A 55,935-nucleotide genomic window follows, 5' to 3' on the forward strand; every position below is an offset into this window, starting at 1 on the left:
TATTCGCGCAGCTTGGATTTGGGCGTTTTGCCCTGCATGGAAGTGCCAGCAGATGTTGTCATAATTATTTACTCTTTCACTTTCAGTATGGCCAGGAAGGCTTCCTGGGGTAACTCGACGCTACCCACCTGTTTCATCCTCTTTTTACCTTCCTTCTGTTTCTCCAGAAGCTTACGCTTCCTGGTGATATCGCCGCCATAACATTTGGCAGTGACGTCTTTACGCAGGGCCTTGACGGTTTCCCGGGCCACAACCTTGTTGCCGATGGCCGCCTGTATGGCCACCTCGTACTGCTGGCGCGGGATGAATTCCTTCATCTTGGCAGCCAGTTCGCGCCCGCGCGACTGGGCCTTGTCCTGGTGAACAATGAGGGACAAGGCGTCAACGGGTTCCCCGTTGATCAGAACGTTGAGGCGCACCAGCTTGCTTTCCCGATAGTCGAGGTGCTCATAGTCGAAAGAAGCATAGCCGCGGGTAATCGACTTGAGGCGGTCGTAAAAATCGAGAACGATTTCATTGAGAGGCAGTTCGTAAACCACCATGACACGATTGGCGGTCAGGTACTTGATTTCACGCTGGACTCCCCTCTTCTCTTCACACAGGGCCAGCACGGTCCCGACAAACTCATTGGGAACGTGTATCGAGGCCAGGATAAAGGGTTCCTCGATGGTCTGGATATGCTGAACTTCGGGCAGCTTGTTGGCACTCTCGACCCGGAGAAGATCCCCCTTGACGGTTGTCACCTTGTAGACAACGGTTGGCGCCGTGGTGATCAGGTCGACGCCGAACTCGCGTTCGAGGCGCTCCTGGATAATCTCCATGTGGAGCAGGCCGAGGAAGCCGCAGCGAAAGCCGAAACCCAGAGCGAGAGAATTTTCCGGCTCGAAAGAGAAGGATGAATCATTGAGGCGAAGCTTTTCCAAGGCGTCCCGCAGTAGGTCGTAATCGGCCGTATCGATCGGGTAGAGGCCGGAGAAGACCATGGGCTTGACTTCCTTGAAGCCCGGCAAGGGCGCTGCCGCCGGCTGGTGCAGGTGGGTGACCGTATCGCCGACCTTGGCGTCCTGTACCACCTTGATACCGGCGATCATAAAACCAACCTCGCCGGCTGACAAAGACTGCATCTCCAGGGGATGCGGCGAAAAGACCCCCAGTTTGAGGACTTCGTAGCTCTTGCGATTCGACATGAGCTGGATCTTGTCCCCCTTTTTAAGGGTCCCTTCCATGACGCGAACGAGAATGATAACCCCCTGATAAGAATCGTACCAGGAGTCAAAGATCAGAGCCTTGAGGGGAGCGGCCTCATCGCCGGTGGGTGGTGGTATTTTCTGAACAATCTGCTCCAGGATCTCTTGGATACCAATCCCCTCCTTGGCGCTGGCTCCGATCGCATCGCGGGTATCAAGGCCAATGATTTCTTCAATTTCTTCCTTGACGCGCTCGGGTTCGGCGCTGGGCAGATCGATTTTATTGAGTACGGGAAAAACTTCGAGGTTCTGATCGATGGCCAGATAGACGTTGGCCAGGGTCTGCGCCTCGACGCCCTGGGAGGCGTCCACGACCAGCAGGGCCCCCTCGCAGGCGGACAGCGAGCGGCTGACTTCGTAGGTAAAATCAACGTGACCGGGAGTGTCGATCAGGTTGAGAATATAATCCTTGCCATCCTTCGCCCTGTACTTCAGCCGCACGGCCTGGGCCTTAATGGTGATTCCCCGCTCCCTTTCCAGGTCCATCTTGTCGAGGAACTGGGCCGTTTTTTCCCGAGCACTGAGAGTACCCGTCTCTTCAAGCAGCCGGTCGGCAAGAGTGGACTTGCCGTGGTCAATATGGGCGATTATAGAGAAATTTCGAATCAACTCTTTGTTCATAGGTCTCCGAAGATGTCCTTGGTTTGTCTTTTTTGCAAACAGGTAAAATATAGATTATTTCTATGTTTGTAAAGGACAAAACCCCGGGGATCAGGTGCTTGTACAGGCAAGGGTGTTCGTGTTCGTATACGGGTTTTTTCTTGATTTATCCGGGAGTCAAACGCTAAGATTAATCCCTTTCTACCCAAGAAAAATCAGGGTTTCCCCCGCCTAGCTTGCCAAAAGGAGTTTTTTGTGGACACAGTCAATACGCTTCTTGATTACAGCTGCCGTAAATACTTCAAGAATGTCGCCCTTCGCCAGAAGGTGGCCGGGATCTGGCAGGAAACGACCCATGCCCAACTCCTTGATTTCAGCAACCAGGTGGCCGCCGGCCTGCAGAAACGAGGTATGAAGGCGGGTTTTCACGCTGCCCTGCTGGCGCCTTCCTCACCCCAATGGGTCTGCTCCTACCTGGGAATCCTCAAGGCCGGCGGCGTCGCCGTTCCGGTCGACAAAGAATTGAAATCCTCCGAATTGAAACATATCCTTTCCGACTGCGAAGCGAAGTTGATCTTCACCTCACAGTCCTATCTTGACATGCTTCTTGATCTGAAGCTGGATCTGCCTCACCTAGAACAAATCATTCTCATTGATGCCAGTGCGGACAAGTTTCTGCCAAACAGGGAAGCCCTGGCGGCGGTGGACGCTCTGGTGCAGGAGTGGAGAACCCTGTCGGAAGAATTCAACCTGCCCAGCGACAAGAAGACGGCTCTTGAGGCGCTTGCCAACCGGGCCCATCAGGCCCTGACCAGCAATAGGGCCGAGGAGAGTAAGGTATCAGCAAAGATCGACATCTTCTCTCCCCTGAGCCATATCAAACAGCACCTGCTCAAAAAAGGCAAACTGCTTACCTTTGACGAACTTCTGGTCGATACGGTTCCCGAACCTTCACCACGGCAGGCCGACGATATCGCCGTCATTCTCTACACCTCAGGCACCACAGGGCGCTCCAAAGGCGCCATGCTCTGTCATGGCAACATTGTCTCCAATATCCTCTCCCTGCAAACCGCCTTCGGCCTCGACAGCACCATCCACACCCTCTCCTTCCTGCCCATCAACCATGTCTTCGAGCAGGTATGCGGCGTGCTGTTGCCACTCTCCGTCGGCGGCAAGATTTCCTTTGCCGAATCCCTCAAGAAACTGGGCGAGAACCTGGCCGAGGTCAAGCCGACCTTTTTCCTCGGTGTTCCCGCCGTTTATCGTCTGTTCTACGACCGCATCCTCAAGATGGTCGAAGGCAACCCGCTGTCCAAAACGCTCTTCAACCTGCCCCTGACCCGGACCATGGTGGCCAGCAAGGTCAGGGCCCGCCTCGGCGGTGACACCATCTTCGTCAGCGGCGGCGCGGCTCTCGACCCGACCATCGCCCAGGGCTTCAAAAACCTGGGGATACAAATCTATCAGGGCTATGGCATCACCGAGACATCCCCCGTCATTTCTCTGGAGTCACCGGGAAAAACCCGAATCGGTACGGTCGGGCGTCCGCTGCAGGGGGTTGAGGTGAAAATCAACCAACCCAATGACGAAGGGGTGGGTGAAATTGTCGTACGAGGCCCCAACGTCATGAAAGGCTATTTTAAGAACACCACGGCGACCGACGAGGTCTTACAAGAGGGCTGGTATGCGACCGGCGATCTCGGCAAGATTGACGCTGAAGGGTATCTGAGTATCTGTGGACGGGTCAAAAACCTGATTGTCACCCCCAACGGGAAAAACGTCTATCCCGAAGAGGTGGAAAACGAACTGCTGCAGAGTCCCTACATCGCCGAGGTCATGGTGTACGGACACAAGGTGGACGCCAACGCCGAAGAAGTTCACGCCAGCATCTTCCCCGATCAGGAGGCCGTGGACAATTACGCCCGCGAAAAGGGCATATCCCCCATGAGTACGGAACAGGTTGAAAAGCTGATTCGGGAAGAAGTCCTTGAGGCGGGCAAACGCCTGGCCGATTACAAGCGGGTTAAAAAATTCACGGTGCGCGAAGACGAGTTCCCCAAAACAACCACACGAAAAATCAAACGCTTTGCGGTGGAAGCGCAAATCGCCGCCACGGAATAGTCGAACCAATCATGCTCTGAACGGCAAGTGGCCCGGCAGATATTTCTGCCGGGCCACTTGCCGTTTGCCATAGCGTCGGCCGTTAGGGCGCAGCGGCAAGGACCTCTCCCTCTCCCGCTTCCTTGAGCAGGGCCTCCAGGCGAACACTCCGGTCTGCTTGGGGAAGTTCGGATAGGCGGCGGCTTAACGCGTAGAACTGTCGCAAATCTCCGCCACTGCGCCGCAGCAGGGCCTCAAAGGCCGGCACATAACGGCGGTAGGTGTCGATAGAAACAAAGCGGGCATTGTTGAGATCTTTCTCGAACCAGCGGTCATATCCCCGGTAGCCTCCCCAGGCCTGCCGCAACTCTTCGTAACGATGGCGCAGGGTTTTCAGGATATCCTCCTTGCCTTGCCGCATAGCCGCCTCGGGAAGACCGGCGCCATAAAGGTCCACCAATTCCTGCCTGGTCTGCCCGATCAGAGCCAGAAAGTCCTCTTCCCGCCGGGATCTGTTGGCGTGCCATGCCTGTTCCTCCACGGTGCCATAGGTGTCGAGCCAGCGCAGCACCCCTGCCCTTTCCACCGTTTGGGCAAAGGCTTCGTTAAAGAAGCTGTCCCCTTTGATGTACAGAAGCTGGTGAGCCAGTTCATGGAAGATAAGCCCCGCCAGGTCGGGAGCAGGATCGTTGGAGAAGGTATTGAGCAGCGGGTCGTCAAACCAGTTTAAGGTCGAGTAGGCTGCCACCCCGTAGAGATAGACATCCTTCCCCTGTTCTTGCAGCTTTTCGGCGAACCTCCGGGCTTTCTCCTGAGTGTAATAGCCTCGATAGGAGACACAGCCCGCGAAGGGAAAACACCATTGCACCGGCGTCAGCGAGAATTCGGGCGCCGCCACGACATTCCAGACGGCATAGGGTCGCTCAAGGTCAGCATAGGAACGGTAGCTGCCATTATCCGGTAGCAAAAGCTCGCGGCTGGCGAAATCCCGAATAAGCTGACTGGTTTCCAGTTGATGTTTAAGCTGGGGCTGACAGCCGGGATCGTTAAGCACCTTTTCCACCGGTTGCCGCTTGGACAACAGCTGGAGGTGGCCTTTGGCGCAATGGACCATGTAGGGGATTTCCGTGCACGAATTGAGCAGCATAGTCATCACGGCGACAGCGAGTAAGAGGAAAAGAAAGGAGTGCTTCTTCATAGTTTACAAAGCCAGCGCCCGGGCCAGGACACAGGTCAGGATGGAACCGGCCTCAGCCAGGGTTCGACCAAAAGACAGGACGCCGTCTTCATGCCCTCCCATGACGATGATGCCCCCGGAACGCACAGCAGGATCCTGATAAAGTCGGGCCACCTCTTCCGCCATCGCCGGTGTGCCGTAAGCGGCCGCCTCGTCGGTTACGGGCAAAGCCAGTCGATGACGTTTTTGCCAGATGTCCGGCGAATGACCGTGGATGACACAATGAAGCTCGGCGTCCAAATCGTAGAGCATGGCGTGGGTCAAGGCCTCGGAGGAAGGCTTGACCGGTCCCCTGGCCACCACTTGATTTTTCCCGCAATCGTAGGCAAACACCTGGGTGTAGTGATTCTCGTCGAGCTGGGCCAGGCCGCCTGTCTGGGTGCCGCTGATCAGAAAAGCGCGGTGCTGAGCTGGCGCCTCATAGGGGGGCAAGCGCTGACTGATATTGCCAAAACCGTAACCGCCGTAGCGATCCGATTGCTGTCCGATCAACTGCAGCTGATAGAAAATGCGCCGCCAGGCGTTGATGTCACAGATGATCTCGCTGTCTGCAGGCGCTCCCGGTTCAAACGCCAGGTCGAATTTAATGACTCCTTCATTCTGCATGGAGACCTCTTCATGGAAAGGTGGAACCACACCGACGCACGATTTTTCTTCTCAAGACCGCGATGGGTCTATATAATCCGCGATTCACGGTATTCAATCATCTCGAAACACACAAGGAAAGTCAGTATGGAAAGCTTGAAAGGAAAACAGGTTCGTTACCTACGCTCCCTCGGACATCATCTCAATCCCGTTGTCATGGTCGGCAAAAGCGAGATCAGCGAGACTCTGCTCAGCTCGGTCGACCAAGCGCTGAGCACGCATGAACTGATCAAGGTCAAAATCCAGGAAGGCTGCGACCTGACGCGCCAGGAGGTGGCTGAGATCCTGTCCAGTCGCTGCGGGGCGGCCGTCGTCCAGATTCTCGGAAAAACCATTCTCCTCTATCGCCGCAGCGATGAGCCGAAGATCGACCTGCCCTGAGCCCCTTCACACCCTTTCGTAAGGCTCGTACAGCCGCTTGTATTCGTCAAGAGCAGAACGGTCCGTCATCCCCGCGATATAGTCGCAGATCACCCTCTCCTTGCCATGTTCATCGAAACGCTGCTGCAGTTTCCGGGGCAGCAGCGTGGGATTTTCCTTATAGCTGGTAAATAGCAGCGTCACAAAGCGCTCGGCTTTGATGCGCATGCGCTCGACCTTGTAGTGCCGATACAGTTGGCGGTACAAAAAGGCTTTGAGCTGTTTGTTCTTTCGGGCGGTTTCCCCACTGAGCCTGACCAGATAATCCGGGTGAGAGCGCACCGCCTCCAGGTTATCGATGTGGTAGGCCTTCAAATTTTCAGTCGTTGTCTGCACCAGGTCATCAATGAGATGCCCGATTAAGTGGCTGATGGTCTGGTAGGCCTGTCGTTCACCGCGAAGATGGGGGTATTTACGGGATACCAGGGCGGACATGTCCTGCCAGATCTCGAGGGCAGCCAGTTCATCCAGGGTGATGTAGCCCGCCTTGAGGCCATCGTCAATGTCGTGATTGTTGTAGGCGATTTCATCGGCCAGATCGATGATCTGCGCCTCGAGAGTCGGCCGCTGGTGGGGCTCAAAGTCGTCGTCCTCGGGGTGCCCTGGGTGATCGTACTGGGACGAATGCTTGATGATGCCCTCGCGGGTTTCCCAGGCCAGGTTCAAACCATCGAAACCGGGATACCTTTCCTCCAGAAGTTCGACGATGCGCAGGGACTGTCGGTTGTGTTCAAAACCGCCATGGTCGGCCATCAACCGGTTCAACACCACTTCTCCCGTATGGCCAAACGGGGTATGACCGAGGTCGTGGGCTAAAGCCAGCGCCTCCACCAGATCTTCGTTCAGATGCAGGCGGCGGGCGATGCCCCGGCCGATCTGGGCCACCTCCAGCGAATGGGTCAACCGGGTCCGGTAGTAATCCCCCTCGTGATTGACGAAAACCTGAGTCTTGTATTCGAGGCGACGGAAGGCGGCGCAGTGGATGATCCGGTCGCGGTCGCGCTCGAAAACCGGCCTGGAATCCTTGTAAGGCTCTTCATGTTTGCGCCCGCGACTGGCTGCACTTCGGGCCGCATAGGGGGCAAGCAGGTTATCGTGATTCATCGGAAAATCCTCGTGGTATTTTCAAGACCATGTGACCCGTATTAAACTCTCCAGCCCAAGGCGTTGTCAAGTGAGAGGAATCATTAACCTTGACCTGGGTTCGGCCCCATGCTAGAAAATCGAACAGTGTTTTTGCCCCTTTAGGGAATTGTCTGATGGAAAGGCGAAGCGTTCAATGCGGGTAATTGGCGGGACAGCGAGAGGAAAAAAACTGGCCTCTTTCACCGGAGGGACCATCCGGCCGACGCCCGACCGTGTTCGTGAGGCTATTTTCAGCAGCCTGTTCAGCCGCCTGGGATCCTGGCAGGGACAGACCATTCTGGATCTTTTTGCCGGCAGCGGTGCCCTGGGGATCGAGGCCTTGAGTCGCGGGGCCGAACACGCCACTTTCGTCGATCAGGGAGCACAGTCGGCCAAGGTGGTCCAGAACAACCTGCGGGCTTGCGGATTCGAGTCCCGCGCTCGCCTGATCCACCTGGACGCATTCAAGGCCCTGGAATCCTTTGACAAGTCGGCTTCTTTCGATGTGATCTTTCTGGACCCTCCCTACGGGCAGGATCTGGTCAATCGCATCCTGGAGCGGCTCTCCGCATTGAACTGTTTATCTCCTCGGGGTATTATTTGCGCTGAGGCTGCCAAATCAGACGAAGTTGCAGAACATTTCGGCTCATTGACGAAGGTTCAGGAACGAACCTACGGGTCAACGTCCATTTACTTTTTTACCCACCAGCCTGAATAAGGTTTCATTGCCATGCCAAATCCCACTGCCATCTATCCGGGGTCCTTCGATCCGATCACCAATGGCCATCTGGACATCATCTCCCGCGGGTTACAGGTTTTCGACCGCCTCATTGTGGCCGTCGCCAGAAACTCGGAGAAAAACGCGCTATTTACCATCAATGAACGCATCGACATGATTCGGCAGACGGTAGGCGACAACCCAAGGTTGGAAATCGATACCTTCGAGGGATTACTGGTCGATTACGCCATCAACCGGGGTGCCAAAGTGATTCTGCGCGGCCTGCGAGCCGTCTCCGACTTCGAGTATGAGTTTCAGATTGCCCAGATGAATCACACCGTACAGAAAGAAGTTGAGACCCTTTTTATGATGACTTCGGTGCCCTATGGTTATCTGAGTTCATCCATTGTCAAGGAGGTCGCCTCGCTCAAAGGGCCGATCGACACCTTCGTGCCAACAGCGGTCAAGCAGGCGCTTGAAAAGAAATTCAGCAACAGGTAACGGGTGCGGACCCAGAAAGGGACAGGATGATCACCAAGGAAATGACCATTGGCCAAATACTGAGGGAACATCCTGAGACAATCGCAGTTTTCAAACGATTCGGACTGGACTGCCACACCTGCCAGATCGCATCGCTTGAATCGGTCGAATGCGGTGCCGAAGTCCATCAGGTCGACACGGACGCCCTGGTTAGTGAACTGAACAGCGCCATCAAAAAATAAGGTTTATCGCCCTTTTCCCTCCAGCAGATCGACGACCCGCGCCAGGGCATCGACCACCAGCTGTTCAATTTTGGCCCCTTTTTCCGCCGAAGCCTTGCTCGGATCTCCCCAGACGCCGCCAGGCCAGTATTTTTGCTTGTCCCGCACCAAAATGCCGGCGGGAAAGCTCGGGTACTCACACCTGCCCTCCCCTTTAACCAGGTGCGGATGCGCATGCAGCAGGCGCGAAGTCTCTATCTCGCCGGCGTGGGAATCATCCGGCGTCTCGATGATCGCCCGCCCTTCCCTGGCCGCCAGCATATACTCGGTCAGAACCGCTATCTCAAGATCGGCAAACCTCTCCAGCAGCTCTTCCCCGGCATCGATAAGGGCCGAGGTGTGCGTTCCGCCCGCATGTCCGGTCAGCAAGACGAAATAGCGCAATCCCTGCTTGTACAGGGAAATAACGATATCGATGGCCAAGGCTTTGAGGGTCGAAGTGCGGATGCTCACCGTGCCGGGATGGTTGGCCGTCGAACGGCAGACGCCGTAGTGGACAGGGGGCGCCACAAAAAGAGGTCGCCTTTGCGCCAGGCGGCAACAGACATCATATGCCTGCAGGGTATCGGTGGACAGGGGCAGATGGCTGCCATGTTCTTCCGTAGAGCCAAAAGGAATCAAAACCGTGCGCGTTTTTTGGAGACCTTCGGCGAACTCATCCATGGTCAACAGTTCGAGTATCATGGGTGTCCTTCCTGGATCAGAGCCGGAGAACTAGAGCACAGAGATAAAGCGGTGGGTTTGCGGGATAATGCGCACATCGCTATGGATGGCAGAGGCACGCGCCTGCATGTCGAGCAACATCCGGCCCGTCAAGGAAATTCGTCCCCCTTCTGTACGGGGCTGCAGAATCAGCGGCAAGTCGGGCGCGCACTCTTCGACCAGACGGGCCGCCTGCAGGATCTCCTCCGTGGGGGTCTCCTCTCCAACGACAGCCTTCACCTGGCCATTATGGTGGGCCATCAGGCTGAGGAAGTCCCGATGAAGGCTCCAGGGGGTGTCAGCGCCGGTCATGGAGGCCAGCTTGACATCCATGGAAACCCATTCAAGATACGGGAGCAACGGCTCAAGGTGGCCCGGTAGCGTGCCGTTCGTTTCGAGAAAAAGGGGGCAGATCTCCCGCAGGACCGGCAGCCATTGCCGCAGCACATCGGTGTGGAGCAGAGGCTCGCCTCCCGTGAGGCTGATAGAGTGGTGAACGCCTGGCAAAAGATGTACCCAGTTCGCCAGGATGCTGGACAGAACCTCCAGAGAAACGGGGTTGGCCAGACTGCGGAATATCCCGGACCCCGGCGCCTCTTCGGCCCGGCAGGAATCAGGTGAGGAGAAATCCGTATCGCAATAGGAGCAACTGAGATTGCAGCCGGGAAAACGGATAAAAATCTGGCGTTTGCCGACGAGAATCCCCTCGCCCTGAATCGAACTGAAAAGTTCGACCAGGGGGGTATCAGTCTTTGGAGTAAGTTGCGCAGGCATTATCGGATTCCCAGACGGTGACTTTGTCGATCTGGACGTTCTCGCTGTTTAGAACCTTACCTAACTCTTCAAACAGAAAGCGGGAGATATTCTCCGAAGAGGGGCTCAGGTCGATAAAGGGAGCCAGTTCGTTGAGATATTTGTGGTCGAGGGTACCCAAAACCTTCTTCGTTTCTTTTTTGAGAATTTTGAAGTCGATTCCCAGACCGGCTTTGTCCAGCTCTTTGGCTGCTACCGTCACTTCGACTTTCCAGTTGTGGCCGTGCAGGTTTTCACAGTCACCCTGGTAATGCATCAGATTATGGGCGGCGGAAAAGTGTGTATAAATGGTGAGCCGATACATATTTTCTCCTTTAAAAATCAATCTTTTTCGCTTGGAAATTCAAGCAGATTATCAGGTTCCATAAGCTTCTGCCCCGGCACCTTGTATTCCTCCTGGGCCCATCGCCCAAGGTCGATCAGCTGGCATTTTTGGGAACAGAACGGCCTGTAAGGGTTATCCTGCCATGGGGTCTCCTGTCGACAACGCGGGCAGCGGATGGTTCGGTGATCCGTCATGGGGGCTCCTCCAGTCAGTATATCGAAAATCGCACCAGGCAAAATGTAGCACAGAGGGAAAGTTGCCTCAACGGTACGGGGTAAAAACAGAAAAAAGCCCTGGATGCCGGAGCAGCCAGGGCCTCTTGGTTTGTATGGAGCGGGAAACGGGATTCGAACCCGCGACCTTCAGCTTGGGAAGCTGACACTCTACCACTGAGTTATTCCCGCATAGGGTTGGCATTCTATGAATGATCCGTCGGTTTGTCAATAATTTTTTCTACATATAATTTCAAATAGTTATGCGCCTCAGAGAGGTTTCGCACCCGACCTTCCACCTCCTCGTTTCTAAGCGCGGACAACACCTGTCCGACAAGAACCCCTTCGGCAAGCCCCAGAGTGGAGCGCAGGGTGGAACCATCCACCAGGTCGGGCACGCGACCGTTGTATGCGTGTGTGTTGTAGGCGGTCATAGCCACACGCGCCCTATGGCGAAATTCGCCTGAGGGCTCCTCCAGGGAGGCCAGGTACAGGAGGCTTACCAGAGGGGCCGGTCCCAATTGATCCACCCATAGAGCGTAGCCTCTGTCCGAGGTTTCGAGATGAAGGAGTTTTTGGCCGTCCGCAGGCGTCAGGAAAACCAGATTTTTCAGAATCGATTCAACCCGCCGGCTGAATCGCATCTTGCGCAGTAAATCACAATGCCTTGCCAGCAGACCGCTGCCGGAGAGAAAAGCGGCCAGACGGACAATGGCGGACATGGAAAAGCCATCAAAGGTGGATTCAGCGGGCACACTCAACCCATCCTTGGCCAGGAGCTTCAGCTGCCGGGAGACGAGCTGGACCCGCTCGATGCCGGCGGCGACGGCCTGGGGACTGCTCCCTTCGCCAAACAGGATTGGGAAAAGACCGAGAACCTCCATCTGGGGCAACGAACGGGTGCCGTCGTCGGCATGGAATATTTGAATCAGTTCGCTCCCTACCCTTTCCGGCGCGACCTGAGCCAGGCCAGAGACCGAATCTTTCATCCGTTTGAAGGTCTCGGGCTCCAGATCAAAATTTAAAACGCGGGCCAGTCGTACTCCCCGCAATATGCGCAGGGGATCATCCGCAAAGCCACAGGGGGAGCAGTCCGAAAGAATGGACCGTTTCAAGTCCCCCTGCCCACCAAGGGGATCGATCAGGTGAGGCGATGGACTCAAACCAGCCAGGTCAAGGGCGATTGCATTGACGGTGAAATCTCTTCGCAATAAATCTCCATGGAGACTTGAAGCCCTGAAAGGCGCAAAGTCATAGGTATAAGGGAATCCATCTGCTTTACATACAACGCGACTCTGTCGCCGTTTTTCGTCAAGCAGAAACCAGTGACCGTCAATCTGCCTGGCAAAAGTTCTGGCGAGATCGGTAGGATCGAAGGAGGTCGCAAAATCAAAATCGGTGATGGCGCGGCCCAGCAGGAAATCGCGCAGAGCGCCACCGACCAGATGACAGGATTGTCCAAGCTGGAGACAGGACAAAAGCTGAGGCAGGATGCGCGCTTTATAGAACTGAGGCCTGAGATCGTTCATGGTGTATAAGAAAAAGGGCCCGCCAAGGCGGGCCCTTCCCAGGGATGGTTCTTCAGCTTGCTCAGGCCAGATCGAGAACGGCCTGATGGATAAGATCAAAGAGTTCCTGAATGTTTTCTTCGGCGATGCAGGAAAAGGCGATACGCAGGTCGGTTTTGCCGATGGAGATTGTCCCTACCCCGTATTTGTCCAGCAGGTGTACCCGCAGCTTTTCGGCATCAACCGTTTTAAGCTTCAGGCACATGAAATAGCCGGAGTTGAAGGGATAGTAGTCCCATTCCTGGTCGTATTTGCCACTGTCGAGCACTTCCTTGGTTTTAAGGGCGCGCCCTTTCATGACCTGGAATTTCTCTTCCTTCTGGGCGAGAAACTGGGGGGAGCGAAGCGCCTCGATAACAAAGGTCTGGGAAGGATGTGGGCAGTTGGATATCTTGGCGCGGATGATGCCCATGGTCTTCTTTTCCAGAGCGGTGATGACCTGGGCATTATCGTAGCTGTTGCCGTCGGCAAAAGTGATGAAACCGGTCCGGAAGCCCCAGACAAATTCTTCTTTGGTGGCTCCGTCAAGTTTGATGGCCAGGATACGTGGGTGCAGATTGGCCAACTTGCCAAACAGGGACTCTTTGAGGGAGTCTTCGTAGAAAAGACCGAAGTAGGCGTCATCGGTGACGACCACAACGTTGCAGCCTTCCTCGGCGACTTCCTTGATGACAGCGACAATGGCGTCGCCCTCAGCGACCGTGGGGGTGTAGCCACTGGGGTTGTTGGGGAAGTTCAGGATCACGACAGCCTTCCCTTTTTCGGCGGCGCTGTTTTTGAGGACGGCCTTGAAGGCATCGACATCGTAGCCGCCGCTTGGGGTAAAGGTCGGGAACTTCTTGACAATCCCGCCGTTGCAGGTACCGAAGGTCAGATTGTAGTTACCCCACAGCATGTCAGGCAGCACCACATGGTCGCCGGCGCCGACAAACATGTCTCCGACAATGGAAAGACCATGCGTCAGCGCGTTGGTGACGATGGGGTTGCTGATGTGCTTGCCGGCCATGCTCGGGTTCTCCCGCAGCATCTTCTCTTTCCAGAGGGCGCGCAGTTCCGGCTTGCCAGCGGGCGGCGCATAGGGGTAGATATCCTTGGGGTCGAAGGCCGAGAGCTTGTCCTGGATGCATTGCAGGAACATAGGGCCGCCCTTTTCGGTGGCAATCCCGATGGTGGCGTTATATTTGTGAGCCTTGTCCTTGGCTTCAGCGGACTGGGTCAAAATGCCCTTGGGGAAGAAGAGATTTTTTCCCAGATCGGAAAGCATTTCCAGAACATGGGCGTTGTGTTGGGCGAGCAGATCATTCAGTTCAGCAGCCAATGGATTCATGATGTCCTCCGCAAAGGGTAAAGAAGGTTCGCCTGATATGGCGCATGTAAGAACAGCTGGTTATTTAAGCAACTTAATCATACGTTTGTCAATGATATTTCCAGATCTTCCCTTTTCGCGGGGATGCCTGTCGGCCATTGAAGAAAAGGCGTCTCCGTGCTAGCTTCTACGGAATATTTCTCCAAGGGGAACCTATGCTCTTCGTCAACATCATTCTTCCCGTCTTTATCCTGATTTTCTGCGGCTACCTGGCCGAGAAAAAGATCGGCCTCGATTTTCGCACACTCACCAACTGCTCCCTTTACCTCTTTACGCCCGCCCTCGTCTTCTCATCCCTCATTCGTCAGACGCTGGAGCTGTCGCTGACCCTGAATATCTTTTTTTTCATGGTTCTCTACACCCTCTCTCTCTATCTGCTGGTGCGCCTGATTGCGGCGGGAACCGCTATGAGTCGAGAAAACAGCGGCGCCCTGGTGCTGACCACGGTCGTCATGAATGTAGGAAACTTCGGGCTACCCCTGGCTTATTTCGCTTTTGGAGAACAGGGACTCCATGTCTCCGTACTGACGTTTGTTTTGTTCAATATCCCTTTGTCCACCCTGGCCATTGTGGTCGCGCAGGGAGGAGAAGTTCCCCTAGGCAAAGCGCTGATCAATACCTTCAAGATCCCCATTTTCCATGCCGTGGCCTTGGCCTTTCTTCTGAAAGCCGTCGACCTTTCGGTCCCCTTCTTCGTTCTGCGCGCCGTAGAGCTTCTCGGGGACGCGGCCATCCCGCTGATGCTTGTGCTTTTAGGCATGCAGTTGGCGAGAACCAGACTGGAATCCCAGTGGGGTTTTCTGTCCCTGGCTACCATCATCCGTCTGGCGATAGCCCCTCTGATCGCCTGGGCGATCACCGTGCTGCTCGCTATAGACGGCACGAGCCGAAATGTGATCATCCTGCAGACCAGCACACCGTCTGCCGTCCTGCCCTTGTTGTATGCTCTTCGCTTCGGCATGCGGCCCGATTTGGTTGCCGGCACGATCTTTGTCACCACCCTGCTAAGCGCCGGGAGTCTGACTATTATTCTCTATCTGCTGCAAGGCTAGGGAAAGGAAAGACTTAAAAAGATCAACGGATGACGCGTGTGGCGAGGGTTAGGGCCTGGAAAGGGATTTTAAGGCCCAGTTCGCGGGCGGTATGCAGATTAATGACCAGGGAGACATTGCGAGGAGTGCGGACCGGGAGTTCACCCGGCTTTTTACCTGACAGTATTTCCGCCACATAGCCGGCAATGCGGCTGCCCTGTTCGGCAGGATCGGCTTCAAGGGTCATCAAGGCACCCATTTCACAAAAGCCATGAATCTGCGAAATGACGGGGATCTTGTTTTTTTTGGAAAAATCCATGATTTTTGTGGCGGACATCTCGAGAACAGCGCTTTCCGCCACAAAAAGAGAATCAATGTGGGGAGACAGAGTCTGGAGTTCCTTCCAGAGATCACCCGGTCCATTGACTTCCGCTGGCAGCACCGTAATCCCCTTTTTCTCAGCAATCTCCACCAGTTTATTTTTCTGGTAAATGGACGCCTGGTCTTCAGGAGAAAAAAGAACCCCGATTTTGCGCACGTCCTTGGATAGATAATAGGCGTGCAGCAGGGTTTCAAGGGGCGTTTGTCCCGCCATTCCCGTAAGATTTCCTCCCGGTTTGGCGATGTCCGCAACAATCCCCAGAGCCACAGGCTCATAGACATCAGCAAAAACAATCGGAATGTTCCTTCCTTCATTTTTGCCGGCCAAGGTGGCAGGAGCGCCATAGGTCACGATGATGTCGGCCCCGATGCCAACGGCCTTGCGGATACTGTTTATCCAGGACATGACATCTGGATTGGGGCGCTGAACGTAAACCGTCACCTCGCCCCTCGCCTCCGTGAGTTCTTCCAACTTATGAACAAAGGCCTCGTGCGCAAGCTGATACCTGGGAAGATCGCCGGTGATCACCACAGCCACCAGCCCGTCCTTTTTGCACCAGCCGACAACGGGCATCAGGACCAGCAGACAGGCCACCACCAGGGGAATCAGAAAGCGAGGATGTCGGAACAAACGGATCAAATGAACACCATTGCACATCATGGGTAGAAAATCGCTTACCAGGTCCTCGACAGGGAAAGCAGATAGCTCTGCACAGTGCCGTCAAGGACCGCGCCCTCCAGGTCTTCGTAGCGATCCCAGGTATAGCGGGCGGAGCATTTCCACTCATCCTTGAATTGCCAGTCCACACCCACCTTGTACGCCGTCTGCAGAATTTGCAGCTCACTCAGTTGCCGCAAAGCTGAAGAATCGACCGCCGTGCTGCCAATACCGTAGTATTCGAGGGGCTGAAAGGCAAAACTGGGGTCAAAGCGGCTGGCGGATCGAGTCAGACGGGCTTCCCCGAGGAAGGACACCTGCTTGCTGAGGTGCCAGACAGAAGAGAGTTCCGCAGTATGAACGGTTTGCTCGAATTCGGCATTTTCATCCAGAATGACATAATCGGGATAATGGTCATTGCCGAAAAGAACGCCCTGTTCTGTCCTGCTGTGAAGATAGCCGTAACGGATATTGACCTGCAGACTCTTGTGGGGAATAAGCCAGGCACCGGCCGTTGCGTTTTCCGAATCAAGCTGGCGCCTCAGGCGATAGCGGTTGAGGGTGGCCGAATCGTGAAAAAGGCTGCGTTCATTGCGGTTGTTTTCTTCCCGAATAACCTGAATATTGGCCGTCATGCCAGCCCGGTCGGACAGGGTCAGAGTGGCCCCGGCAAATCCCTGGTGCCCCCTTTTCAAGGAGGTGCTGTAAGACGGATCATCCGAAGTGAGATATTTGTAGGAAAGATTGAGCCTGAGTTTTTGGGTGCCAAGAGGACGGGCGATGAGGCTGAACTTATAGGAGGATTTGTTCTCCTGGGCGGGAAGATGCCAAAACAAGTCATTGGGATCATCCTGAATCGGTCCGGTCGAGGTGCGTTCAATTTCTTCCCGTTGCCAATCTCCTTGCAGCGTCAGGCGATAATGCGGGCGATAGGAAAGCCGTGACCCATAGTGCGTGCGCTTGACATCCATGCTGTCGCGAACAGAAACTGGTCCAGCCGGCAGCCCGCTTACCGCGACCTGGTCCGGATTCCGGGTGTCCATGTCGAGCAGGCGATAGCGCAGAGCCAAGGTCCATTGGCTGGAAGGGGTCAATGTAAAATCCCCGGCGGCTTTCCAATAATCGCTCTTGGACGTGACGGGAGAAACATCGCTTAGTTTGGAGGAGCTCTCCATTTCCCCCACACTGAGCATGGCACCGGCTGTCAAACCACCGGTAAGGGAAGTGTGGAGGCCTAAAGAATGGGCGATGTGACGGGATTCGGGGACAGCATCGTGCTCGTACTCGCCCGCATGACGGTAGAGAGTGTCAGGCTCGGTTGAGATGTCGACCAGCTCACCGAAAGGATCCAGGGGGGTGCGGGTTTTATCGCGGAACTCGCGGTAAAAACTCGAATAGCTTATATCGACCAGTCCCAGATGCGCATCAAACCCGCCCCGGATTTCTTCGGTGACCTGATTGACCGTTTCGGTTCGCGACTGCAGATGGCAGGACGTGCAATCGGCGGTTTGGGCGCCGCCTTCATCGACAAAACATCCCTGCCGGGTTCCCTGTCGCTGCAGACGCCAGTAGGCGAGATTGAAGTGGGCCGGGAACTCAGGAAGCCTTGCTCGCAAACTCACTTCGTCTTTCTTGACTTCAATGGCGTACTCTTCCCGGGGGTTCTGGTCGGTAAAGGTGACCAGGGGAGCCGTCAGGGTAGCGTCAATGCCGGGGAAATGTTCCAACTGATGGTTAAAGGTTTCACTGGTGGCGTGCAGACGGAAGAGGCCACGATAGTCGAAGTCTATGGCGGCGTTGTAGTCCGTTTGGTCAAAGTAGTCCGCTTCAAAGCGAAAGCGCTGGGTCGTTTTCAGATCCTTGATGACTATGCCGGCGACCGTCCCAGAATCGAGAAAACTGTATTCTCCGGCTCTCTGTGTGTTTTCCTGGGAGTCGACCACGCGATATCCCAAGGAGAAAGAACTCTCCAGAATCCGCGGATCCAGATCCTCGCAATCCATCGCGGAGAAAACAGGGAAAAACATTCCCGTCAGCGCGAGGACACATATTTGCCATAGAACATGGATTCTAGGTTTAATCACCGAAATCCCCCTCCTAGTATCGCTAACAGCACTGGAAACAGATCAACGCGCAATGAAAGTCCCCCTGCCTTTGGCCGATGGAACATCTGTTCCGTGAATGGACGAGTGGCAGCTGGTGCAACGAGAATAAAAGGCCCCTTTCAACCCATCAGTAGCCAGCGAAGGATGAGAGTAGTCTTGATGACCGGCATGGCACTGGAGGCAGAGAAAAGGTTCGGATGTTCTCAGCAGGCTGTTGTTGGTCGAGCCGTGGTGGGAATGGCAGGTAAGGCAATTTTCAGCAAGATCAGCGTGCTCGTAGACAAAGGGACCCTGCTTGTCCATGTGGCAGCGGGTACACAGTTCTTTAACGGTGATTCCCTTGAGGTCATGTTTTTGAGCGGAACCGTGGGGTTCGTGGCAATCGACACAGGCCATTTTGCGTTCGCGTACAGGGTGACGGGAAAACTGGGCAAACTCCATCCGCGCGTTGATATGGCAGGCATAGCACATCTCGTCCATTTCCTGCCGACTCACCTTCTGCTGCGGCCCCTGATGCAGCTTGTGACAGTCGAAACAGCTGACGTCACTGCTGGCATGGATGCTGCCGTTCCAGTAATGCAGGTTGGGTGTTGACGCCGCCGAATGACATTTGAGGCAGATCAGGGATTGGGCCTGGGAGGGGAGTTCTTCGAGCTGCAAGAGCGTTTTGAAATCACACTTGTCGTTTTCCTTGGCGTTTAAGATGGCCAGGCTGCCAGGGCCGTGACAGGATTCGCAGTTGACGAGCGGCAGACCGGTTTCCGGTGAAATCTGCTCTCCGTGGACGGACATTTGAAAATCGCGGTGAATCTCGTCATGCTTATGGCACTGAGCGAGACAGTTGGCATCGCCGACATAATCGGCGTCAAGACGGCCGACAATGAGCTGCTCGTAGGCCCGAACGGGCAAAAGGGGGTGATCAGCCCGTAACGCGGGCAGGTCACTACAGGCGTACAAAAGACTAAGAGCTATCAGCAAAAAGATCGTTCTGATCAAGACATTCCCCCTATAAAAAGCTCAGAAAAGCACCCAAACTTTAGCATTGGCCGAACCATTGTCATGCAAAAACCGTGAAATATTTCTAAAGTTTCGCGAATAAGCTGCGCAAAAGGAGAAAAACGGCGCTCTGCGGGGATTTGGTGGTCGTCAGGTCAAGACAGGGGGATTGATGTTCGGGTAAAGATTTGGTGATATTACGCAAAAGCGCCGTTTCCCTTGAGGGAAACGGCGCTTTTTCACGCATGTGCCTGTGGAAAAGACCTAGAACAAGGTGCCGACGGCCGTTCCCAAGACGGAAATGGGGCCACTGTCACCCATGGAATCCACCGCTTTTTCCACTTTTTTAACGGCGGATTGGGTGTCGCGATAAAGCTCATCTTCATTCACGAGTTTACCAAGAGTTCCCTGCCCTTCATTAATTTTGGCGGTAATACTGCTGAGGTTGGCAAGGGTTTTTTCACCTTCAATGTAAAGACTGTCCTCATTGACCAGTTTGCCCAGCGTTCCTTCTCCTTCGTTAATCTTCCGGGTGATGGCCCGCAATTCTGCCAGGGTATCCGACGCATCGGCATACAACGTGTCATCAGTGAACAGTTTGCCAAGGGTTCCTTCTCCATTACGCAGAGAGTTGGATAATACCCGAAGATTCGCCATGGTCGCGGTAGTTTCCTCATAAAGGGCTGGATCGGTCACCAGACGTCCCAAGGTGCCCTCCCCGTTTTCGATGCGGCGCAGAACCTGATTCAGACTGGCCACCGTAAGCTGAAGATCTTCATAAAGGGCGGCGTCGTTAACCAGTTTCCCGAGCATCCCTTCGCCCATGTCGATCTTGGCCACGATATTTTCAATGCGCTGAACAGACTCCACGATGGGTCCTTCACTTTTTTCCAGAATATCCCCCAGGGTACCCAGCACCCTTTCCTGATTGCGGTCGAAATTGGATATCAACTGATCGATATTGGTTTTTTCGAGACTGGGAATTTCCGAACCGGAAGGCAGAGGCTGAGCATCGGTGGACCCAAAGGTCACTCCGAGAAATTGCCCGCCCAAAAGGTTGGTCTGCCGAATCTCGGCATACGAATCGGTCTTGATGACCGTTCCGTCGAGAACGTAAAAGTCGATGCGGACCTTGCTGTCTTCGATGCCGATGGTGGTGACTTTTCCTACCTCGACGCCGGCGATGCGGACGGGATCCCCTAGTTTGATGCCGACCGCAGAGGAAAAATAGGTGAAATAGTCCCTCTGCTCGACAAAGGGATTCCAGTCTTCCACCAGTTCAATAAAAACGCCTAGCGCAAAAAGGGCGATCAGGAAAAATCCCCCTACTTTTTTTTCAATGGAAAGGCCCATATCACTTTTCTCCTTGGATGCCTTTGGTCGTCGTGTAGATGAATTTGCGGACCGCCGGGTTCTGGCTGGCCTTGATCTCCGCGGGGGTTCCAATCTCGACAATGCCTTGATCATTCATCATCGCCACGCGATCAGAAAGATAAAGAGCGAAGTTCAAGTCATGGCTGACGATGATCGTCGTCAGATTGACTCTGTTTTTAAGATTCATGATCACCCTGGCCAATTCGTCGGAGGTCACCGGATCGAGCTCGGCTGTGGGCTCATCGTAAAGAATCAGATCGGGGTTCATGGCCAGTGAACGCGCGATGGCCACCCGCTTTTTCATGCCCCCGGAAAGTTCCGAGGGCATGAGATTTTCCTTGCCCCCCAGACCAACGAGTCTGAGCTTTTCCCGGATAATCCTGCGAATGCGCGCTTCAGTACAAATTCTGTTTTCACGCAGCCACAAGCCGACATTTTCGCCGACGGTCAGGGAATTGAAGAGGGCGGACGTCTGAAACACCATACTGTAGCGGTATGGAGGTTTCTCCTGACGGTTGTTATTGTCGAAGATATCCTGCCCGTCAATGAGAATCCGGCCGCTGTCCGGCTTCAACAGCTTGACGATATGCTTGAGAAGGACGCTTTTGCCGGTGCCCGAGGGCCCGATGATGGAAAATGTCTCCCCGGGTTGAATCTCCAGGCTGATGTCCCTGAGAACGTGATTGCCATTGAAGGACTTGTTCAAACTCTCGATGCGGATTTCAACCCCATGAGAATCTTCGTAGCTGCTGCGACACTCGCAGTCATCCCGCTCTCTCTTCTTGCGACCGAGGAACCAACGGCTTAAGAAACCCTCCCGTTGTTTTTTTTGAGCGCTATCTGTCATCGCACGGATCCATTTACATCATAAGGCGGGTGAGAAAGTAGTCGGCAATAAAGATCAACAGAAAAGACATGACCACAGACTCCGTCGTCGATTGCCCGATACCGCGGGCGCCGCCGGATGTTTTAAAACCGACATAGCAGCCGACATGGGCCACGATGCCGCCAAAAACGGTCGCCTTGACCAGGCCTTTAAGAATGTCATGGTAGTTCAGCGAACGGATGAGGTTATCGTAATACACATTGAAAGGTACGTTGATCTCGGGGTTGATGTCACTGACGATAGCACCGCCAACAATACCGATGATCATGGAAAAAACGACCAGGGCCGGCACGGCAAAGAGGCAGCCCAGCAGTCTGGGCATGGCCAGATAGCGGATCGGGTCGATCTGCAGGGTTTTAAGGGCGTCGATTTCTTCATAGACTTTCATGGCCCCGACCTCGGCGGACATAGCCGAACCGATGCGACCCGCCACCAGCAGACTGGTCATGACCGGGCCCAATTCCTTGACCAGGGAAAGTCCCACAATGGCGCCAATCGCTTCCTGGGTGCCGTAAAGAGCGAGCTCCGAACCGGTCTGCAGCGCCAGGACCATACCGACAAAAAGACTCATCAGGGCCGCAATCGGAAGAGTACCGATGCCGATGTCGTACAGCTGCCGGAAAATGGCCGGCAGATTTCGAGGGGCTTCCTTGAAATAGAAGACTGTTTTTAGAAAAAGCAGCAACATCTCCCCCGCCGTTTCGGCGAAGCTCAGAATGCGCGTGCCTATTTTCTCAATCATTGACCGTCATCCTCAGCGATTTCACGCTCTGCTCCACCCCAGTGAATCCCCCAGGGCAGGTAAAACAGGTTCAGGGTCGTGCCTTGCGGGCCGCTTCGGTATCGCAGCAGTCCTTTTATGAAACTAAAATCTTTCCCTTTCGATTCCTGACGACTGTAGCTGAACAGGGGGAAGAATTCCCAGGCGAGGTCATCGCCTCTTTTCTGGCGCCAGTAGAGGTTCCACAAGAAACTTTCGGCTGAATCGGAGCCTTTCCACTGCTTCTGGTAAATCCACCACAAGGGCGCCCAGTTGCGACGGATGCCATCCTGTTCCGGCAGGATGGGCTCAAGAAGGGACAGGGTATAAAAATGCGAGACCCCATCGATCCGTTCATAGGTGAACAGGGGCCACAAAGCCACCCTCTTCTTGGGCTCAGCCCCCTGTATGTATAGCCTTTCTTCCATGTTGGAGTATAGGAAAAAAAGGACACGCGACCGGCGTCTTTCGTAACCATCCGCTTGCCTTTCCTCGATTTTAAAGAGAGGCCAGAGGTACCAGCGTTTCTTTTCCTTCCCCAGGCGTTCATTGGCATAAAAGGGCAGAAAGGTCGTGGCCTCCCGATAGGATCCGCGGGCGATGCGGAAGATCGGCCAGGGGAATTCCCAAAGCTCATACTCCTTTTGCCGATCCTCGATGTGACGGAAAAAGGGCCAGAGGTAAATGCGGGATGAATAATTGGGCGATTCATCCGAAAGATAAAAGGGGAAAACCGTTCGGCGCTGCAATGGATTGGCGGTATCCAGGCCAAGATCGTAGCGGAAAAAGATGGGCCACAGGAACATCGTCTTGTCGTAGACACCCGTTTTGCGGCTGTGGCCGTAAAGAGGCCACGCCTTGAAGCCCCGCTCATTTTCCCCTCGAACACTGGCGAAAAAAGGCCAGAGAACATTGGTCACGGTAGTGTCTTTTTTCTGAGTGACGGAGTAAAGCGGAAAGAGCGTAAAGCGGATTTCATCGCGGCCGAAGAGATTGTAGATTTTGCCACCGAAGGGGAAAAAAGCGAAATAGCGCCCCTTTTCTTCATCTGTGCCGGCAAAGATGAAAGGGAAGAGCTGAAACTCATCCTCTTCTTCTTCATGGGCCGGGAAATCCCAGTTCAGCAAACGGAGCCCCTGAAAAAGGGACTGATCCGAGGTTTTCTTTTTCGAGGCGACAGGGTAGAGAAACTCACTGGCAACATAGTCGCCAGGGTCGAGCCAGCGTCGAGAATAGAGGGGACGCAGGGCCAGTTCGCGTTCCGACCCCATTCTGTCAACGTTGAGGAGCGGCCCTAAAATATTCAGGCTGGCATAGCCTTCATTTTCCGAGGCCCGGTAATCCACCAGGGGCCACAAAGTGAACACCCCTTCCATGGCCAGGCCGCTGGCAGGCTTTAGAAAAACAAGAGCACTGAAGATAAGGACGAGAAAGCCTGTGCGGAACAAGGAAGTCACCCCGATAACCAGCTGGAAAGATTTAGATCTTGAGGCGTTGATGTTCTTTGAGCATGCAACGGTCCATCACCACACGCAGACCGCCTTCGGCAGCGATCCGGGCGGCCTCTTCGCTGATGACTCCTTCCTGCAGCCACAGCACTTTGGCGCCAGCTTCAACGGCTTCACGGGCGACAGCCGGGGCGTCGGCGGGGTTGCGGAAGACATCGACGATATCGATAGGATGGGGGATATCCTCAAGGCGGCGATAGACCTTTTGGCCGAAGAGTTCTTCGTCCTTGGGGTTGACCGGAAAGACCGTATAGCCGGCCTGTAGCAGATATTCAAGGACATGGTTGCTGGCCCGCTCGGGATTGGAGGAGGCGCCAACCATGGCAATGGTTTTATGGGTGGAAAGGATATTTCGGATATCAGTCTCGTTTTGGGACATGACTTAAGTCCTCCTTCGTTATGGGCCAGCGGTGATGACCTCGACGGTACCCAATTCCCTCCTTGAATCGACAAAAGCGATAAAAAGGGTGTCTCCAAGCCAAAGCGGCATCATATCACATTGTTTCTCTAGCAGTAAGGGCTTCCATCTCTTCCTTGGCCGGGCCAAAATCGGGATCGAGTTCCAAGGCCTTTTGCAGGGCCACCATCGCCCCGCCCGTGTCGCCGGTTTGGCGACGGCAGAGGGCGAGGAGCACGTAAAACTGCGCGGAGGGGAATTCCTGAACGACGGGAGTCTGTTCTTCCAGGTACTCCATAATCTCCAGAGCCTCGCGAACGGAGCCCTGGCCGTAGGCCGCCATGGCAGCACCGATAGCTTCCAGGTGGTTTACCATTGGTTCTTCGGGCAGACCGTCCTGCTCGAGACGGGCCACCTTTTCCTTGAACAGCGTCCGGATCTTTTCATCGGCAAGCGAGGGAATCAGCTGCGACCAGCGACGGATGGCGCCCGGATAGTCCCCCATGAGATAGTCAATCTGTCCCAGATAGTTCTGCACGCCCACATCACCTGATTTCAAATGGTCGGCCTTCTGCAGAAAAGCGGCGGCCGACACCAGGTGACGATAGCAGTGGCGCAGCTCGCTGAAGGTCAGGGCCAGATCGTAATAGGCGATACCGATGGTCTGGAACAGGGAAACCTTGCCCGGTTCCAGCAGGGCAAAAATTTTCAGGTAGGTAATCTTTCGTTTGACGTAGTCGGCATCAACATCCTTGTGGTCGAGCATGGCGATCTGGGAGCCGAGATCCGCTAGAAAGTGGGGATAGGCGTCCCGCAATATTTCGGCATATTGCACATTGTGGGGGCAGTCGGGAAACTGGCGAAGATAATCGTAAACCCCCTGACCAATGTCGATGGCCGTAGGTGCTTCACTCTTCATTTTCCGACCATGCAGCGGCAAAGGGATCAGGGGCAGTGTAACAGGTCGCTGCTCGGGACCCACAAGAACAACAGGGGATTCCTGGGGCGTCCACAGAATGTAGGCATGTGGTGCGAGCGATTCTTCAACTTGTGATTTCAGTACCATGAGACTCATCCTTGACAAAGCACCTGAATTAGAAAATTCGGTTTACAAACGTATCGATGCCGGCATCGACACCCAAAGTCTTGTAGATTTTAACGTCATCCCAGGGGCGATGAAGGATGCCGTCGTGGATAGCCCAACTGCGCCCCCGAATGGTCTTCTCCATGCCGGGCTGGCGAAAAGGGGTCGAGCCATCGAGTCGTCGGAAGAGTTCCCCGCCCGGTTGAAATTCCCGATCGATCCATTGCATCAGCTTTTTACCAGTCAGGTAGTCAAAGCCGTATTTTTCATAGCGGACCGCGTTATTGTAGGACAAAGGTTCTGCCACGATGGTGTCGATCCCCAGGGAGTCGACAAAGCGCTCGAACTGCTGAAAAAAATCGGAAAAAAGGGAAAGGCCCCTTCGTACCTGGTTGGGGGACAAACCCGCCTCCATCGCCCTGATTTCTTCAGGAATATTGCGTCGCAAGGTCCCAAAATAATTATCTCGCCCCTTGTCATCCATGTCGATGTCGTATCGGGGCGCTGCCGGATCGTTAATCAGACAGAAGGACAGTTCAATCTGCCGGTAAGGCGTATCGGCGATTTCGACAAAAAAGACGCAATCCCGGTCGGTTGGTCGAAGGCGAACCTCGATGCGCAGCAATCCGAGCCCACGCGGGCAGATAAAAGCGATTTTACGGCGCCCCTCCGGCCCCTGAAAGGTCGTGGGGTCAATCCCGTATCGCGAGAAAAGAGGGACCGGAACCAGGGCAGCATAGATGGCTTCTTTGCGGGCGACAGGCAGATTGTTGATTTCCCGCAAGGTAAACAAGGGCAGACCATCAGGGTCGAGCAGATGCGCGGTACCTAGACGTCCCATCCCAAGCCTCCTACAGTCCGAATAGAGGGAAAAGCCGGCTCTCCAGGGTACGAAGAACCTTCTCCAGGGTCTGTTCGGCCCGACTGAAATCGTCAGGCAGCGCCAGATGTGGTCGATCGCGCAGCCTTGTTCCTTTCATCCCCAGATCGCGCACGATGTTTATAAACTCCGGGGGGAGGTCATCACCGACCATTTTACCCGTCATGATCGCCCAGGCCAGAGCCCAGCCGCGGCACACATTGAATTTGTCGTACCCTCCCCCGCCGATGGCCACCCAGGGAATCCCGGTATCTAAAAAGGCCCGGGCTGCCAGCTCGATACTTCCCGTCGTCATCTCGAGACGGGTCAGGGGATCGGTCCGCAGGCTGTCAACCCCCAACTGGGTGACCAGCACATCCGGCGCGTAACGATCGAGCAAAGGCAGTACAACACGGCGAAAGGCCTGCTCAAAGATCAGGTCGTCCGAATGAGGCCGGAAAGGAACATTGACGGAATACCCAAAGCCCTTGCCCTCACCCAGTTCCCAGGGGAAACCGGTATGCGGGAAAAAGTCCTCTCCGCTTTCGTGCAGGGAAATGGTCAACACTCGGTCGGTGCGATAGAAGGCCTCCTGCACACCGTCGCCATGATGGGCATCGATATCGACGTAGGCCACGCGCAAACCTTGGCGAACAAGTTCGTTGATGGCGATGACCGCATCGTTGAGATAGCTGAAGCCGGAAGCGCGGGCGGCATGGGCATGATGATAGCCGCCTGCCATGTTGAAGGCAACCCGGCAGCCATCGCGCACAACCTGGCGGGTGGCCTCGAGAGTTCCACCGCATCCCAGCCGAGCCCAGTCGTAAAGTCCCGGAAAAACGGGGTTTTCGACGTCACCGAGGTTAAAGAAGAAATTGGCCCGGGGGGTTGCCTGGAGGCTGAATTCCTTGAGCGTCTGCAGGTAGTCGCCCCGATGAAAACTTAACAGAGATTCTTCTTCGGCCAGCGGTGCTTCAACGATTTTGATCTCGGTGGAGTCCAGCAACCCCAGTTGCCGGATAAGCTCATGAGTAAGCTGATAACGCTGAACCTTGAAGGGGTGATCCTCTCCGAAGGAGTAGTCGGCGAAACGACTGGAATAAATAAAAGCGGAACGATTACCCATGCATTACCTCTCCCCACCTCTTTTTACACGGTCAAAGCTGCGGGGTCAATGAGATTGAGCCAGAGAAGGACACTGGGGTAAGGGCGTAAAAAGGATTGATAATAAAGAAAAAGGGTGGAACTTTCGTTCCACCCTGGTGCACCCCCTCGGGAGTGCGTTGACTGGTGATCCCTACGGGAATCGAACCCGTGTTACCGACGTGAAAGGCCGGTGTCCTAGACCGCTAGACGAAGGGACCATTTCTATGTAAAGCTTCCGCTTCAAGCCGATGGCTGGGGCGCAAGGATTCGAACCTTGGGATGCTGGAGTCAGAGTCCAGTGCCTTACCGCTTGGCGACGCCCCAAGACAGGAGCCGTTTTTTAACAGAGATTCCGAACCGAGTCAATACTATTTTTGCTCCGTAACCGAAAATTTGTTTTGCTTCTGACTGTCAGTGATGGTCATTGACGGCAGTCTGGCGATTTTCCTCGATTTTCACCTCGGCATTGGTATAGGAAAAGGTTTGGCCGCGATAGTTTTTCAGGACGACTTCATCCCCCATACTCTGCAGGTAATCAGGCAGAATGGGAATTTTCCCACCGCCGCCAGGCGCGTCGATGACATAGGCGGGCACGCCCATCCCGGAGGTGTGGCCGCGCAGGGCACGCATGACCTCGATGCCCTCCTCCACCGTCGTTCTGAAATGATCGGTGCCCTCGACCAGATCGGCCTGATAGATGTAGTAGGGTTTGACCCGGATAGCCAGCAGTTTCTGCATGAGCCGCTTCATGACCTGAGGATCGTCATTGACCCCGCGTAGCAGCACCGTCTGGTTGCCCATGGGGATGCCGGCGTCGGCCAGTCGCATGCAGGCCTTGCCCGAGGTCTCGGTGATTTCATCCGGGTGATTGAAATGGGTATTGATGAACAGCGGGTGATAACGCCGCAGCATGCGCACCAGACCGATGGTGATGCGCTGAGGCAGGACCACCGGCACCCGGGTGCCTATGCGAATGATTTCGACACTGGGAATCGCCCGCAACTCCTTGAGAATCCACTCCAGGCGTTCATCGGATAGCAGCAGCGGGTCCCCACCCGAGAGAATGACATCGCGGACCTGAGGATGCTGTCGGATGTAGTCCAGTCCTTGCTCGAGGGTCTGGCGGTTGATGACCATATTGTCGCCCCCCACCTTGCGTTTGCGGGTGCAGAAACGGCAGTACATGGCGCACTCGCTGGATACGAGAAACAGCACCCGGTCGGGATAGCGGTGGACGAGGTTCGGTACCGGACTCTGGTTTTCCTCGTCCAGGGGATCACTGCAGCAGACGGAATCGCTCATTTCGGCGGCATCCGGCACGGCCTGTCGCCAGATCGGATCGCCGACTTCCTTGATAAGATTCAGGTAGTAGGCCGGGATGCGCATGGGATAGCGATCAGCCACCTCCTCAAGATCCGTGGGATTAACGCCAAAGCGGCGGGTAACCTCGGCGGGTCGGGTCAAACTGGTCTGCAGCAGTTTCTGCCAGGTTTCCATCTACAATCCCTCCACAACGGTGGTGAGGTTTTTGGTATAGGTGATACGGTCGTCTCCGGGTCGGTAGAAATCGGGAATGACCGCGGCCTGGACATAGCCGGCCCGGTCATAGAACCGACGGGTTCTTTCGTAGCTCCCCTGCGACGAGGTTTCCAGGCAGATCAGGCGGCCGCCCCGTAACTGAATGTCCGTTTCGGCGTAAAGTAGCAGCCGCTGCCCTACCCCTCTGCCCTGATGAGCTGGATCCGTAGCAATCCAGTAAATGTCGAAGGTTCCTTCCGTCAAGGGGACCGGTCCATAGAGAATATAGCCGGCGGGGAGGCCGCCCTCTTCGGCGACCACGACGGTGTAGTCCTTTTGGGCCGGGTTGTCGAGCACCGTATGGAACAACTCCATGGCGCAGTCGACTTCGGCATCGGTAAAAGCTTTCGTCTCCTCCAGGATTCTCTGGAGATCCGGCAGGTCAGAGCGTTTTAGGTCGCGCATGAAGGTTCTCCTTGCGTTTCTGGGCCATGAGCACAATACGTTCGATCAGCTTAGGATAGTTCAGGCCAGCCACCTCCGCCGCCCGGGCCAGTCCGGCCGTAGGCGAGATGTCCGGGTTGGCGTTGACTTCCAGAATATAGGGAACCCCTTCCCGCAGACGGATATCGACCCGGGCGTAATCCCGGCATTCCAGAATTTTGAAAGCGCGCAAGGCCACATCCTTGATCAGAATTTCTTCGCGAGCCTTGACCGTCGCCGGACAGACCGGTTCAGTCAGGGCGAACTCCTCGGAATTTTCCAGCCATTTCCCTTCATAGCTGACGATGGCATGTTTGAGCCCCTTCTTGAATTGAATCTCGGCGAGGGGCAGCACCTGGTAGGGACCATTGCCGATGATGGCGGCGTTGATCTCCCGCCCCTCGATAAACTCTTCCACCAGAGCCCCCTGGCGGTAGGTCTGGTGCACATAATCGATCCGTCGCTTTAGACGCCGTTCGTCCTCCACAATGCTTTCAGAGGTGATTCCCAAAGAGGCGTCTTCGAAGCGCGGCTTGACGATCAGGGGAAAACGCATATCCCTCACCCGGGGATGCGCTTCCCCCGGACGCACCAGCACATACTTGGGTGTGGGCAGGCCATGGCGCATCAGCAGATCCTTGGTGCGGACCTTGTCCTGCACGAGCCCGAGACAGAGCGGGCCCGCGCCGGTAAAGGCATAACCGAGAAGGTCGAACAGGGCGGCCACATGCATTTCCTGGCGGCTGTTCCCCCAGTAGCCCTCGCACAGATTGAAAACGAGTTCGGGATCTACCGTGCGCAGCTCTTCGATGAAGGCGGAAATGCGCTCTCCCAGTGGAACGACCTTCGCCGTGTAGCCCAGGCGCTCCAGGGCCATACGAACGGCGGCGGCTTCGAGTTCGGCCCCCTCTTCCGAGATGCGGTCCCCCTCCTCCCCTTTGAGCAGTTGGGGCGGAACGCGGTTAAAGCAGACAGCGATTTTCATGATACCCCTTCTCGGTGAGTTGGAGTCGCCTGCTGGCAGCATCGACCACGCCAAGAATCATCTGCTCATAGCTCAGACCGGTAGCCCGCGCCGCCTTGGGAAAGCAACTGTTCTGTTCTGGGCGCGGCAGGATGCCCGGCAGCGGGTTTAGTTCGATGACATGGGGAAGCCCGCCAGCGTCCAGGCGCACGTCGATACGGCACCAATCCCGACAACCCAGAGCGCGGAAAGTTTTTCTGCAGAGTTCTTCGATGTTTCGCTGCAAAAAGGGGTCGAGACGAGCCGGGCAGGTAAAAATTTCCAGCGGATTCTCTTCCTGGTCCCAGATCCACTTGGCTTCAAAGGAATAGATCGGGTTGACCCCCGCCGGCAGGGTATGCAGGTTGATTTCCACAATGGGCAATACCTGCAGGTCATCCCCATTGCCAAGCATTGCCACTGTGAACTCGCGACCAGGCAGAAACTCTTCGACCAGGGCCGGCTGACCATAGGTAGTCAGCACCCACTCAACCTGACGAACCAGGGCTTTGCGATCATGAACCAGGGCCTTGTCGGTCACTCCCTTGCTGGAGCCTTCCAGGGTCGGTTTGACGATGAGGGGGTAGCGCAGGCGCGCGGGGATGTCGGCCAGAGTGGAAACCACCGCAAAACGCGGTGTGGCGATACGATGGCAGGAAAGGATCTCCTTGGTGCGGCGCTTGTCCAGGCAGATGCCTAGTGTCACAGGATCGCTGCCCGTGTAGGGGATACCCAGCATGTCGAGCATGGCGGGGATCTGGGCCTCGCGGCTGGCGCCATGCAGACCTTCGGCTATATTGAAAACCAGATCGGGTTGCAGGGCGCGAAAGCGGGCATAGGCCTCCAGATCGGCGTTGACGAGGGTTACCTCATGTCGGCTGGCCAGGGCGGCTTCGACGGCTCGAATGGTGTGAATATCATCCCATTCGGCATAAAGGTCTTCAGTGGGTAAAGAAGGAGGTTCGGACGGAGGTTGGTCGTCCGCCACGGCGGACTCCTCCCGCAGATTGAACGCGAGGACGATGTGCATATGTAACCCCTTTTAAAAGCCAACAATAGTTAAGCTTCCCCGGGTGGGGAACATCTGCTTCCTGGGACGGGATGGCCTGGGGCTGGGGCTATAAAAAGGGGTTTCTTTTTTAGCTTGTTCGTCTTGCGCCGGCCCGCCTGAAACAGATCACTTTGAATTGCATATACGCCTCCGTAATTTTTCTGTCAAACAAAATTTTTGAGTCATTTTTATTTGTTTAATTTCAAACACTTAAATTGCTTTGCGGACTCCCGAAACATCAATAAAAAACCAAAATCCAAAACGTGACTCCTAGTTTTTGGCGTCAGGGTAAAACCCATGCCACAGACCGGTAAAAAAGGATCGGCAATTGATGCCCAGCACCCGGTTGCGATACCCCCCTTCCTGGATAACCACCGTCTGTAGCCGCAGTCGACCAATCATCTGCCCGACTTGCGAAAAATCAGCCGCATTCAGGGTCCAGGTGCCGGTGGGATCGCCTTTGGCTGTATCCAGCCCGAGGCAGACGACCAGAAAGTCAGGCGCATAATAGGCGATTTTTTTAAGCGCTCTGGCCAGAGTCCTGAGATACCTCTCGCTATCGACCGCCTCCGGCAGCGGCATGTTTAGATTGAACCCCTCCCCTGCCCCCTCGCCTGTCTCTTCCTCAAAACCGCTGAAATACGGATAGGCGAAGCTGGGGTGACCGTGAATCGACAGGGTCAGCACATCGCGACGGCTATAGAAGATATTCTGCTGCCCGTTGCCGTGATGATAATCCACATCGAGAATCGCCACCCGGCCAAAACGGGAGAGATAATGGGCGGCCACGGCGGCATTGTTGAAATAACAGAATCCCCCGAAAGAGCGGAATTCCGCGTGATGTCCGGGAGGACGCACCAGGGCATAGGCCAGCCGGTTGCCGGCCAGCAGATGATCCGCCGCAGTCAAGGCGCAATCGACGGCCCGCTTTGCGGCCAGATAGGCGTTCTGATTTAGCGGAGTGAAAGTGTCGATGCAGTAATAACCGGCGCGCACGGCCAGCTCTTTGGGAGGACGGGCGACATTGCGGATGGGAAAGACATAGGGATAAACTGATTTCCCCGCCTCAAGCTGGGCACAGACCCGCCTGAAATAGCGGACGTAATCCGGATCGTGTACGGCCAGAATATGCTTTTCGGGATATTCTTTCGGGGTAACGGCGTTAAAAATCGGCAGACGCTCGAGTTCTTTCAAAATACTGCGAATTCGCACCGGCGCCTCGACGTAGCCCCGTTCACGCACGTGGTGAATCTCGTGACGGTCGTTGACCACCAGCGCCACATGCCGATGATCCAGACCCGTTTTCTGAATAGACTGGACTATCCCCTCCATTTTGAGGTAGCGGGGAGCGCGCAGACGAACCGGGTCATCCTGAATGGACTCGACGACCTTGAGGATATACTCGGGAGAACACAGATCCCCATAGCGATTTTCCAAAATCGCCCTGACGATTTTCCGGGCAGGGTCCCTGGCCAATTCAACTTTTCGGCCGAGAGGGTCAAACACCAGGTACGGCGGGTTGTCGTCCCCATCCTTTACAGGCGTCTCATAGGCGGTGCCGACAATGGGAAACGCTCCATACTTTTCATAGAATTTCAGCCGGGCCCGATTCTGCTTGAGAATAGCGGGATCCTGGCACAGAGCCGGATCGTCAGGCAAACATTCGAAGAAGATGCCGACAGCCCCTAAAAGCTGGGCCTCCTCCCGCAGACGCTCGTAAAGAGCGCCGCCGATGCCCCCGCCAGTAATATTTTTGGCGGTCGAGATGTAATCGAGGTAACAGAACCGCAGTTCCGGTTCAAAAGAAAGGAGCGCAAAACCCTTAACCAGACCTTTGAAATTTTCTGCAATATAGAGGATGGATTTGAAGCGATGCTTCAGCGGGTTTTTAAGCAGATCGGGGAGCTTGTCGATCTCGGAAGGCCGCAGGGCCGGAAACTGATCCTGCAGAATCTGGCGGACCTGGCGGATGGCTTCGGCGTTGGCCGGCAGGATATCATCGAAAATGCGGCGGATTCGAAACATACATACCTCCCATGGCAAACCTTCGGTGGTCGTCTCTAACCCATATTGTAGAAGATCGCCGAGACCTTGCCACATTGACAAACAAAATTTGATTCGAAACAATGGCGGGCATAACATGCACCTTCAGGAGGAGAGTTTATGACGAAATACGGTTTTTTGGGGCTCGGCATCATGGGCCGAGCGATGGCGAGCAACTTGGTAAAAGCAGGATTCGAAGTCAGCGTCTGGAACCGCACTCCCAACAAATGTGCGCCGCTGGTCGAAATGGGCGCTCGGCAAGCCGGCAGCCCTCGCGAAGTGGCCGCGACCTGCGATATTACCTTCGCCATGCTGGCCGACCCGGCCGCGGCCACGGCGGTTGTTCTCGGGCCGGATGGTGTGCAGGCCGGCATCGGTGACGGCCGTGGCTACGTCGATATGTCCACCGTCGATGCCGAGACCTCTGCGGCCATCGAGACCGCTATTCGGCAGGCTGGCGGGCGCTTTCTCGAAGCGCCGGTCTCCGGCACCAAGAAACCGGCCGAAGATGGTACCCTGATCATTCTGGCCGCCGGCGATCAATCCCTCTACGAGCAGGCTCTGTCCGCCTTTGACAAGATGGGCAAGCTTTCCCCCTATCTGGGTGAAACCGGTCAGGCGGCGCATATGAAACTGGTCGTCAACATGATCATGGGGGGGATGATGACGGCCTTCTGCGAAGGGCTGTCTCTCGGGCAGAAAAGCGGTCTGGACGGACAGCAGATTCTGGACATCTTCATGGCCGGCGCGCTGGCCAACCCCATGTTTGCCGGCAAGGGTGCAATGATCCTGCAGGGAAAATATCCGACCAGCTTCCCTCTTCAACACATGCAGAAGGATCTGCGCCTGGCCATCGCCTTGGGTGACAAGTTCGCCCAACCGCTCTCCAGCGCCGCCGCAGCCAACGAAACCTTCAAACGAGCCCGCCAGTTGGGCTTATCAGATGAAGACTTCGCGGCGGTATTCAAGGCTATCGACGGAAAACGGTAAAACCCAAAAAAGCCCGCCAGTTTCAGAACTGGCGGGCTTTTTATCGGGATTGAGATCCTCTTGAGACCGCCTATCCGAGGCGGGCCAGCGCCGTCTGCAGGCGTTTCAGACTGGCTTCTTTGCCCAGCACGGCGAGAACATCGAAGATTCCGGGGCTGGTGGTGCCGCCGACCAGGGCCACACGGACGGAGGGACCGATCTTGCCGAGCTTGAGACCGGTTTCTTCCATCACGGCCCCAAAAGCCGCTTCAATAGTGGTTTCATTCCACACGTCGATGGAGTCCAGGTGGCGCATGACGGACTCGAGCACCGGCCTCTTGTCGGCGGTGAGGAATTTCTCCACCGCCGCCGGCTCAAACTCCACCTCCGGCTTGAAGTAAAAAGCCGCCCCCTGCGCCATCTCCACCAACGTTTTGGCGCGATCCTGCAGAGTTTTGACGACAGCGGTCAGCTCAGGGCCGGCAGCGGTGTCGATGCCGTCCTTCTGCAGAAACTCCTGCAGCAGTTGCCCGAGGCGAACCGGGTCGCCCGTCTTGATGTAATGGGCGTTGAGCCACAGCAGCTTGTCGGGATTGAAGACGCCGGCGGAACGCCCGACATTTTCCAGGCTGAACTTCTCGATCAGTTCGGCCAAAGAAAAGATCTCCTCGTCCCCAAAGGACCAGCCCAGTCGTACCAGGTAATTCACCATGGCCTCGGGCAGATAGCCCATCTCTTTGTAGGCCATGACCGAGGTAGCGCCATGGCGCTTGGACAGACGACTCTTGTCGGCGCCCAGAATCATGGGAACGTGGCCGAATTCGGGCACGGAATAGCCGAGGGCCTGGTACATCAGAATCTGACGGGGCGTATTGTTGATATGGTCATCGCCACGCAGCACCAGGGTAATGTTCATGGTAGCGTCATCAACGACCACAACAAAATTGTAGGTCGGCGTCCCGTCGGTGCGTTGAATAATGACGTCATCAAGTTCGTTGTTCTGAAAACTGATTTTCCCTTTGATGCGGTCGTTGAATTCCGTGACTCCTTCTTCGGGCGAACGGAAGCGAACGACATAGGGCTGCCCTTCAGGTACATCCTGGCGGTCCCGACAGGTGCCATCATACTTGGGTTTACCCCCGCTTTTGAGCGCTGCCTCCCGCTTGGCTTCCAACTCTTCCGCCGTACAATAGCAGCGGTAGGCCTTGCCTTCATCGAGCAGTTGCTGAACCTTCTCTTTGTACAGGTCGAAACGGTCCGACTGATAAAAAGGCCCTTCGTCGTAGGAGAGCCCGAGCCAGTCCATGGCCTGCAGGATGGCGTCAACCGATTCCTGAGTGGAGCGGGCCACGTCCGTATCTTCGATACGCAAGACGAAGGTCCCCTTTTCTTTTTGGGCCAGCAGGTAGTTGAAAAGCGCCGTACGGGCACCGCCAATATGCAGGTACCCCGTCGGGCTGGGGGCAAAGCGAACGCGCAGATCAGACATGAAAAACTCCTTGGGGCAAGACGGTAAAAAACCGGGCCGCCACGCAGACGGCCCGGTTTTTTATACTGTAATCTCCGATGCATTGACAAGTTTTTTATCCGGCCGCTCCGTCCCGTTCGATGACGAGACCGGCATAGCCGACGACCTCCGACTGGTCCCCAGTGACGTCTCCCGAGTTGCCGTACTCCACGAGGCGAGCCCTTTGTGCCCCGGCCTTGCGGGCAGCGATCAGCATGAGGGTGACCGGCATGACGCCGCACATGCTGATGCGATTATCGGTGACCGTGCGATACAGTCCGACCGGATCAAGTTCCAGCATTTTCTCAATGGCCAGGGCGTCCTTTTCACGGGCCGACTTGCCTGACTCGTAGTGGGTCATGTCGGAACTGGCCACCATCAGAATCTCCCGGCCATGTCGGCTGATCACTTCCCCCAAAGCCTCTCCTAAGGCGATGAGCGTATTTAAGGCCAGATGCCCGACACAGATGGGAACAATGGCGGCTTCAGGGGCCAGATACTGAATAAAGGGGAGCTGCACTTCCAGCGAATGCTCAAAACGATGGGCCAGTTCATCGGCGGCAAAATCAGGACCAGCTATGAGGATTTCCTGCACAAGGTCCGTGGCAACGGGCGTGTTCCCCAGAGGGGTCTGCCATTCCCCGTGGGAATAAATAGCGGCGTCATGACCGTAGCCATGGTGATTGGGTCCCAAAATAATGACCTTGGGGGGGATTTTGACCTGGGAAAAGGTTTTACCGGCAATAGCCCCCGAATAGAGGTAGCCGGCATGGGGTGAAACCAGCCCATAGGCCTCGGTTTTAAATTCTTCTGACGGGATCAGGCGATCGAGAAGGGTTTTCAGTTCGGTGAGAGTGCCGGGGTAAAATTGCCCGGCCACAGCGGGATGACGAGCCATTTAAAGCCTCCCTGCAAGAGGACTAGCGTTCCAACAGAAGGATTAAAGCCATTCTAAAGCCAATAATGATTAGCAAAAACGCAAAAATCTTTAAGAGTTTACCATGGTCCACCCGGCGGGCAACCCGAACGCCGAGGCTGGCAAAAATAATGGACAGGGGCGCAATGAGGGTAGCGACAGGAGCACTGACAAATCCGAGGGAATATGGAGGAACAAGCGGATTTCCCAGACCGTGAACCACATAGGTCAGCGTCCCGAATAGCGAGGAGGCCACGATGAGGGCACTGGAGTTGCCGACCGCCAGATGGGCGGGCATCTGCAGAAGAATCACCATCAGCGGCACCGCGACGACCCCGCCACCGATGCCGAAAAAAGCGCTGAACCCGCCGCCGACGAGTCCTACCCCACAAAGATGAGCGCGGGGTACGCCAGTCTCTCGCTCCGGCGGAAGATAGGGCTTGGCGAAAAACATGCGCACCGCCACCGTAATGAGCATCAGCCCGAAGAGACCTTTAAGCCAGGGGCCGGAGAGGAAAGAGGCCGCCGTACCGCCGACGAAGGCCCCCAACACGCCGCCCATCACCAACCAGAGCACCTGATGCCAGTTGACGTTGCCATGGCGACGGTGCATCAGGGTGCTGCTGATGGCTGTCGGGATGATAATGGCCAGACTGGTGCCAAAGGCCAGATGGGCAACAATATCCTCATGGACGCCAGCCAGAGGAAAGGCCCAGAGAAAAAGGGGAACCAGAATGACGCCGCCGCCAATACCCAGAAGACCGGCTAAAAACCCGGCAGTGGAACCCAGCAGAATAAAAATGGTGACGATAAGGGGGGAGAAAAAAGACATGTGTCACGCCAATGAAAAAAGCCAGCCGAAAAGGCTGGCTTGGCTTTCAATTGGAGGCCCCGACCAGATTTGAACTGGTGATGGAGGTTTTGCAGACCTCTGCCTTACCACTTGGCGACGGGGCCGAAAATTTGCCTGAAGATGACAACCTCCAAGGCCCGGTATTGATAGCAAATCACCTTGCAGGTGTCAAGAAAAAAACGGGAATCATCCGCTGATTTCAGGCCAGTACGGAGAGTCGTCTGATCACTTCGGCCTGGGGCACACCATCCACCGAAACCTCGCCGGCGATTACAAGAGAGACCAGGGTGAACAGGGAGTGCATGTCTCGTACTTCCCGGACATCACCGACAATGGCGCTGGTATAGATTTTTTCCCAATCCCCCCGACTCAAAGATCCTGCTTCCTGGGCCCTTTCCAACAAGTGGCAAAAGGAATACATAGGTCCCCTCCTTGTCCCTCTGACCAGGCGCGTCAGAGTTTTTGGCTGACCAGCGATGCCAGGTCCCGGTCGGTCATATTCGCCAGAGACGAAACGACTGGCACCTGCAAAGATTCAAGAAAGGATTGCGGATAGCTGTTCGATACGGCCAGGACAGACAGGCCGGCACCGCGGGCAGATTCGATGCCGGCTGGCGTATCTTCTATGACAAGAATACCCTCGGTGGCAAAATCCTCAAGCAGGCCCTTCTGTTTAAGGCGGAAGACCGTAAGCCGGTAGCTTTCCGGATCGGGCTTGCTGTGCTGGACATCGTCCGCCGTCACTACGGCGGCGAAATGATGGGCAATGGCAAGGCTGCCCAGAATAGGCTCGATATCACTACGCAAGGCCCCGCTGCACAGGGCCACGGGCATCGTGGCGGCCAAGGATTTAATGAGTTCGACGACACCGGGATACGGCGTGACCCCCTGGGTGGCAATCTGCCGAAAGGCAGCGGCTTTTTGGGCGATCAGATGGTGCAGATCCGCGTCGGTCAGCTTTTTACCCGCCCGCTCAAAAAAGGCGCGGAAGCCATCCCGGTCATCGAAGCCCATATAGTGTTCGCGATACTCCGGCCAGCTGCAGGAAATACCGAAGGGGGCCAGAACGTCCATGAAGGCCCGGTGATGCAGGGGTTCTGTGTCGACGATAACCCCATCGAAGTCAAAGATCACGGCTTTAAGCATTTACAGTTTATCCTCCACCGATCGCACCTTGCCCGCCATGGTATGACGGGGCAGATCACGCCGATCATCGATTTTAATCAGGGTCGACACCCGTACGGCGCCAGCCTCAAAGGGGCTTTCGTGCATCTGGCGGATGACGGCCAGAATATCGTCCAGGTCGCCCTCGATAACGGTTCCCATCGGGGTCAACTGGTAGGTGAGCCCTGAGCTGCGTATCACCTCGAGACAGCCGGCCACAAAGACTGAAACACTAGGAGTAGCGGTTCCCAATGGCGTAATACTTACTTCCACAACAGCCATGTACAACCTCCCTGATCAGTTAATCGTCAACACGAATCCAGACACGCCCCTCACCCTGGGTGTGGCCCGTCTGCAGACGCACAATGGACGAACTGACCTCGTCCGCCTGCTGCAGTTGCTGGCTCAGATCCACCCACTGACCTGGGGGCAACTCGACCGTCGTTTTGAGCTCCTGAAATTCCAGGGTCTCTTCGCCCTGGGGTCCCTGGGCCATCATGTGGGGGGCCACTTCCAGGAAAATCTTGTGACCCAGCACTTGGGGTCGCACCCAGAAGCCCGTCGTCACTGTCTTGTATTCAACCGTTCGGGAAAACCCGCGGTGCCTGCCGGCAATGACCGCCATGGCCGTCGTAAAAGGGACTTCCCGCCCCAGGATCAACAGACCAGTTTCCCCTTCAAGAACCCGCAGAAACGACTCGGTGGTCTGTTGCCGGTTCCCCAAGGTTCGCTGGCCTTCTGGCTGAAGTGGATCCGATCCCCCTCGGTATAATCCCACCCTGAGATCTCCTGTCGCTCTCGCCCTCTCCTGCCGCAGACTAATTTTCAAAGTTTTCCGGGGTCTATCCAGAGTGGTGATCAGGTCGGTGAGCTCGGCGAGTCGGTCAGTCGAGGCGCGCAGAATCAGCACCGAATCGCTTCCCGTCGCTTTTTCTCCTTCGTTGAGCAAGGGGGCCACCAAGGGCAGGATATCTGCGGCGAAGCGATGCTGCAGCTGAATGACCCGAAAAGCCTCGCTTCTTGCGACCGAAACCTGCCCCAACATCAAGCAGACCAGAATCATCAGCGGCAGCCACCGTGTCAACCGGGCGAAAGCCGCCTGCCATGATGTGAGAGGGCTCGCCTTCATCGAATTTCAACCACCTTTTTGATCATCCAGCCGATACAGAGCAGTCCGGCGACCAGAGACAGGAAAAACACCCACATGGGGGAATATTGAGGCACGACGAGCAGCGACCGCACGGAAAAATAGGGTTCATGGAAACCCATGCGCACATAGGCGCGCATAAAGGACATCAGAACCACCAGGGTAACGGCGAGGCTGGCGGTAAGATAGACCTTTTTCTTCAGCCCCGTCACCAGCACGGCAAGGGCCAGGATAAGGGCGACCAAAAAGATGACCGTCGCCAGCATATCGCCACCCATGAAAATGAGCATCACCTTTTTGGGTAATGCCATCAGGAACCACAGCCCGACCAGTATCTGCACCAGGGTCAGCCAGGTAAAGGTCGTCATTCCCAGGCGCACGGCGGTCGCGGCCATGGCGGCATCCCCTTTTTCACGCCATTTGCCAAAGAGCGCCACAAAGAGTCCCCCTACGGCCAGAGCGCCAATCATAAAATGCAGGTAGCGCGGCAGCAACGTCGGGTCGTTCAGGTTGAGGAGCGTGCCGCCGTCATTCTGAAAATAGGCCACCCACTCGGACGGTAGCAGCATCAGGGTCATGTTGTTGGTGTAGATAAAGGCAATGACAAAAAAGATAAGCAGGGACATCGCCAAGAATATCGTCCCCGCCTTGCCCAGCGCATTGAAACGGAAGTCATAGAGATAGAGCGCGTAGTAGGCCAGAATAAGCAGGGGGATGACCGCCAGCCAGAAAACGGCCATCAAAATAGAGCTGACGTAAAGAAAATGACCGTACAGCACCTGGTTGAACAGCAGGGGCGCCACCCCGAAGTTCACCGTGAAAGCCACCAGAAAGGGCAGAACTTTGGCCAGTTCATGGGCCAGCTGGCGGGAAGGCTCATCTGGCCGGAATCGGGCATAGAGCGCGAGGCCGGCCGAGCCCACCATGGCGTTCATGGCCAGCAGGTGAAAAGGCAGGGTCAGCAGGAGAAGAAACTGAAACCAGCCCCAGGCCACCGGCAGCGTATCGGGTGTGGGAATAAGTGGGCTCATCACAGGACCTCCCGGGATTCTTCCATAAGGTAGTCAGCCAAGGCGTCTTTCTCCTCCTCGCTTGCCTGCAGCGGCGGCATGGCCGGATTGAGGGAATCGAGCCGGTCGAGGGCCTGGCGCAGACGAGTCCGTTCCCATCCGTCGATTTTCGGCAGCAGCGGGTTGTAGTCAGCTCGCAGGCTGTGGCACATGGAACAGTGCGTCTCGAAGACCGATTCGCCTGGATGATGCTCGACCCCGACGACCCGGGATGCAGGCGCATTCAGGGCCAGGATAAAGTCGCTCAACTGGTCTTTTTCCTTATCCGAGCCATAAAAATCGGGCATGGCCGGATTGAGCCCGCTCAGATTGTCCATCCCCTGGCGAATCCGGTCGCGCGACCAGCCAGCAGTCTTGGTCTTGATCAATGCCGCCTCATGGCAGAAAACGCAATTGTCGGCAAAAAGCTGCTCCCCGGGGCTGATTTGGCCGGCTGCCGCTGAAACAGCCACCGTTTCTGCCATCGATTTGCCCTGCAGGCCGCTGTAAATATAAGTCGCCAAGGACCTCATCTCGTCCGAAGTTCCGGCAAAAGGAGGCATGAAATAGCGTCGGTCATGAATAGTTTCCAGATAACTGACCAGGGCTGAAAAGCTCATATTGGCCGTGCGAGGAACAATATCGTTGTTAAAGCCTCCAATGGTGTGGCAGGCATAGCACTGGTTCTTGAACATGTCTTGACCGATTTCAAGCAGACTTTCCTCGTGAAATTCCTGAATACGCACCCATTTGGCGTTTTGCAGAAAACCTTCGGTGTTCAGGCGCTCCACATCCCGCTTGAAAATGCCGTTGGAATACATGACCTCATTGATGACATAAGGTCTTCTCGCCCCCTCCCGCGTCCATTCGAAAGAGCCAATAAACAGAAAAGCGCAGACCATGACGACAGTGGCATAAATGCCATTGTGCCGGGCCGGTTTGGTCAGGGTGAGGAGCAGGCTGACGATCAGGATGCCGACGATGGCCCAGGTCCCCCAGGAGAGAGCCCTGGCAATGGTCGGTGAGGAGCCCTTCACCAGGGCCATGGCCGGTTGCGGCAGCACAGCCACATACCAGAGGCCGCTGGGCAGAGCCGCGAGCAGCGAGCCGAGCACCCATTTGCCCGAAAAAACTGTCATGGTGCGTTTAAGGGAAGCATCCTTGACAAAGGCCGTGGTCACGAAAGCATAGGAGCCAGCCATCATCAAGGCGACAAAGGTGCGGAAAAACAGCGAGGGCCAGAAGGTCGGATTAAAGAAGCCTGACCAGAAGTCACCATCCTGAAGCCACCCTCCAGGCGTAAGCATGAAACCAATAATGCCATTGATGATGAAGAGGCTTATCCAGGCGGCAACAAAATAAATCCAGCCGATAATCTGGTGGTTGCGGTGATCCATGCGCCCGAAGGTGTAGAAGTAGATGAAGAGAGCGACAATCTCCACCAGGAAAAAGACCCATTCCGTCGCCCAGGCGAAGACAAAAGTGTGAATCAGAAACGAGGTGCCGGCAGGTTGCACCAGTGAAATGATAAACCAGATGGCCACACCGGTCAGCCCGCCGAAAACCATGGTCACCAGCAGAAAAAACTTGGTGTGCTTGCGAGTGAAGTCGAGGATGCCCTGATCATTGGCCCGGATTCCCTTGCGTTCGGCCAGAACCAGGTAAAGACCGCCACCAACCGCGAAATGAGAAACAAAGACATGAATAATCGCGATCAAAGCGATCATTGTCCCTCCGCCGATTTCAGGCAGATACCACATGGGATAATTCATATAAAAAAACTCCTTGCTGCCAAGCCCAAAAGCTATACATCAATTACCGGATCTGAAAGATTAAAAATAATAACATGATATTGAGAAAAATCTTAATCTGTCTTTGCTGCCCAATCCTGATTTTTTTTGCTGGGCGGCAATAAGCGCAGATCGACATCAAGTGATGGGTACTGTTGCTGCTGATTGAAGGTTCAGAACGCTGTACTACCTGAATAGCCCATTTCGGCAATCAGGGGCAGATGATCGGAGGCGCTGCGCGCCAACTCCGAACTAGGGACCTCGATGCCGGTTACTTCAAACCCTGGGATTGTAAAGATGTGGTCGATGCGCACCGCCGGGAAACGGCCGGAATAGGTGCCTCTGGGGCGGTGGTTTTGCGCTTCGATTTGTACGTCCTTGAGGCGCCCGGCGAGTCGGCGGTACACAGCCGATGAAGGCAGTGCGTTGAAGTCGCCGCACAGAATAACGGGTTCCCGGCACGGTTCATGTGCCAGTTAGTCATTGCCGAGCAAAGCCATCACTTGCTCCACGCGTTCACGCGGAGGCAGTCCCAGATGGATATTGATGACCTGAATTTCCCTGCCGTTCAGCTCGACTGCGACCCAGAGTGCCCCACGCGGTTCCAGGTGCGGTTTGTCGGCAAGGCCCGGTAGCGGGCCAGCCTTTACCAGGCGTTGCGGCAGATGCGTCAAGATGGCATCGCCATAGCGTTCTTCTTCAGATGTGCAGGGCGGGATGGAAATGAAACTCCATCTCCAGATAGTGGGCAATCAGGTGCGCCTGGTCCATGCCCGCCGTGCGTGAGCGTCCAACATCCAATTTCTGCAGTGCCACACGTCCTGTCTGGCACGAGCGATCACCCGGGCGATGCGTTCGGCATCAATTTTACCGTCCATGCCTATGCAACTGTGCACATTGTAGGTCATGACACGAAGAGTGTCCGTTGTCGTGGCAACTCAAAGTTCAGGTGCTGCGACAGCTTTGCGCTCCGGCTTTGGCAGATGCTGCAACGCGCCTTGCGAAGACCGGTGGGACGCAGACAGGCATGTTGATGTTCAGCCAAGGGAGCGTCCGCCGGCAGCAATGCAAACCCATTGGTCTCTTCAGGCGTTGCGCCGGCGTGGCCGCCGTTCTCTTCGGCGAAGGTGAGCGGTGTGATGCCATCGCGCCACCCAAGCAGGACAAAGTCGCCGGCATCCGGGTGCTCGCAGAGTCGCAACAGGTCTTCGCCAAGCGAATCGACAAATGGATGCTTCGCTCCGAACAACACCTTACAATCTTGCGGAAAGCGGTATTCGGCTTCTTTGGTGCGGGCGCACAATCTGCCCGGAGCCTCCATAGTGAGCACAAGCGGAATTTTATGGGTACACGCCAGTTCTCGGGCTACCACAGCGGTTTCATCACCAGACAGTTCTTGCGGTGAATAAGCGTGGGCGACAGGGCCGAGACAACTAGGAAACCTTCGACGACGCCGAACACGGAACCAGCACCGGTGTTGAACAGCACTCCTGGAAAGACCAGCAGTACCACTACCGCCATGATCAGGATGACATTTAACTCCGTAGAACAAGAATTTGACCTTCCCTACCCTTAGCTGGATTGACATCTTCCGGATAAGTGAGCAGAGGGACAGTGAATATTCACAGCCCCAGCGTTCGCCCCCAGTTGCTTTCCACCGCGTACGTCATGCACTTCTCAAAAATTGCATAGGAAAATTTCGGACAGCGGATTCCTGCTGGCGACAGGGTACGCGCAGCACGGCTGTCATCAAATATCCGCGTGTCTTCGATATAAGGCTGATAGGCTTCCATGTAACGCAGGAAAAGATGATCTAAAGCACCTGGCGTTGGGTCTTGCTGTGCCCGTTGCGCTGAGACACCATCAACACCCATCCCCGATACCTTGAGGAATCTTCCAGCAAATGAAACCAGGTCAGTAAGTGGGGTGTTCTGCGTATTGACGATGTGAAAAATTAAATCTTTTTCGGGAACATTCATAAGTTCAAGAATGGCATCGGTACAATAATCAATCGGGATCAGGTTCACACCCGTTCCCTGCCGTTTCTGAAAACGAATAGGCATGTGAAGCGTTTGAGTGGTGGAATCCAGTGAGATACCCATCTTCCTCGCCTGTTTGCCACCGTTTTCCAGGAGATCTTTCTTGAATAGGTCACGGAGGTAGGCGATGGAGCGAACAGGGTGATAAAGGGCGTTGAACCTAAAGGTCCTGCCTGTGAGGGAGTTCCCGTAAACAACTGAAGGACGATAGATAGAAAGACGCAGGCCATTTCGGTTGCAGAATTCCCGGAGCAGAATTTCCGCCTGGTGCTTGGATTCTTCGTAGGGGTTGAAAAAACCGTGAGCAGGGAAGATGCACTCCCTGCAGGGGGTCTGGGTCCCCTCCCCTACATAGGCCGTACTGATGGCATGAATGCGGCGACAGATACCTCGGTCCACGAATGAAAGGATATTTTTGAGTCCGATGAGGTTGGTTTGAAATATTTCGTTGCGTTTTTTTTCAGAGAAAGACGTACTGCCTGCCGCATGAACAATTTCCTCTGTGTTGGCCTTCAGGAAGCGGGCATCATCCAAAGACAGGTTCAGGTCGGGATCATCCAGATTACCGACGAAAACCTTAATGCGCGCACGCGCGGCCGGGGAAAGCCCGAGCCAGTCCGCAATCCGATTCCAGCGATCATACGCTGTGGTGCCTTCCGCGTTTAAAGCGCGGATCAACAGAAAGACCGAGTGCCCTGCTTCCGCCAGTGCGCCGGCAAGATGGCTGCCGATGAAACCCGTGGCTCCGGTTACAAGGAGACGTTTTTCCGGTTTTGTGCGGCATCGCGTCATAGTGAATATAGGAGATTTTCCTTTCGGCAGCATCCCTGGTTCAAGGTGTACCGGATCCACTGAACACCGGCCACCGTGGCGGATGTTTTTTCAATCAATTCTGCGGCTTCGCCCAGTGCCATCCGGGAGCGCTGGATTTCGTCCGGATCATTTTGATCAAGGTAGAAGTCATATTCCAGAAAAGCACGCTTGCCCAGATCAAGGGGTGAGACAAAACCAAAGTCATTCTTCAAATTGAAGGAATCAGCGATCCGTTTGAATCCACTCACAAGGACGCCAATCACGCCGGGTTTGTCGAGAGGGACATAAAGAATCAACGGGAGCAGGTGTTTCTCCCGTCCCATCCGGGAGCTGAGAATTCGGAACATGTTGAGCCAGACGAGATCGGTCATCTCCGGCCGTTCATAGAGGCGTGTATAGGCGGTCCGAAGGTCTTCAGGAACGACGCTGGCATGAGTCTCGGGTGAGGGCTCCAAGGCGGCCTCAACCAGAGGTTGAAGATCGCTTCGTGCCAAAAGATGAAAGAGCGGCAGTCCATCCCCGTCGTCCAAGGGTTGCAGAATATCGGCGAGGGTGTCATGACTTTTTCCCGATGCCGGCGAAAGTTTTGACAGCCCCAGCATCAGGGTGCGGAACAGGTCATTGGATATAATAGTCCGGTTCATATTTTGCACTGCGGCACGATCCTTGGCGTCCCCCAGAACCATCACCATGAAAGGAGCCCGAAGCATACTTTCGGTGAAATCCTTCACAGTGCGGGCCAGCGTGGCGACTGGTGACATGAATGCAGAGATATAATCGGCTCCCAGCACCCCAAGCCCGAAGCCGATTCTCCGGATGGACAATTCCCGAACCAGGATCAAGCCTTCCTGAAGGCTCTCCACAGGGACCAGGAATCCTTCCTCGTCCGCTGTCGTCGGATACAACTTTATCTGGACGGAGGTGCAAATACCGGCAAGTGGGCGGTCTTCACGGATAAAACGATACGGATGCGCGTCTCTTTTGTCCTTCAGTCTGAAGCGGTCCCCCTGCGGGCTGACCAATTCGGCATCCACATAGCCATCATCGAGTGTTCCGTAGCTGGTGCTGAAAAGAGACATGATCCCCGAGCACATGAGATTGGCGCAAACCAAGGCCGCCGGTTCAGCTACGTTGACCCGGTATCCCCTGGCAAAGGCTTCTTTCTGAAGATCAAAGGCGGAAACACCGGCCCCCACGGTGACACACCAGTTGTCTGTGTCGAAATCCATGTTTTTCAGCCGCTGGGTGTCAATCAAAATGCCATCGGTCATGACAAACCCCATGACACTGGAGCCGTTGCCGCGAACCATGAACGAGACGCCGTACTTATTAGCGACACGAACAATGTCCTCGACTTCTTCGACTGATTTTGGAAGGACCACGGCACGGGGAAGCTTGGGAATGGTCACCGGACAAGGGTCCGAGTAATAAGCGGTGGTGATGGCCGGGTCATTGGATGCCCATCTTGGGCCGGTTATTTCCTGAAGTTCCATAAGAAGGGGATCATGGCTTTTGAGCGACTTATCCTCGAATTCCAGCTGCACAGGTTTACCCGCCGCGAGATGGTCTTCGACATGTTTTTTAAGTTCTTTCATAACCGGCATGGGACGAAGTTCAGAGATAAAATGACACTGCAAATCACAGACTCCGCAAAGAGTGCATGTATCGGCAATATCCACAAGACGTTGCGTCACGGGAAGTTGTCCGGCCGCGATGGCCTTGACAAGGTCCATACGTCCCTGCGGATAATACGAGACGAAATGGTTTTCCGCCCCCGCCGGACAAATCCCTGTTCCAAGATAGTCGATCTTGCACATGGAATAGTGACGGCACTGAGCAGCGGTAAGAGCGGCCTCGTTTGAAATCATGGAAATCCTATATGAATTTATGCGGAAGCTCTTCCGATAAAAATTCTTCTGCCTTCAATAAGGACCGGTGATTAACCAGAAAAAAACCACGATGGGGTCGGAGATAGCAACGGTTTTGACTTCTATCTCGGAAGGGGTTCAATCCCCTCTCTGAACCTGATTATCGCCCCGTATAGTGACGCTAAAGTCCAAGCTGCTTCATGGTTTCGCGCATAAAAGCTGGGAGATCTGAGGGTTGCCGGGACGTTACCAGATTGCCATCAACAACGACCTCTCTGTCCTCATAACGCGCACCAGCCTCTTTCAACTCATCGACCACCGACTTGTAGCAGGTAGCACGTCGCCCTTTCAGGAGATCGGCGCTAATCAAGATCTGTGGCCCGTGACAGATGGCGGTAACCGGCTTACTGCCAGCAAAAAAGCTCCGGGCTATCTCCAGCGCTTTCGGTACTCTTCTCACTTCTGCCGGCGCCTTCCCCCCGGGCAGGAGCAGGATTGCATAATCATCAGGATCGACTTCATCCATGGTTTTGTCCACAGTCACCTCGTACCCATGCTTTCCGGTGATTGCCCCTCGCTTCAGCGAAGCGACCGTCACTTCGACATCGGCTTCTTTCAGGCGGTAATAGGGAACCAGCAGCTCAGAGTCTTCAAAATTATCTGCACTTAAAATCAAAGCCTTCATATCTCCTCCATAAATGAATGTACATTGTGCTCTCCCGACTATTCTTCTGTTTATTCTAAACGGGTCTCGACCCCTTTCAAGTCAATATAAAAAGAACCAATACATATTCAAAAACGCTCATTTATAAGCAGAACTTCTGGTTATACGTTATCCACGGAAACAGAGAGATATCAGGAACAGAATCACCTATCTACCGACACAAACGCAGCAACCTTTTACTCGGCACCTTTTAGCTGCCCGACTGTTCAGTTTGTATTTAAAACCAAAAATACGGATGCACAACGGAAGGCTTCCCTGCACCTCCGTAGAGGCTGGATAGTGCTGTATTTGGGGAGCCGAAAGGCGCGGAATTCTCCATTCCATTTAAAATACTGGAATCGATTGTCCCGGATTTAGAGCTTGATGATTCAAGGGAGGATCAAGCACTAAAACTCGGAGTCATGAATGACCCGCAGCGGATTACCCTGCAATTCCCAAGGTTTTTCGGATACTAACAGTATCGGGTATTTGGGAGAAATGGACATGCGCGTCTGAGGCAAGGGATGAACTTGGCCGATAAAATATGACACTTTGATTAAAACAAGCTTATGTCGTTCAAATTTTCAAAAAAAAAGCCTGGTCGTGAAGACCAGGCCTTGATTATTTTTATGGAGCGGGAAACGGGATTCGAACCCGCGACTTCAACCTTGGCAAGGTTGCACTCTACCACTGAGTTATTCCCGCTCATTTGTTTTGCCCGTCGTTGCGAGCGGGCCTATTAATAGCAAAACGATTTCGGCAAGTCAACAGAAAATTCGAAAAAAAATTTCAGCGGCAATTTTATTATTATCTGGCAATAACTTTAAAGAATTTAAGGAGATAGTCTACCCCTGACCAGACCGTCAGCACCAGGGCGATGATGAAAAAGAAGATACCGACATTGTGCATATTGACCTGCAGCAGGCTCCATTCCACTCCGAAGAACCAATAGATGTCATAATGCAGCAGCAGCGCAATAATGGCCACCATCTGGAAGACGGTCTTGTATTTCCCCAGGGGACTGGCGGCGATAACCACGCCGTCGGCGGCGGCAATGGAACGCAGGCCGGTGATGATGATCTCCCGCGCCAGAATGATGAAGACGGCCCAGGCGGGCACGCGCCCCATGGGAATCATCATGATCAGGGCCGCCATAACGAGGAGTTTGTCGGCGAGTGGATCGAGGAACTTGCCGAGAACGGTCACGATATTCCATTTACGGGCTAGGTAGCCGTCGAGCCAGTCGGTCAGAGAGGCCAGCGCGAAGACCATAGCTGCCCAGAAACTGGTGGAAGGCCTATCAAACAGCAGCAGAACAACCAGCAGCGGCACGGCCCCGACCCGAGCCAGGGTGAGCATATTGGGCAGGTTGAGCAGATCGAGGGATGGCTTCATAACAGGGAGTCCCGATTGATCTGATAGTGATAGAGATACTTTTTTACCCGCTCGACGTAAGTGCGCGTTTCTTCATAGGGGGGAATGCCACCATGGCGCCTGACGGCGCCGGGGCCGGCGTTGTAGGCCGCCAGAGCCAGGTCGAGGCGGTTGTTGAACTGGTCGAGCATCAGCCGCAGATAACGGCTGCCCCCACGGATATTGTCTTCCGGGTCAAAGGGGTTTCTGACACCCATGTCCCGGGCTGTTTCAGGCAAAAGCTGCATCATCCCAATGGCGCCCTTGCGGGAGATGGCTTTGGGATTGAAATCGCTTTCAGCCTTGATGACCGCCTGTATCAGCGCGGCTTCCAGACGATAGAGGTCGGCATACACTTTTATGACCTCTTTGAGTGGGCGGGTGCTTGGTCCTTCCTTCATGTAGAAATTAAAATGACTGGCGGTGGGCGTATTGGTGAAATGAACATTGCCATTGGCGTCGACGTAGCGATAGATGTCCGCCTGGCAACTGGTGCCGAAAAAGGTCAGCACCAGCGCCAAAGACAGTTGAATGACGATGTGTTTTTGCCAAGAAGCCATGAAAATGACCCACCCTGATGGTATTTAAAGTGAAACTATAGGCCAAAAATTCCTGTATTTCAACCAGGTTACTGCCAGAAACGCCGGCGCCAAAAATCTTGACATGGCTCTGGCAGGAGCCGATAATGACGTGCTTTGCAAAATCCGCCCCAACGCGGCCTTAAGCCGCCCGTCTTCCTGCCCGATCGCGGCATGGTCGGCAGGACTGCAACCCTCTCATGAGGTACGACGATGAAAATCACTTCGGATTTCCTGGTTATCGGCAGCGGCATCGCCGGCCTGTCCTACGCGTTGAAAGTGGCCGATACGGGGACGGTGTCCATCATCACCAAACGGACGATTTCTGAAACCGCCACCAATCTGGCCCAGGGAGGCATCGCCTCGGTTTTTTCCACCCAGGATTCCTTCGACGCCCATATCCGCGACACCATGGTCGCCGGCGCCTTCCTCTCCCATGAGGACATTGTGCGCATCGTCGTCGAGAGCGGTCCCCAGGCCATTCATGATCTTATCGACTGGGGGGTCCAGTTCACCAAAAACGCCGATGATACCTATGCCCTCACCCGGGAAGGCGGTCACAGCGCCCGGCGCATTCTGCACTCCAAGGACATGACCGGCTTTGAGATTGAGCGGGCCCTGGTGGCCGCCGTCCGTGCCCACCCCAACATCACCATCCATGAGAACCACATCGCCATCGACCTGATCTCCCAGGCCAAAGCCACGCACCGTCGACTGAAGCCGGACCGCTGCCTCGGCGCTTACGTCCTGGATATCGACAGCAACGAAGTGATCACCTTTGGGGCCCATTTCACGGTGCTGGCCACCGGCGGCAGCGGCAAGGTCTACCTCTATACCTGCAACCCGGATGTCGCCACCGGCGACGGCGTCGCCATGGCCTACCGGGCCGGGGCCACCATCGCCAATATGGAGTTCATCCAGTTCCATCCCACCACGCTCTTTCACCCCCACGCCAAATCGTTCCTGATCTCCGAAGCGGTACGGGGCGAAGGAGCGATTCTCAAGCGGCGCGACGGCACGGCCTTCATGGCCTCCTACCATGAGCTCAAAGATCTGGCCCCGCGGGATATCGTGGCTCGAGCCATCGACAACGAAATGAAGACCTACGGGGACGATTGCGTCTTTCTGGATATCACCCATCGGGGCGCCGATTACATCAAGGATCGCTTTCCCAATATTTACGAGACCTGCCTCTCCTACGGCATCGACATGACGAAGGAGCCCATCCCCGTCGTGCCGGCGGCCCATTACCTGTGCGGCGGCGTCAAGATCGACACCTTCGGCGAGACGGACATCCAGAATCTCTTCGCCATCGGGGAAGTGTCCTGTTCCGGTCTGCATGGCGCCAACCGGCTGGCCAGCAACAGCCTGCTCGAAGGGGTGGTCTATGCCGACCGGGCCGCCAGCCGTTCCCTGGAGAGGCTGGCCGACAAACAGGCGGACTTCCCCTCTATCGAAGCCTGGGACTCAGGCAGCGCCACCGACAGCGACGAAGAAGTGGTTGTCGCCCACAACTGGGACGAAATCCGCCGCTGCATGTGGAACTACGTCGGTATTGTTCGCTCCACCAAACGCCTGACCCGGGCCTTGCGCCGCATCAAGATGATTCAGGAAGAGATCGCCGACTATTACTGGGACTTCTACGTTACCTCGGACCTCATCGAGTTACGCAACATCGCCACCATCGCCGAACTGATTGTGCTGTGCGCTTTGGAGCGCAAGGAGAGTCGTGGCCTGCATTACACCATCGACTACCCAGAAACCGACGATATTCACTGGAAGCACGACACCCTGATGCGCAAAGAATTTTAGCCCCCAGCCTGGAGAGACCCTTGGATATCGATACCCTCAGGGAAGAAATCAACCGACTGGACGACGAATTGCTTAAAATTTTCAACCAGCGCGCCGACCTGGCCCTGAAAATCGGCGAGATCAAAAAGGAACGGCAGCTGCCCGTCTATGACCCCGAGCGGGAGAAGCGCATCTTCCAGCGGATGAAGGCCATGAATCCGGGCCCATTGGAGGACGAAGCCATCGTCCGTCTCTTTGAGCGTGTCATCGACGAATCCCGCCGACTCGAACGCATTCGCACGAAAGGACTCTAGCCCATGCTCGTCGTCATGAAAAAAAGTGCCTCGGAGGAAGAACTTAGCCAAATCAAACAGTTTCTGGTCGACCACGACTTCGATTTTCATCAATCCACCGGCGCCAACCGGATTATCATCGGCGTTATAGGCGAAACCAGGGATTTTGACGCCCAGAAAATCAAGGCACTGCCTGGGGTCCTCGAAGTCTTTAAAATACCTGAAGAATAACCTTACTCCTGCAAAGTCATGCGGACGGCCAAGAATCCAGGGGCCGTCCCGCATCCCTTCCCAACCCTCCCCTCGCCCACACCATTCTCGCCGTCGGCAACGCTATTCCAGATACAACCGCCGTTTATTCAGACCTTAGGGGGAATTACGTAAAAAAGGATAGCCAGATAGTGAAAGAAACTGCCGGCCAGCACGAAAAGATGCCATATGGCGTGGTTGTAGGGGATGCGATCGATAGCGTAGAAGAGGACGCCCAGGGTATAAGCCACCCCGCCCGCCACCAGCCACAAGACTCCCGGCAGGGGCACGGCGGCCAGCAGGGGGTTGATGGCAACGATCACCAGCCAGCCTAAGCCGATATAGAGCAGAGGCGCGACAATGCGCAGGCGATGGGGCATGAAAGCCTTAAAGATCATACCGGCAACGGCCAGGCCCCAGACCGTCCCGAACAGGGACCATCCCCAGGCCCCATTGAGGCTGACCAGGGTAAAGGGCGTGTAGGTTCCGGCAATCATGAGGAAGATACTGGCGTGGTCGAGTATACGAAAAACGTACCGGACGCCGGGAGTACGCACCGTGTGATAAAGGGTTGAAAGCGTGTAGAAGGTGATCAGTCCGGTGCCGTAGATGGCGCTGCTGGTAATGCGCCAGGGGTCGGAGGTCCGTGCAGCTGCCACCATCAGAACGACGAAACCGATCACACCGACCAGCGCCCCGAAACCATGGGTCAGGCGGTTAGCCAATTCTTCCTGTTCAGAATAGTGGACCAGGCGGTCCGACCATCGAATGTTCTTCACTGGAAAGTGCTTTCTGGTTGAGGTACCCTGAAGACAGTTTGAACCTTGGCTATTTCACCCCTTGTACCGCGAGAGGAACCTGTATGAAAAAATCGACCATGCTGGCCACCTCCCTGGCCCTGGTGCTGGGCCTCATTTTTCTGCTGTCCCTCTGGAGGGATCTGTTTACCCCCTCCCCGCCCGAACCAGTCCGGCAGGCGGTCGTTCACCCCACCCCGCCGCCAGCGGATGAGGCGCCGCCCGTTCTTCATCCGGCTCCTGAACTGCCGGCCAAAAAGGTGGAACCCATCCAGCCTCTGCCTGCCCTGGACGACAGCGATGCCGCCATGGCGACGGAACTCCGCGGGCTGGCCCCCGAATCGAGCCCGGAAGACCTGTTCATTCTCGACCACTTCATTCGCCGCCTGGTCCTGCTGGTCGACACCCTCCCCAAGGCGCAACTGGCTACCAACCGACTGCCCTCCCGTCCGGTGGCAGGCTCTTTCCAGGTTGACGGCGAAGAGGATCAGGCTTTCATCCATCCGGAAAACGACGAGCGGTATGCCCCTTTTGTGCGTTTTGTGGAGGGATTGGACGCTGAAAAAGCCGTCGACCTCTACGTGCGCCTCTCCCCTTTGTTTCAGCAGGCTTACCGCGACATGGGCTACCCTGAAGGTTCCTTCAATGACCGCCTCATGGAAGTGATCGACCATCTGCTGCAAACGCCGACGGTGGAAGAGCCCATCCGGGTGAAACGCCACGTCGTGCGCTATCGTTTTGTTGACCCTGAACTTGAGTCCCTGTCGGCGGGCAGAAAGATTCTTCTGCGCATCGGCCCGCAAAATGCCCTGAAAGTAAAGAGCAAGTTGAGCGAGATCCAGGGGCACCTGCTCCGACTGCCGCCAAACTGAGTTTTAAGCTGAAAAGGCGATCAGAAATGATCGCCTTTTCAGTGCCGCTGGATTCGGGTTGACAGAGGGAGCCCCTCCATTCAATTCAGGCCACAGCACTTTTTGTATTTTTTGCCGCTGTGGCAGGGGCAGGGATCGTTTCGACCCGGCCTTCCGCCGGAAGTCACCACAAAGGAGGGCGCTTCGCCGGCAGCCCCTTCGCGTTGCCCCATCTGCAGAAAATCGGCGTAGTCCTGCAGGGATTCCACGGCCAGGGCCAGCTGTTCCAGCAATTGGGTCCAGACTTCCCTGATTTCTATTTCGTCTTCACCGACCCCTTCGAACAGCTCGGGTAGTTTTTCCGGGTGAGCCACCCCGAGAACGATCAGAAGACAATTCATGACCGCTTCCCGATCGTCATCCATTTCCGTCTTTTCCAAGGCTTCTTCCGGCATCCACAGATAGGCACGCCGCGCCAGGGCCTTGTCGAGTCCGGCCGCCCACTTTTTAACGGCTGAAAAGTCATTCGCCTTCTGACTCGCCAAATCAAAGGGAAAATCAAGTTTCGTTTCTTTGCGAAGGGCCTGGAGGCGATGAATCGTTTCCGTCAGGGAAGCAAAAAGCCGATCCGATTCGGCCGAGTCCGGAAAGGCCGCCAGGGATTCCCCGAAAATATCGGCAAACCACTCACCCGGCTCCGTGCGATCCGGCGTAATCGCCAGGCCAAAGAGGTAGCCCTCCAATTGGTCGAGGCCCATGGCCTCCTGTGGATTCACGGCATGGGCCAGCAGGGTTTTAAGTGACTCTTTTTCACTTTCAGTTAGCATGAATAACCTATCGAATATGGATTGAATTGGGAGATATCAGCGATTTTTGCCAGACATCCTTTCGCGCATATGCATTTCCGCCATCAGGCCGAAGTCCGGCGCGAATACCAGCCGCCCCAGCCGCAAAAGCCCCCAGAGAAAAAAAAGCGGCAACAGGATGGTATTAAGTACGAAAATAACGACAAGTTGGATCAATTGGTCAAAGATGCCCGTGGTAATCCGCTTGATAGCCTCAAGGCGTTGGCGAAAATCCAGGACGCTCAGACTCTGTTCGGCGGCCTGGTTCAAGGCCTGGCGGGTTTTTTCAAGCCAGCCGGCAGATTTTTCAGGTAGGTGAATCGCCGCGACGCCCTCGTCAGGAACCACTGCTTGAAGTGTTTCAAGATCGCGCTTTACCTCATTGATGGTCTCATCGTACCGCTGTTCCAGGACCGCACCGTAGGCGGCATTGTTGATCCAGGCTATGGCCGGCACACAAAAGCGGACCAGCAGCACCACGAGCAGCAGGGATTTACCCAGACGGGCAAAGTTGGCGGCAAACCGCTCAGGAGACCACAGAGACATCAGGAAAAAGACCAGAGAACCAACCAGAAGAACCTGGATACTCAGCCAGGGACTGATCTCGATGAGGACCTTCTGGATGCCGAGGGAGGCCAGGCAAGCCAACATGACCCAGGAAAAACGCTCCACCAGATCATTAACCGGATCAAGGGCCTGGCCGAGAGCCAGGGTGACGCCGACGCCAGCCGGCTGCACCATCAACTCGCTCTCCTGCACTACGGAGATAACCGCGTTGATGGTACGGGCAATAACGTAACTTCCCCCGGCCCGCACCAGGGCCTCGTTTACATAGGTCAGGGCGGCGGTATCGACGGACTGGAACAGGGCATTGTCGTACAGCACCCCACGCGGAGTCGGGAGCAAAGAAAAAAGGAGAAAGACGACGAGGACGCCGCTCAAAAGGAGTTTTTTGCGCATATTCTCCACCGCCGACAAATCAGATCAGCTCCAATAGCCTTACCCTAGTGACTTTTCGAGGGCCTGATAGAAATAGATGCTGCTAATGATAGTGACAACACATATGGTTGAGGAAAACAGGCTGATCCCCACCATCACCAGCGCCACCTTGCGATGCCGGGCCCGCCAGCTCAACCAGGCCAGAATGCTGCAGAGAATAGCCAGCGGAATCAGAAGCA

At 55.3% G+C, this 55,935-nt stretch carries 58 protein-coding genes, 5 tRNA genes and 1 pseudogene (2 of these 64 only partly in view); 11 read left to right on the forward strand and 53 right to left on the reverse strand.

Going from position 1 to position 55,935, the window contains the following annotated elements:
* Positions 1-62, reverse strand: partial view of a signal peptidase I gene (gene lepB, locus MJO47_RS12365; RefSeq protein WP_253961427.1) — the 5' portion only. It extends 598 nt beyond the left edge of the window; the window shows 62 of its 660 coding nt (coding positions 1-62); its start codon is at positions 60-62; the stop codon falls past the left edge of the window.
* Positions 63-68: 6 nt separating this feature from the next.
* The gene (gene lepA / locus MJO47_RS12370) at positions 69-1,868 is read right to left on the reverse strand and encodes a translation elongation factor 4 (RefSeq protein ID WP_253961428.1); all 1,800 of its coding nucleotides are present in this window, start codon (positions 1,866-1,868) and stop codon (positions 69-71) included.
* Between the two features lie 234 nt (positions 1,869-2,102).
* Here lepA and MJO47_RS12375 point away from each other — a divergent pair, with 234 nt between their 5' ends.
* Positions 2,103-3,968 carry an AMP-binding protein gene (locus MJO47_RS12375; RefSeq protein WP_253961429.1) on the forward strand — a complete coding sequence of 622 codons (1,866 nt, stop codon included), beginning with the start codon at positions 2,103-2,105 and terminating at the stop codon, positions 3,966-3,968.
* An 82-nt stretch (positions 3,969-4,050) separates the two neighbouring features.
* On the opposite strand, the gene MJO47_RS12380 is transcribed toward MJO47_RS12375, so the two are convergent.
* Positions 4,051-5,145, reverse strand: coding sequence for an aminopeptidase (locus MJO47_RS12380; protein ID WP_253961430.1), 1,095 nt, complete (start codon positions 5,143-5,145; stop codon positions 4,051-4,053).
* 3 nt (positions 5,146-5,148) lie between these two features.
* Positions 5,149-5,790, reverse strand: a complete 642-nt coding sequence (locus tag MJO47_RS12385; protein ID WP_253961431.1) for a class II aldolase/adducin family protein — start codon at positions 5,788-5,790, stop codon at positions 5,149-5,151.
* 126 nt (positions 5,791-5,916) lie between these two features.
* Between MJO47_RS12385 and yhbY the strand changes: the two genes are divergently transcribed.
* Positions 5,917-6,210 (forward strand): ribosome assembly RNA-binding protein YhbY, encoded by a 294-nt coding sequence (gene yhbY, locus MJO47_RS12390; protein WP_253961432.1) that lies wholly within the window; start codon positions 5,917-5,919, stop codon positions 6,208-6,210.
* Positions 6,211-6,216: 6 nt separating this feature from the next.
* Here yhbY and MJO47_RS12395 read toward each other — a convergent pair whose 3' ends face one another.
* A complete protein-coding gene (locus MJO47_RS12395) occupies positions 6,217-7,353 on the reverse strand; it encodes a deoxyguanosinetriphosphate triphosphohydrolase (RefSeq protein WP_253961433.1) in 1,137 nt (378 codons plus the stop codon).
* Positions 7,354-7,528: 175 nt separating this feature from the next.
* Here MJO47_RS12395 and rsmD point away from each other — a divergent pair, with 175 nt between their 5' ends.
* From rsmD to MJO47_RS12410, 3 genes are read left to right on the forward strand one after another with little or no spacing between them, the layout of a single operon-like run.
* Positions 7,529-8,092 carry a 16S rRNA (guanine(966)-N(2))-methyltransferase RsmD gene (gene rsmD, locus MJO47_RS12400; protein WP_253961434.1) on the forward strand — a complete coding sequence of 188 codons (564 nt, stop codon included), beginning with the start codon at positions 7,529-7,531 and terminating at the stop codon, positions 8,090-8,092.
* Between the two features lie 12 nt (positions 8,093-8,104).
* Positions 8,105-8,593: a pantetheine-phosphate adenylyltransferase gene (gene coaD / locus MJO47_RS12405; RefSeq protein WP_253961435.1), complete on the forward strand. Its 489-nt coding sequence runs from the start codon at positions 8,105-8,107 to the stop codon at positions 8,591-8,593.
* A gap of 26 nt (positions 8,594-8,619) precedes the next feature.
* Entirely contained in the window at positions 8,620-8,814 is a 195-nt protein-coding gene (locus MJO47_RS12410; RefSeq protein WP_253961436.1) for a DUF1858 domain-containing protein, read from the forward strand.
* A 3-nt stretch (positions 8,815-8,817) separates the two neighbouring features.
* Here MJO47_RS12410 and MJO47_RS12415 read toward each other — a convergent pair whose 3' ends face one another.
* The 7 genes from MJO47_RS12415 to MJO47_RS12445 all read right to left on the reverse strand — a co-directional run bounded on the left by MJO47_RS12415 (position 8,818) and on the right by MJO47_RS12445 (position 13,800).
* Positions 8,818-9,537 carry a creatininase family protein gene (locus MJO47_RS12415; RefSeq protein WP_253961437.1) on the reverse strand — a complete coding sequence of 240 codons (720 nt, stop codon included), beginning with the start codon at positions 9,535-9,537 and terminating at the stop codon, positions 8,818-8,820.
* 30 nt (positions 9,538-9,567) lie between these two features.
* Positions 9,568-10,329: a 7-carboxy-7-deazaguanine synthase QueE gene (locus tag MJO47_RS12420; RefSeq protein ID WP_253961438.1), complete on the reverse strand. Its 762-nt coding sequence runs from the start codon at positions 10,327-10,329 to the stop codon at positions 9,568-9,570.
* On the reverse strand, positions 10,301-10,672 hold the full coding sequence (queD, locus tag MJO47_RS12425; protein ID WP_253961439.1) for a 6-carboxytetrahydropterin synthase QueD: 372 nt from the start codon (positions 10,670-10,672) through the stop codon (positions 10,301-10,303). Before queD ends, MJO47_RS12420 begins: the two co-directional genes overlap by 29 nt.
* A gap of 17 nt (positions 10,673-10,689) precedes the next feature.
* Positions 10,690-10,887 (reverse strand): DNA gyrase inhibitor YacG, encoded by a 198-nt coding sequence (locus tag MJO47_RS12430; protein ID WP_253961440.1) that lies wholly within the window; start codon positions 10,885-10,887, stop codon positions 10,690-10,692.
* A gap of 135 nt (positions 10,888-11,022) precedes the next feature.
* Positions 11,023-11,097: transfer RNA gene (locus tag MJO47_RS12435), tRNA-Gly, on the reverse strand.
* A gap of 14 nt (positions 11,098-11,111) precedes the next feature.
* Positions 11,112-12,434 (reverse strand): hypothetical protein, encoded by a 1,323-nt coding sequence (locus MJO47_RS12440; RefSeq protein WP_253961441.1) that lies wholly within the window; start codon positions 12,432-12,434, stop codon positions 11,112-11,114.
* Positions 12,435-12,495: 61 nt separating this feature from the next.
* The gene (locus tag MJO47_RS12445; RefSeq protein ID WP_253961442.1) at positions 12,496-13,800 is read right to left on the reverse strand and encodes an aminotransferase class I/II-fold pyridoxal phosphate-dependent enzyme; all 1,305 of its coding nucleotides are present in this window, start codon (positions 13,798-13,800) and stop codon (positions 12,496-12,498) included.
* Positions 13,801-13,994: 194 nt separating this feature from the next.
* On the opposite strand from MJO47_RS12445, the gene MJO47_RS12450 reads away from it, so the two are divergent.
* Entirely contained in the window at positions 13,995-14,891 is an 897-nt protein-coding gene (locus MJO47_RS12450) for an AEC family transporter (protein ID WP_253961443.1), read from the forward strand.
* Between the two features lie 22 nt (positions 14,892-14,913).
* Here MJO47_RS12450 and MJO47_RS12455 read toward each other — a convergent pair whose 3' ends face one another.
* From MJO47_RS12455 to MJO47_RS12540, 18 genes are all read right to left on the reverse strand, one after another.
* Positions 14,914-15,891, reverse strand: a complete 978-nt coding sequence (locus MJO47_RS12455) for an ABC transporter substrate-binding protein (protein WP_253961444.1) — start codon at positions 15,889-15,891, stop codon at positions 14,914-14,916.
* A 35-nt stretch (positions 15,892-15,926) separates the two neighbouring features.
* Complete coding sequence (locus tag MJO47_RS12460; protein ID WP_253961445.1) at positions 15,927-17,993, reverse strand: MtrB/PioB family outer membrane beta-barrel protein; 2,067 nt, start codon at positions 17,991-17,993, stop codon at positions 15,927-15,929.
* 42 nt (positions 17,994-18,035) lie between these two features.
* Entirely contained in the window at positions 18,036-19,010 is a 975-nt protein-coding gene (locus MJO47_RS12465; RefSeq protein WP_253961446.1) for a DmsE family decaheme c-type cytochrome, read from the reverse strand.
* Positions 19,011-19,274: 264 nt separating this feature from the next.
* Positions 19,275-20,363 carry an MlaD family protein gene (locus tag MJO47_RS12470; RefSeq protein WP_253961447.1) on the reverse strand — a complete coding sequence of 363 codons (1,089 nt, stop codon included), beginning with the start codon at positions 20,361-20,363 and terminating at the stop codon, positions 19,275-19,277.
* Between the two features lies 1 nt (position 20,364).
* Positions 20,365-21,231 carry an ABC transporter ATP-binding protein gene (locus MJO47_RS12475; protein ID WP_253961448.1) on the reverse strand — a complete coding sequence of 289 codons (867 nt, stop codon included), beginning with the start codon at positions 21,229-21,231 and terminating at the stop codon, positions 20,365-20,367.
* Positions 21,232-21,244: 13 nt separating this feature from the next.
* Complete coding sequence (locus MJO47_RS12480; protein WP_253961449.1) at positions 21,245-22,012, reverse strand: ABC transporter permease; 768 nt, start codon at positions 22,010-22,012, stop codon at positions 21,245-21,247.
* Entirely contained in the window at positions 22,009-23,478 is a 1,470-nt protein-coding gene (locus MJO47_RS12485) for a hypothetical protein (protein WP_253961450.1), read from the reverse strand. Before MJO47_RS12485 ends, MJO47_RS12480 begins: the two co-directional genes overlap by 4 nt.
* A gap of 31 nt (positions 23,479-23,509) precedes the next feature.
* A complete protein-coding gene (locus MJO47_RS12490; protein WP_253961451.1) occupies positions 23,510-23,917 on the reverse strand; it encodes a CoA-binding protein in 408 nt (135 codons plus the stop codon).
* Between the two features lie 115 nt (positions 23,918-24,032).
* The gene (locus tag MJO47_RS12495) at positions 24,033-25,001 is read right to left on the reverse strand and encodes a lipopolysaccharide assembly protein LapB (RefSeq protein ID WP_253961452.1); all 969 of its coding nucleotides are present in this window, start codon (positions 24,999-25,001) and stop codon (positions 24,033-24,035) included.
* Between the two features lie 28 nt (positions 25,002-25,029).
* Positions 25,030-25,860, reverse strand: coding sequence for a hypothetical protein (locus tag MJO47_RS12500; RefSeq protein WP_253961453.1), 831 nt, complete (start codon positions 25,858-25,860; stop codon positions 25,030-25,032).
* Between the two features lie 10 nt (positions 25,861-25,870).
* Positions 25,871-27,004 carry an acetoin utilization protein AcuC gene (locus MJO47_RS12505; RefSeq protein WP_253961454.1) on the reverse strand — a complete coding sequence of 378 codons (1,134 nt, stop codon included), beginning with the start codon at positions 27,002-27,004 and terminating at the stop codon, positions 25,871-25,873.
* A 162-nt stretch (positions 27,005-27,166) separates the two neighbouring features.
* Positions 27,167-27,242: transfer RNA gene (locus MJO47_RS12510), tRNA-Glu, on the reverse strand.
* A 31-nt stretch (positions 27,243-27,273) separates the two neighbouring features.
* Positions 27,274-27,348 (reverse strand) — tRNA-Gln (locus MJO47_RS12515).
* 87 nt (positions 27,349-27,435) lie between these two features.
* Positions 27,436-28,521, reverse strand: coding sequence for a KamA family radical SAM protein (locus MJO47_RS12520; RefSeq protein WP_253961455.1), 1,086 nt, complete (start codon positions 28,519-28,521; stop codon positions 27,436-27,438).
* The gene (locus MJO47_RS12525) at positions 28,522-29,007 is read right to left on the reverse strand and encodes a GNAT family N-acetyltransferase (protein WP_253961456.1); all 486 of its coding nucleotides are present in this window, start codon (positions 29,005-29,007) and stop codon (positions 28,522-28,524) included.
* Positions 28,985-30,010, reverse strand: coding sequence for an ATP-grasp domain-containing protein (locus tag MJO47_RS12530; RefSeq protein WP_253961457.1), 1,026 nt, complete (start codon positions 30,008-30,010; stop codon positions 28,985-28,987). The genes MJO47_RS12525 and MJO47_RS12530 overlap by 23 nt, the downstream gene beginning before the upstream one ends.
* Positions 29,988-31,058 carry an ATP-grasp domain-containing protein gene (locus tag MJO47_RS12535; protein ID WP_253961458.1) on the reverse strand — a complete coding sequence of 357 codons (1,071 nt, stop codon included), beginning with the start codon at positions 31,056-31,058 and terminating at the stop codon, positions 29,988-29,990. Before MJO47_RS12535 ends, MJO47_RS12530 begins: the two co-directional genes overlap by 23 nt.
* 291 nt (positions 31,059-31,349) lie before the next feature.
* Entirely contained in the window at positions 31,350-33,104 is a 1,755-nt protein-coding gene (locus MJO47_RS12540) for a histone deacetylase family protein (protein ID WP_253961459.1), read from the reverse strand.
* A 138-nt stretch (positions 33,105-33,242) separates the two neighbouring features.
* Between MJO47_RS12540 and MJO47_RS12545 the strand changes: the two genes are divergently transcribed.
* Positions 33,243-34,112 carry an NAD(P)-dependent oxidoreductase gene (locus MJO47_RS12545; protein WP_253961460.1) on the forward strand — a complete coding sequence of 290 codons (870 nt, stop codon included), beginning with the start codon at positions 33,243-33,245 and terminating at the stop codon, positions 34,110-34,112.
* 70 nt (positions 34,113-34,182) lie between these two features.
* On the opposite strand, the gene gltX is transcribed toward MJO47_RS12545, so the two are convergent.
* From gltX to MJO47_RS12645, 19 genes and pseudogenes are all read right to left on the reverse strand, one after another.
* Entirely contained in the window at positions 34,183-35,580 is a 1,398-nt protein-coding gene (gene gltX, locus MJO47_RS12550) for a glutamate--tRNA ligase (RefSeq protein ID WP_253961461.1), read from the reverse strand.
* Positions 35,581-35,674: 94 nt separating this feature from the next.
* Positions 35,675-36,496, reverse strand: coding sequence for an AmmeMemoRadiSam system protein B (gene amrB / locus MJO47_RS12555; RefSeq protein WP_253961462.1), 822 nt, complete (start codon positions 36,494-36,496; stop codon positions 35,675-35,677).
* A gap of 22 nt (positions 36,497-36,518) precedes the next feature.
* Positions 36,519-37,346 carry a sulfite exporter TauE/SafE family protein gene (locus tag MJO47_RS12560; RefSeq protein ID WP_253961463.1) on the reverse strand — a complete coding sequence of 276 codons (828 nt, stop codon included), beginning with the start codon at positions 37,344-37,346 and terminating at the stop codon, positions 36,519-36,521.
* A gap of 51 nt (positions 37,347-37,397) precedes the next feature.
* Positions 37,398-37,471: transfer RNA gene (locus tag MJO47_RS12565), tRNA-Cys, on the reverse strand.
* Between the two features lie 95 nt (positions 37,472-37,566).
* Positions 37,567-37,788, reverse strand: coding sequence for a hypothetical protein (locus tag MJO47_RS12570; protein WP_253961464.1), 222 nt, complete (start codon positions 37,786-37,788; stop codon positions 37,567-37,569).
* Between the two features lie 32 nt (positions 37,789-37,820).
* On the reverse strand, positions 37,821-38,513 hold the full coding sequence (locus tag MJO47_RS12575) for an HAD family phosphatase (protein WP_253961465.1): 693 nt from the start codon (positions 38,511-38,513) through the stop codon (positions 37,821-37,823).
* Complete coding sequence (locus MJO47_RS12580) at positions 38,514-38,813, reverse strand: MTH1187 family thiamine-binding protein (RefSeq protein ID WP_253961466.1); 300 nt, start codon at positions 38,811-38,813, stop codon at positions 38,514-38,516.
* A 19-nt stretch (positions 38,814-38,832) separates the two neighbouring features.
* Positions 38,833-39,660: a hypothetical protein gene (locus MJO47_RS12585; RefSeq protein ID WP_253961467.1), complete on the reverse strand. Its 828-nt coding sequence runs from the start codon at positions 39,658-39,660 to the stop codon at positions 38,833-38,835.
* On the reverse strand, positions 39,657-40,709 hold the full coding sequence (locus MJO47_RS12590) for a hypothetical protein (protein WP_253961468.1): 1,053 nt from the start codon (positions 40,707-40,709) through the stop codon (positions 39,657-39,659). Before MJO47_RS12590 ends, MJO47_RS12585 begins: the two co-directional genes overlap by 4 nt.
* Entirely contained in the window at positions 40,709-42,499 is a 1,791-nt protein-coding gene (locus MJO47_RS12595; RefSeq protein WP_253961469.1) for a c-type cytochrome, read from the reverse strand. The genes MJO47_RS12590 and MJO47_RS12595 overlap by 1 nt, the downstream gene beginning before the upstream one ends.
* A 191-nt stretch (positions 42,500-42,690) precedes the next feature.
* Positions 42,691-43,425 (reverse strand): annotated as a pseudogene (locus MJO47_RS15665) (endonuclease/exonuclease/phosphatase family protein).
* Complete coding sequence (locus MJO47_RS12610) at positions 43,422-43,820, reverse strand: hypothetical protein (protein WP_253961472.1); 399 nt, start codon at positions 43,818-43,820, stop codon at positions 43,422-43,424. The pseudogene MJO47_RS15665 and the gene MJO47_RS12610 overlap by 4 nt, the downstream one beginning before the upstream one ends.
* Before the next feature lie 62 nt (positions 43,821-43,882).
* On the reverse strand, positions 43,883-44,038 hold the full coding sequence (locus MJO47_RS12615; RefSeq protein WP_253961473.1) for a hypothetical protein: 156 nt from the start codon (positions 44,036-44,038) through the stop codon (positions 43,883-43,885).
* A gap of 101 nt (positions 44,039-44,139) precedes the next feature.
* A complete protein-coding gene (locus MJO47_RS12620; protein WP_253961474.1) occupies positions 44,140-45,381 on the reverse strand; it encodes an SDR family oxidoreductase in 1,242 nt (413 codons plus the stop codon).
* Positions 45,345-47,237 (reverse strand): FAD-binding oxidoreductase, encoded by a 1,893-nt coding sequence (locus MJO47_RS12625; RefSeq protein WP_253961475.1) that lies wholly within the window; start codon positions 47,235-47,237, stop codon positions 45,345-45,347. Before MJO47_RS12625 ends, MJO47_RS12620 begins: the two co-directional genes overlap by 37 nt.
* Positions 47,238-47,418: 181 nt before the next feature.
* Positions 47,419-47,922, reverse strand: coding sequence for a type 1 glutamine amidotransferase domain-containing protein (locus MJO47_RS12630; protein WP_253961476.1), 504 nt, complete (start codon positions 47,920-47,922; stop codon positions 47,419-47,421).
* 648 nt (positions 47,923-48,570) lie between these two features.
* Positions 48,571-48,645: transfer RNA gene (locus tag MJO47_RS12635), tRNA-Gly, on the reverse strand.
* 102 nt (positions 48,646-48,747) lie between these two features.
* Positions 48,748-49,335, reverse strand: a complete 588-nt coding sequence (gene pgsA, locus MJO47_RS12640) for a CDP-diacylglycerol--glycerol-3-phosphate 3-phosphatidyltransferase (protein ID WP_253961477.1) — start codon at positions 49,333-49,335, stop codon at positions 48,748-48,750.
* On the reverse strand, positions 49,332-49,913 hold the full coding sequence (locus MJO47_RS12645) for a lytic transglycosylase domain-containing protein (protein ID WP_253961478.1): 582 nt from the start codon (positions 49,911-49,913) through the stop codon (positions 49,332-49,334). Before MJO47_RS12645 ends, pgsA begins: the two co-directional genes overlap by 4 nt.
* Before the next feature lie 231 nt (positions 49,914-50,144).
* Here MJO47_RS12645 and nadB point away from each other — a divergent pair, with 231 nt between their 5' ends.
* From nadB to MJO47_RS12660, 3 genes are read left to right on the forward strand one after another with little or no spacing between them, the layout of a single operon-like run.
* The gene (gene nadB / locus MJO47_RS12650) at positions 50,145-51,743 is read left to right on the forward strand and encodes an L-aspartate oxidase (protein WP_253961479.1); all 1,599 of its coding nucleotides are present in this window, start codon (positions 50,145-50,147) and stop codon (positions 51,741-51,743) included.
* Between the two features lie 20 nt (positions 51,744-51,763).
* Complete coding sequence (locus MJO47_RS12655; RefSeq protein ID WP_253961480.1) at positions 51,764-52,036, forward strand: chorismate mutase; 273 nt, start codon at positions 51,764-51,766, stop codon at positions 52,034-52,036.
* 3 nt (positions 52,037-52,039) lie between these two features.
* Entirely contained in the window at positions 52,040-52,246 is a 207-nt protein-coding gene (locus tag MJO47_RS12660; protein ID WP_253961481.1) for a hypothetical protein, read from the forward strand.
* A 128-nt stretch (positions 52,247-52,374) separates the two neighbouring features.
* On the opposite strand, the gene MJO47_RS12665 is transcribed toward MJO47_RS12660, so the two are convergent.
* The gene (locus MJO47_RS12665) at positions 52,375-53,043 is read right to left on the reverse strand and encodes a hemolysin III family protein (protein WP_253961482.1); all 669 of its coding nucleotides are present in this window, start codon (positions 53,041-53,043) and stop codon (positions 52,375-52,377) included.
* An 83-nt stretch (positions 53,044-53,126) separates the two neighbouring features.
* On the opposite strand from MJO47_RS12665, the gene MJO47_RS12670 reads away from it, so the two are divergent.
* Positions 53,127-53,933, forward strand: coding sequence for a DUF3014 domain-containing protein (locus tag MJO47_RS12670; protein ID WP_253961483.1), 807 nt, complete (start codon positions 53,127-53,129; stop codon positions 53,931-53,933).
* An 80-nt stretch (positions 53,934-54,013) separates the two neighbouring features.
* On the opposite strand, the gene MJO47_RS12675 is transcribed toward MJO47_RS12670, so the two are convergent.
* The 3 genes in view from MJO47_RS12675 to MJO47_RS12685 are tightly spaced (at most 39 nt apart) and all read right to left on the reverse strand, a layout consistent with a single transcriptional unit that may run on beyond the window.
* A complete protein-coding gene (locus MJO47_RS12675) occupies positions 54,014-54,739 on the reverse strand; it encodes a UPF0149 family protein (protein ID WP_253961484.1) in 726 nt (241 codons plus the stop codon).
* Between the two features lie 36 nt (positions 54,740-54,775).
* Complete coding sequence (locus tag MJO47_RS12680) at positions 54,776-55,717, reverse strand: hypothetical protein (RefSeq protein WP_253961485.1); 942 nt, start codon at positions 55,715-55,717, stop codon at positions 54,776-54,778.
* Positions 55,718-55,756: 39 nt separating this feature from the next.
* Positions 55,757-55,935, reverse strand: the 3' portion of a protein-coding gene (locus tag MJO47_RS12685; protein ID WP_253961486.1) for a hypothetical protein. Its footprint extends 13 nt past the window's final position; the window shows 179 of its 192 coding nt (coding positions 14-192); the start codon falls outside the window, past its right edge; its stop codon occupies positions 55,757-55,759.

It is taken from the genome of Desulfuromonas sp. KJ2020 (assembly GCF_024197615.1).
Taxonomy (GTDB): domain Bacteria; phylum Desulfobacterota; class Desulfuromonadia; order Desulfuromonadales; family SZUA-540; genus SZUA-540.

Coding starts and splice junctions, on each gene's coding strand:
- yhbY (WP_253961432.1), top strand. CDS start 5,917: ATGGAAAGCTTGAAAGGAAAACAGGTTCGTTACCTACGCTCCCTCGGA.
- MJO47_RS12535 (WP_253961458.1), bottom strand. CDS start 31,058: ATGCACATCGTCCTCGCGTTCAATCTGCGGGAGGAGTCCGCCGTGGCG.
- MJO47_RS12660 (WP_253961481.1), top strand. CDS start 52,040: ATGCTCGTCGTCATGAAAAAAAGTGCCTCGGAGGAAGAACTTAGCCAA.
- MJO47_RS12505 (WP_253961454.1), bottom strand. CDS start 27,004: ATGGGTAATCGTTCCGCTTTTATTTATTCCAGTCGTTTCGCCGACTAC.
- MJO47_RS12490 (WP_253961451.1), bottom strand. CDS start 23,917: ATGTCCCAAAACGAGACTGATATCCGAAATATCCTTTCCACCCATAAA.
- MJO47_RS12415 (WP_253961437.1), bottom strand. CDS start 9,537: ATGATACTCGAACTGTTGACCATGGATGAGTTCGCCGAAGGTCTCCAA.
- MJO47_RS12545 (WP_253961460.1), top strand. CDS start 33,243: ATGACGAAATACGGTTTTTTGGGGCTCGGCATCATGGGCCGAGCGATG.
- MJO47_RS12395 (WP_253961433.1), bottom strand. CDS start 7,353: ATGAATCACGATAACCTGCTTGCCCCCTATGCGGCCCGAAGTGCAGCC.
- MJO47_RS12595 (WP_253961469.1), bottom strand. CDS start 42,499: ATGAATTATCCCATGTGGTATCTGCCTGAAATCGGCGGAGGGACAATG.
- MJO47_RS12670 (WP_253961483.1), top strand. CDS start 53,127: ATGAAAAAATCGACCATGCTGGCCACCTCCCTGGCCCTGGTGCTGGGC.
- MJO47_RS12420 (WP_253961438.1), bottom strand. CDS start 10,329: ATGCCTGCGCAACTTACTCCAAAGACTGATACCCCCCTGGTCGAACTT.
- MJO47_RS12625 (WP_253961475.1), bottom strand. CDS start 47,237: ATGATTTCAAACGAGGCCGCTCTTACCGCTGCTCAGTGCCGTCACTAT.
- MJO47_RS12575 (WP_253961465.1), bottom strand. CDS start 38,513: ATGCTTAAAGCCGTGATCTTTGACTTCGATGGGGTTATCGTCGACACA.
- MJO47_RS12570 (WP_253961464.1), bottom strand. CDS start 37,788: ATGTATTCCTTTTGCCACTTGTTGGAAAGGGCCCAGGAAGCAGGATCT.
- lepA (WP_253961428.1), bottom strand. CDS start 1,868: ATGAACAAAGAGTTGATTCGAAATTTCTCTATAATCGCCCATATTGAC.
- MJO47_RS12680 (WP_253961485.1), bottom strand. CDS start 55,717: ATGCGCAAAAAACTCCTTTTGAGCGGCGTCCTCGTCGTCTTTCTCCTT.
- MJO47_RS12445 (WP_253961442.1), bottom strand. CDS start 13,800: ATGAATCCATTGGCTGCTGAACTGAATGATCTGCTCGCCCAACACAAC.
- MJO47_RS12675 (WP_253961484.1), bottom strand. CDS start 54,739: ATGCTAACTGAAAGTGAAAAAGAGTCACTTAAAACCCTGCTGGCCCAT.
- MJO47_RS12615 (WP_253961473.1), bottom strand. CDS start 44,038: ATGGCGGTAGTGGTACTGCTGGTCTTTCCAGGAGTGCTGTTCAACACC.
- MJO47_RS12385 (WP_253961431.1), bottom strand. CDS start 5,790: ATGCAGAATGAAGGAGTCATTAAATTCGACCTGGCGTTTGAACCGGGA.
- MJO47_RS12525 (WP_253961456.1), bottom strand. CDS start 29,007: ATGCGCGACCTAAAACGCTCTGACCTGCCGGATCTCCAGAGAATCCTG.
- MJO47_RS12380 (WP_253961430.1), bottom strand. CDS start 5,145: ATGAAGAAGCACTCCTTTCTTTTCCTCTTACTCGCTGTCGCCGTGATG.
- pgsA (WP_253961477.1), bottom strand. CDS start 49,335: ATGAAGCCATCCCTCGATCTGCTCAACCTGCCCAATATGCTCACCCTG.
- MJO47_RS12410 (WP_253961436.1), top strand. CDS start 8,620: ATGATCACCAAGGAAATGACCATTGGCCAAATACTGAGGGAACATCCT.
- MJO47_RS12480 (WP_253961449.1), bottom strand. CDS start 22,012: ATGATTGAGAAAATAGGCACGCGCATTCTGAGCTTCGCCGAAACGGCG.
- amrB (WP_253961462.1), bottom strand. CDS start 36,496: ATGGCTCGTCATCCCGCTGTGGCCGGGCAATTTTACCCCGGCACTCTC.
- MJO47_RS12580 (WP_253961466.1), bottom strand. CDS start 38,813: ATGGCTGTTGTGGAAGTAAGTATTACGCCATTGGGAACCGCTACTCCT.
- coaD (WP_253961435.1), top strand. CDS start 8,105: ATGCCAAATCCCACTGCCATCTATCCGGGGTCCTTCGATCCGATCACC.
- MJO47_RS12470 (WP_253961447.1), bottom strand. CDS start 20,363: ATGGGCCTTTCCATTGAAAAAAAAGTAGGGGGATTTTTCCTGATCGCC.
- MJO47_RS12440 (WP_253961441.1), bottom strand. CDS start 12,434: ATGAACGATCTCAGGCCTCAGTTCTATAAAGCGCGCATCCTGCCTCAG.
- MJO47_RS12540 (WP_253961459.1), bottom strand. CDS start 33,104: ATGTTTCGAATCCGCCGCATTTTCGATGATATCCTGCCGGCCAACGCC.
- MJO47_RS12430 (WP_253961440.1), bottom strand. CDS start 10,887: ATGACGGATCACCGAACCATCCGCTGCCCGCGTTGTCGACAGGAGACC.
- MJO47_RS12645 (WP_253961478.1), bottom strand. CDS start 49,913: ATGGCTTCTTGGCAAAAACACATCGTCATTCAACTGTCTTTGGCGCTG.
- MJO47_RS12590 (WP_253961468.1), bottom strand. CDS start 40,709: ATGAGCCCACTTATTCCCACACCCGATACGCTGCCGGTGGCCTGGGGC.
- MJO47_RS12450 (WP_253961443.1), top strand. CDS start 13,995: ATGCTCTTCGTCAACATCATTCTTCCCGTCTTTATCCTGATTTTCTGC.
- MJO47_RS12560 (WP_253961463.1), bottom strand. CDS start 37,346: ATGTCTTTTTTCTCCCCCCTTATCGTCACCATTTTTATTCTGCTGGGT.
- nadB (WP_253961479.1), top strand. CDS start 50,145: ATGAAAATCACTTCGGATTTCCTGGTTATCGGCAGCGGCATCGCCGGC.
- MJO47_RS12530 (WP_253961457.1), bottom strand. CDS start 30,010: ATGAAAATCGCTGTCTGCTTTAACCGCGTTCCGCCCCAACTGCTCAAA.
- gltX (WP_253961461.1), bottom strand. CDS start 35,580: ATGTCTGATCTGCGCGTTCGCTTTGCCCCCAGCCCGACGGGGTACCTG.
- MJO47_RS12475 (WP_253961448.1), bottom strand. CDS start 21,231: ATGACAGATAGCGCTCAAAAAAAACAACGGGAGGGTTTCTTAAGCCGT.
- rsmD (WP_253961434.1), top strand. CDS start 7,529: ATGCGGGTAATTGGCGGGACAGCGAGAGGAAAAAAACTGGCCTCTTTC.
- MJO47_RS12495 (WP_253961452.1), bottom strand. CDS start 25,001: ATGGTACTGAAATCACAAGTTGAAGAATCGCTCGCACCACATGCCTAC.
- MJO47_RS12520 (WP_253961455.1), bottom strand. CDS start 28,521: ATGGAAACCTGGCAGAAACTGCTGCAGACCAGTTTGACCCGACCCGCC.
- MJO47_RS12500 (WP_253961453.1), bottom strand. CDS start 25,860: ATGGGACGTCTAGGTACCGCGCATCTGCTCGACCCTGATGGTCTGCCC.
- MJO47_RS12630 (WP_253961476.1), bottom strand. CDS start 47,922: ATGAAGGCTTTGATTTTAAGTGCAGATAATTTTGAAGACTCTGAGCTG.
- MJO47_RS12585 (WP_253961467.1), bottom strand. CDS start 39,660: ATGAAGGCGAGCCCTCTCACATCATGGCAGGCGGCTTTCGCCCGGTTG.
- queD (WP_253961439.1), bottom strand. CDS start 10,672: ATGTATCGGCTCACCATTTATACACACTTTTCCGCCGCCCATAATCTG.
- MJO47_RS12620 (WP_253961474.1), bottom strand. CDS start 45,381: ATGCTGCCGAAAGGAAAATCTCCTATATTCACTATGACGCGATGCCGC.